General features: G+C 56.6%; 57 protein-coding genes, 1 tRNA gene and 2 pseudogenes (2 of these 60 cut by a window edge). 32 read left to right on the top strand and 28 right to left on the bottom strand.

The genetic code is table 11. The annotated features are described in order from the left end of the window. The 4 genes and pseudogenes from EKM04_RS05375 to EKM04_RS05390 form a co-directional block, all read left to right on the top strand. Window positions 1–83, top strand: a pseudogene (locus EKM04_RS05375) (LysR family transcriptional regulator) (it extends 834 nt beyond the left edge of the window). A 77-nt stretch (window positions 84–160) separates the two neighbouring features. Continuing rightward, window positions 161–793: a hypothetical protein gene (locus EKM04_RS05380; RefSeq protein ID WP_113494171.1), complete on the top strand. Its 633-nt coding sequence runs from the start codon at window positions 161–163 to the stop codon at window positions 791–793. Between the two features lie 296 nt (window positions 794–1,089). After that, a complete protein-coding gene (locus EKM04_RS05385; RefSeq protein WP_252094042.1) occupies window positions 1,090–1,419 on the top strand; it encodes a GCG_CRPN prefix-to-repeats domain-containing protein in 330 nt (109 codons plus the stop codon). Between the two features lie 143 nt (window positions 1,420–1,562). Then, complete coding sequence (locus EKM04_RS05390) at window positions 1,563–1,856, top strand: PRC-barrel domain-containing protein (RefSeq protein WP_183896893.1); 294 nt, start codon at window positions 1,563–1,565, stop codon at window positions 1,854–1,856. 83 nt (window positions 1,857–1,939) lie between these two features. Here EKM04_RS05390 and EKM04_RS05395 read toward each other — a convergent pair whose 3' ends face one another. Then, window positions 1,940–3,043 (bottom strand): aldo/keto reductase, encoded by a 1,104-nt coding sequence (locus EKM04_RS05395; protein WP_183896894.1) that lies wholly within the window; start codon window positions 3,041–3,043, stop codon window positions 1,940–1,942. 98 nt (window positions 3,044–3,141) lie between these two features. Between EKM04_RS05395 and EKM04_RS05400 the strand changes: the two genes are divergently transcribed. From EKM04_RS05400 to corA, 3 genes are all read left to right on the top strand, one after another. Next, complete coding sequence (locus EKM04_RS05400; protein ID WP_183896895.1) at window positions 3,142–4,032, top strand: LysR family transcriptional regulator; 891 nt, start codon at window positions 3,142–3,144, stop codon at window positions 4,030–4,032. 174 nt (window positions 4,033–4,206) lie between these two features. After that, window positions 4,207–4,443, top strand: coding sequence for a DUF6894 family protein (locus tag EKM04_RS05405; protein ID WP_183896896.1), 237 nt, complete (start codon window positions 4,207–4,209; stop codon window positions 4,441–4,443). A gap of 119 nt (window positions 4,444–4,562) precedes the next feature. Further along, window positions 4,563–5,528: a magnesium/cobalt transporter CorA gene (corA, locus tag EKM04_RS05410; RefSeq protein ID WP_113494176.1), complete on the top strand. Its 966-nt coding sequence runs from the start codon at window positions 4,563–4,565 to the stop codon at window positions 5,526–5,528. Window positions 5,529–5,573: 45 nt separating this feature from the next. Here the strand turns inward: corA and EKM04_RS05415 are convergent, their stop codons facing one another. Continuing rightward, the gene (locus EKM04_RS05415; protein ID WP_183896984.1) at window positions 5,574–6,368 is read right to left on the bottom strand and encodes an SDR family oxidoreductase; all 795 of its coding nucleotides are present in this window, start codon (window positions 6,366–6,368) and stop codon (window positions 5,574–5,576) included. Between the two features lie 186 nt (window positions 6,369–6,554). Further along, window positions 6,555–7,349 (bottom strand): alpha/beta hydrolase, encoded by a 795-nt coding sequence (locus tag EKM04_RS05420; RefSeq protein WP_234910974.1) that lies wholly within the window; start codon window positions 7,347–7,349, stop codon window positions 6,555–6,557. Between the two features lie 187 nt (window positions 7,350–7,536). Between EKM04_RS05420 and budC the strand changes: the two genes are divergently transcribed. Then, window positions 7,537–8,298: a meso-2,3-butanediol dehydrogenase gene (gene budC, locus EKM04_RS05425; protein ID WP_183896897.1), complete on the top strand. Its 762-nt coding sequence runs from the start codon at window positions 7,537–7,539 to the stop codon at window positions 8,296–8,298. A 49-nt stretch (window positions 8,299–8,347) separates the two neighbouring features. Here the strand turns inward: budC and EKM04_RS05430 are convergent, their stop codons facing one another. From EKM04_RS05430 to EKM04_RS05440, 3 genes are read right to left on the bottom strand one after another with little or no spacing between them, the layout of a single operon-like run. Continuing rightward, entirely contained in the window at window positions 8,348–8,572 is a 225-nt protein-coding gene (locus EKM04_RS05430) for a hypothetical protein (RefSeq protein ID WP_183896898.1), read from the bottom strand. Next, window positions 8,569–9,369, bottom strand: a complete 801-nt coding sequence (gene xth / locus EKM04_RS05435) for an exodeoxyribonuclease III (RefSeq protein WP_045232572.1) — start codon at window positions 9,367–9,369, stop codon at window positions 8,569–8,571. Before xth ends, EKM04_RS05430 begins: the two co-directional genes overlap by 4 nt. A 9-nt stretch (window positions 9,370–9,378) precedes the next feature. Next, entirely contained in the window at window positions 9,379–9,555 is a 177-nt protein-coding gene (locus EKM04_RS05440) for a hypothetical protein (protein ID WP_183896899.1), read from the bottom strand. 199 nt (window positions 9,556–9,754) lie between these two features. Here EKM04_RS05440 and ku (EKM04_RS05445) point away from each other — a divergent pair, with 199 nt between their 5' ends. Together ku (EKM04_RS05445) and ku (EKM04_RS05450) are read left to right on the top strand one after the other, a co-directional pair. Further along, window positions 9,755–10,651 (top strand): non-homologous end joining protein Ku, encoded by an 897-nt coding sequence (ku, locus tag EKM04_RS05445; protein WP_183896900.1) that lies wholly within the window; start codon window positions 9,755–9,757, stop codon window positions 10,649–10,651. Window positions 10,652–10,663: 12 nt separating this feature from the next. Further along, entirely contained in the window at window positions 10,664–11,473 is an 810-nt protein-coding gene (gene ku / locus EKM04_RS05450; protein ID WP_183896901.1) for a non-homologous end joining protein Ku, read from the top strand. A 6-nt stretch (window positions 11,474–11,479) separates the two neighbouring features. Here ku (EKM04_RS05450) and EKM04_RS05455 read toward each other — a convergent pair. Further along, a pseudogene (locus EKM04_RS05455) lies at window positions 11,480–11,695 on the bottom strand (hypothetical protein); the annotation flags it as partial. An 82-nt stretch (window positions 11,696–11,777) separates the two neighbouring features. Continuing rightward, entirely contained in the window at window positions 11,778–12,644 is an 867-nt protein-coding gene (locus tag EKM04_RS05460) for an aldo/keto reductase family oxidoreductase (RefSeq protein WP_183896903.1), read from the bottom strand. A gap of 86 nt (window positions 12,645–12,730) precedes the next feature. Here EKM04_RS05460 and EKM04_RS05465 point away from each other — a divergent pair, with 86 nt between their 5' ends. Next, window positions 12,731–13,693 (top strand): LysR family transcriptional regulator, encoded by a 963-nt coding sequence (locus EKM04_RS05465; protein ID WP_183896904.1) that lies wholly within the window; start codon window positions 12,731–12,733, stop codon window positions 13,691–13,693. Window positions 13,694–13,852: 159 nt separating this feature from the next. Here the strand turns inward: EKM04_RS05465 and ligD are convergent, their stop codons facing one another. The 4 genes from ligD to EKM04_RS05485 form a co-directional block, all read right to left on the bottom strand. Then, a complete protein-coding gene (gene ligD, locus EKM04_RS05470) occupies window positions 13,853–16,528 on the bottom strand; it encodes a DNA ligase D (protein ID WP_183896905.1) in 2,676 nt (891 codons plus the stop codon). A gap of 34 nt (window positions 16,529–16,562) precedes the next feature. Beyond that, complete coding sequence (locus EKM04_RS05475; protein ID WP_077104555.1) at window positions 16,563–16,874, bottom strand: hypothetical protein; 312 nt, start codon at window positions 16,872–16,874, stop codon at window positions 16,563–16,565. A gap of 324 nt (window positions 16,875–17,198) precedes the next feature. Continuing rightward, window positions 17,199–17,606, bottom strand: coding sequence for a TIGR02588 family protein (locus EKM04_RS05480; RefSeq protein ID WP_183896906.1), 408 nt, complete (start codon window positions 17,604–17,606; stop codon window positions 17,199–17,201). 7 nt (window positions 17,607–17,613) lie between these two features. Continuing rightward, the gene (locus EKM04_RS05485; protein WP_234910975.1) at window positions 17,614–18,477 is read right to left on the bottom strand and encodes a TIGR02587 family membrane protein; all 864 of its coding nucleotides are present in this window, start codon (window positions 18,475–18,477) and stop codon (window positions 17,614–17,616) included. Window positions 18,478–18,718: 241 nt separating this feature from the next. Between EKM04_RS05485 and EKM04_RS05490 the strand changes: the two genes are divergently transcribed. From EKM04_RS05490 to dinB, 3 genes are all read left to right on the top strand, one after another. Beyond that, window positions 18,719–20,785: an ATP-dependent helicase gene (locus EKM04_RS05490; RefSeq protein ID WP_183896908.1), complete on the top strand. Its 2,067-nt coding sequence runs from the start codon at window positions 18,719–18,721 to the stop codon at window positions 20,783–20,785. Window positions 20,786–20,794: 9 nt separating this feature from the next. Beyond that, window positions 20,795–21,472 carry an SOS response-associated peptidase gene (locus EKM04_RS05495; protein WP_183896909.1) on the top strand — a complete coding sequence of 226 codons (678 nt, stop codon included), beginning with the start codon at window positions 20,795–20,797 and terminating at the stop codon, window positions 21,470–21,472. An 80-nt stretch (window positions 21,473–21,552) separates the two neighbouring features. Next, window positions 21,553–22,626, top strand: coding sequence for a DNA polymerase IV (gene dinB / locus EKM04_RS05500; RefSeq protein WP_183896910.1), 1,074 nt, complete (start codon window positions 21,553–21,555; stop codon window positions 22,624–22,626). A 401-nt stretch (window positions 22,627–23,027) separates the two neighbouring features. Here the strand turns inward: dinB and EKM04_RS05505 are convergent, their stop codons facing one another. The 4 genes from EKM04_RS05505 to EKM04_RS05520 form a co-directional block, all read right to left on the bottom strand. Then, window positions 23,028–23,231, bottom strand: coding sequence for a hypothetical protein (locus EKM04_RS05505; RefSeq protein ID WP_183896911.1), 204 nt, complete (start codon window positions 23,229–23,231; stop codon window positions 23,028–23,030). Between the two features lie 64 nt (window positions 23,232–23,295). After that, on the bottom strand, window positions 23,296–23,580 hold the full coding sequence (locus tag EKM04_RS05510) for a hypothetical protein (protein ID WP_183896912.1): 285 nt from the start codon (window positions 23,578–23,580) through the stop codon (window positions 23,296–23,298). Between the two features lie 12 nt (window positions 23,581–23,592). Beyond that, window positions 23,593–25,452, bottom strand: a complete 1,860-nt coding sequence (locus EKM04_RS05515) for an AAA family ATPase (protein WP_183896913.1) — start codon at window positions 25,450–25,452, stop codon at window positions 23,593–23,595. Continuing rightward, on the bottom strand, window positions 25,452–25,778 hold the full coding sequence (locus EKM04_RS05520) for a hypothetical protein (protein WP_183896914.1): 327 nt from the start codon (window positions 25,776–25,778) through the stop codon (window positions 25,452–25,454). The genes EKM04_RS05515 and EKM04_RS05520 overlap by 1 nt, the downstream gene beginning before the upstream one ends. 170 nt (window positions 25,779–25,948) lie before the next feature. On the opposite strand from EKM04_RS05520, the gene EKM04_RS05525 reads away from it, so the two are divergent. Beyond that, window positions 25,949–26,197 carry a helix-turn-helix transcriptional regulator gene (locus EKM04_RS05525; protein WP_183896915.1) on the top strand — a complete coding sequence of 83 codons (249 nt, stop codon included), beginning with the start codon at window positions 25,949–25,951 and terminating at the stop codon, window positions 26,195–26,197. Between the two features lie 317 nt (window positions 26,198–26,514). On the opposite strand, the gene EKM04_RS05530 is transcribed toward EKM04_RS05525, so the two are convergent. The 8 genes from EKM04_RS05530 to EKM04_RS05565 all read right to left on the bottom strand — a co-directional run bounded on the left by EKM04_RS05530 (window position 26,515) and on the right by EKM04_RS05565 (window position 35,725). Further along, entirely contained in the window at window positions 26,515–28,296 is a 1,782-nt protein-coding gene (locus EKM04_RS05530) for a chloride channel protein (protein ID WP_183896916.1), read from the bottom strand. A 37-nt stretch (window positions 28,297–28,333) separates the two neighbouring features. Further along, window positions 28,334–29,161, bottom strand: a complete 828-nt coding sequence (locus EKM04_RS05535) for an MBL fold metallo-hydrolase (RefSeq protein ID WP_183896917.1) — start codon at window positions 29,159–29,161, stop codon at window positions 28,334–28,336. A 3-nt stretch (window positions 29,162–29,164) separates the two neighbouring features. Beyond that, a complete protein-coding gene (locus EKM04_RS05540; RefSeq protein ID WP_183896918.1) occupies window positions 29,165–29,947 on the bottom strand; it encodes a TatD family hydrolase in 783 nt (260 codons plus the stop codon). A 5-nt stretch (window positions 29,948–29,952) separates the two neighbouring features. Continuing rightward, entirely contained in the window at window positions 29,953–31,503 is a 1,551-nt protein-coding gene (metG, locus tag EKM04_RS05545; RefSeq protein ID WP_183896919.1) for a methionine--tRNA ligase, read from the bottom strand. A 95-nt stretch (window positions 31,504–31,598) separates the two neighbouring features. Beyond that, window positions 31,599–32,624 (bottom strand): DNA polymerase III subunit delta', encoded by a 1,026-nt coding sequence (locus EKM04_RS05550; protein WP_183896920.1) that lies wholly within the window; start codon window positions 32,622–32,624, stop codon window positions 31,599–31,601. Next, complete coding sequence (gene tmk, locus EKM04_RS05555) at window positions 32,621–33,292, bottom strand: dTMP kinase (protein WP_183896921.1); 672 nt, start codon at window positions 33,290–33,292, stop codon at window positions 32,621–32,623. Before tmk ends, EKM04_RS05550 begins: the two co-directional genes overlap by 4 nt. A 72-nt stretch (window positions 33,293–33,364) precedes the next feature. Continuing rightward, a complete protein-coding gene (locus tag EKM04_RS05560; protein ID WP_183896922.1) occupies window positions 33,365–34,492 on the bottom strand; it encodes a D-alanyl-D-alanine carboxypeptidase family protein in 1,128 nt (375 codons plus the stop codon). A 174-nt stretch (window positions 34,493–34,666) separates the two neighbouring features. After that, window positions 34,667–35,725 carry a septal ring lytic transglycosylase RlpA family protein gene (locus tag EKM04_RS05565; RefSeq protein WP_412762981.1) on the bottom strand — a complete coding sequence of 353 codons (1,059 nt, stop codon included), beginning with the start codon at window positions 35,723–35,725 and terminating at the stop codon, window positions 34,667–34,669. Window positions 35,726–35,985: 260 nt separating this feature from the next. On the opposite strand from EKM04_RS05565, the gene EKM04_RS05570 reads away from it, so the two are divergent. Together EKM04_RS05570 and EKM04_RS05575 are read left to right on the top strand one after the other, a co-directional pair. Further along, window positions 35,986–36,075 (top strand) — tRNA-Ser (locus tag EKM04_RS05570). A gap of 168 nt (window positions 36,076–36,243) precedes the next feature. Further along, window positions 36,244–37,554, top strand: a complete 1,311-nt coding sequence (locus tag EKM04_RS05575) for a tyrosine-type recombinase/integrase (protein ID WP_183896923.1) — start codon at window positions 36,244–36,246, stop codon at window positions 37,552–37,554. Between the two features lie 93 nt (window positions 37,555–37,647). Here the strand turns inward: EKM04_RS05575 and EKM04_RS05580 are convergent, their stop codons facing one another. The 3 genes from EKM04_RS05580 to EKM04_RS05590 all read right to left on the bottom strand — a co-directional run bounded on the left by EKM04_RS05580 (window position 37,648) and on the right by EKM04_RS05590 (window position 39,316). Beyond that, the gene (locus tag EKM04_RS05580; RefSeq protein WP_183896924.1) at window positions 37,648–37,980 is read right to left on the bottom strand and encodes a hypothetical protein; all 333 of its coding nucleotides are present in this window, start codon (window positions 37,978–37,980) and stop codon (window positions 37,648–37,650) included. 7 nt (window positions 37,981–37,987) lie between these two features. After that, entirely contained in the window at window positions 37,988–38,257 is a 270-nt protein-coding gene (locus EKM04_RS05585) for a hypothetical protein (protein WP_234910976.1), read from the bottom strand. A gap of 123 nt (window positions 38,258–38,380) precedes the next feature. Beyond that, window positions 38,381–39,316, bottom strand: a complete 936-nt coding sequence (locus EKM04_RS05590) for a glycoside hydrolase family protein (RefSeq protein WP_183896925.1) — start codon at window positions 39,314–39,316, stop codon at window positions 38,381–38,383. Window positions 39,317–39,463: 147 nt separating this feature from the next. Between EKM04_RS05590 and EKM04_RS05595 the strand changes: the two genes are divergently transcribed. The 15 genes from EKM04_RS05595 to EKM04_RS05665 all read left to right on the top strand — a co-directional run bounded on the left by EKM04_RS05595 (window position 39,464) and on the right by EKM04_RS05665 (window position 50,481). Continuing rightward, a complete protein-coding gene (locus EKM04_RS05595; RefSeq protein ID WP_183896926.1) occupies window positions 39,464–40,567 on the top strand; it encodes a N4-gp56 family major capsid protein in 1,104 nt (367 codons plus the stop codon). A 78-nt stretch (window positions 40,568–40,645) separates the two neighbouring features. Beyond that, window positions 40,646–41,107: a hypothetical protein gene (locus EKM04_RS05600; protein WP_183896927.1), complete on the top strand. Its 462-nt coding sequence runs from the start codon at window positions 40,646–40,648 to the stop codon at window positions 41,105–41,107. Between the two features lie 62 nt (window positions 41,108–41,169). Beyond that, on the top strand, window positions 41,170–41,496 hold the full coding sequence (locus EKM04_RS05605; RefSeq protein WP_183896928.1) for a hypothetical protein: 327 nt from the start codon (window positions 41,170–41,172) through the stop codon (window positions 41,494–41,496). A gap of 3 nt (window positions 41,497–41,499) precedes the next feature. Then, a complete protein-coding gene (locus EKM04_RS05610) occupies window positions 41,500–42,204 on the top strand; it encodes a phage adaptor protein (protein ID WP_183896929.1) in 705 nt (234 codons plus the stop codon). Then, the gene (locus tag EKM04_RS05615; protein ID WP_183896930.1) at window positions 42,204–42,830 is read left to right on the top strand and encodes a hypothetical protein; all 627 of its coding nucleotides are present in this window, start codon (window positions 42,204–42,206) and stop codon (window positions 42,828–42,830) included. The genes EKM04_RS05610 and EKM04_RS05615 overlap by 1 nt, the downstream gene beginning before the upstream one ends. Beyond that, window positions 42,830–43,246, top strand: coding sequence for a phage tail fiber protein (locus EKM04_RS05620; RefSeq protein ID WP_183896931.1), 417 nt, complete (start codon window positions 42,830–42,832; stop codon window positions 43,244–43,246). The genes EKM04_RS05615 and EKM04_RS05620 overlap by 1 nt, the downstream gene beginning before the upstream one ends. Then, window positions 43,246–43,758 (top strand): hypothetical protein, encoded by a 513-nt coding sequence (locus EKM04_RS05625; protein WP_183896932.1) that lies wholly within the window; start codon window positions 43,246–43,248, stop codon window positions 43,756–43,758. The genes EKM04_RS05620 and EKM04_RS05625 overlap by 1 nt, the downstream gene beginning before the upstream one ends. Further along, a complete protein-coding gene (locus EKM04_RS05630; RefSeq protein WP_210290132.1) occupies window positions 43,755–44,033 on the top strand; it encodes a phage fiber-tail adaptor protein in 279 nt (92 codons plus the stop codon). Before EKM04_RS05625 ends, EKM04_RS05630 begins: the two co-directional genes overlap by 4 nt. Then, window positions 44,033–45,034, top strand: coding sequence for a hypothetical protein (locus tag EKM04_RS05635; protein WP_183896933.1), 1,002 nt, complete (start codon window positions 44,033–44,035; stop codon window positions 45,032–45,034). The genes EKM04_RS05630 and EKM04_RS05635 overlap by 1 nt, the downstream gene beginning before the upstream one ends. After that, window positions 45,035–45,523, top strand: coding sequence for a hypothetical protein (locus tag EKM04_RS05640; protein ID WP_183896934.1), 489 nt, complete (start codon window positions 45,035–45,037; stop codon window positions 45,521–45,523). 26 nt (window positions 45,524–45,549) lie between these two features. Beyond that, window positions 45,550–47,280 carry a hypothetical protein gene (locus tag EKM04_RS05645; RefSeq protein ID WP_183896935.1) on the top strand — a complete coding sequence of 577 codons (1,731 nt, stop codon included), beginning with the start codon at window positions 45,550–45,552 and terminating at the stop codon, window positions 47,278–47,280. 2 nt (window positions 47,281–47,282) lie between these two features. After that, window positions 47,283–47,531 carry a hypothetical protein gene (locus tag EKM04_RS05650; RefSeq protein WP_183896936.1) on the top strand — a complete coding sequence of 83 codons (249 nt, stop codon included), beginning with the start codon at window positions 47,283–47,285 and terminating at the stop codon, window positions 47,529–47,531. Then, a complete protein-coding gene (locus tag EKM04_RS05655) occupies window positions 47,528–47,980 on the top strand; it encodes a GNAT family N-acetyltransferase (protein WP_210290133.1) in 453 nt (150 codons plus the stop codon). Before EKM04_RS05650 ends, EKM04_RS05655 begins: the two co-directional genes overlap by 4 nt. 48 nt (window positions 47,981–48,028) lie before the next feature. Then, window positions 48,029–49,186, top strand: a complete 1,158-nt coding sequence (locus EKM04_RS05660; RefSeq protein WP_183896937.1) for a tail fiber domain-containing protein — start codon at window positions 48,029–48,031, stop codon at window positions 49,184–49,186. Beyond that, window positions 49,183–50,481: a hypothetical protein gene (locus EKM04_RS05665; protein ID WP_183896938.1), complete on the top strand. Its 1,299-nt coding sequence runs from the start codon at window positions 49,183–49,185 to the stop codon at window positions 50,479–50,481. The genes EKM04_RS05660 and EKM04_RS05665 overlap by 4 nt, the downstream gene beginning before the upstream one ends. Before the next feature lie 50 nt (window positions 50,482–50,531). Here EKM04_RS05665 and EKM04_RS05670 read toward each other — a convergent pair whose 3' ends face one another. Continuing rightward, window positions 50,532–56,796, bottom strand: partial view of a PLxRFG domain-containing protein gene (locus EKM04_RS05670; protein WP_210290134.1) — the 3' portion only. The gene runs 9,143 nt beyond the window's last position; the window shows 6,265 of its 15,408 coding nt (coding positions 9,144–15,408); its start codon lies off the right edge, out of view; it ends in the stop codon at window positions 50,532–50,534.

Genomic DNA, 56,796 nt, shown 5'->3' on the forward strand with positions numbered 1-56,796 from the left:
GGCCGGAAAGCCGCCGGACCAACCCCGCTGTGAGAGCCTTCCTGAGCATCTTGATGGAGAGTTTCGGTAAGAGGGAGAGATAAGCAAGATCAGTTTCAGTTCCTCGTCTGCCGTCAACAGGCTCGTTGACTTGGAAGAGATGAGCCACCATTTGTGTGACATGCCGAAGCGTGAAAAAGATGAGATCGAACTGATCAGGACATGGACCCTGCCAGCCACGGTAACAATGGGGTCGGCCGTTCGGGCGAACGGCGTTCTTCAGGAAATACAAGCAAGGCTGCCAGCGATCTCTAAAAAGTCGATCTCGCTGGAAGGCGTCGATCTCACACTGGCGATGGCGGCTAACGAAAAGACCGCATTCAACGCGGCAGCGGCTATCGTCGCGAAAGTGGTGGCGGAAGCCGGAGCAATGCCGGTCATCCCGCGAGAAATCGAGGACATCCTTACGATCAAGACTAGCGAGCGACATCGTTGGCTTGCAGACGGTCGTCTGCCGAGCGCCGGTACGAGGACCGTCAGACTGAACGGACGCGCTCGTCAGATTACGTTCCATGTGTTCGACCCCAAGGTGGTGGAGGATCTTCTCGACAGAGGAGCCGCGGAAGAATGGCGTGTGGAGGATGCCGAGGCGAAAGCCGAAAAGCGGCAGCGGGCTACGTATCAGGCGAAGTTGACGCGGTCGCTCAAGAAAGAGGCTGCAAAAAAGTCTATGACGTCGGAAGACGGCGCCAAGGATTCGGCCCCCAAGCTTGGCGGCTGGGAAGAGTTCGACGTTGACGGACTGCTTCGCTAGATCTGTTCATAGCTCAATACCGCGTCAGTCAGTTGGGCTTAAGCATCCTGAACGTACGCGAACCTTTCAAACTTACCGACAGATGCCAGGCTGTAGAACACTGGCGTAGAATACCCCGAAAATAGGCACCAGTTTCACCTCCCTGGCGATGTCTGGTTCGGAATATGGTCCAGTCGCGCTTTGGCCGCATTCGGAAATCGCTCACCTGACAACGCCACGAAAACGTCAAAGTTCATTCAGGCATGGTTCACCGTGCAGGTCGCTAAATCACATCACCCTCAACGGAGTGACGAGAGATGCGCAAGATAATTTTCAGCGCGGGAATAATTCTAGGTAGTCTGCTTGCCAACGTCGCCAACGCGATGCCGTCAGTTCATCCATCGGTTCCCTTGGCCTCAGACGTTCAGAAGGTCGACTACGCTTGCGGACGCGGCTTCCACCTTTCCCCACGTGGCTATTGCCGACCAAACGGCCCTCCACGCGAGTATCGCGATCGGTGGGATAGACGTGACCGCTGGGAAGCCAGACGCGAATGGCGCGATAGACGCGAATGGCGAGAACGCCGCGATTACTATGACCAACGGGAATGGCGTGGGCGACATGAGTATCGCGACTACAGATGGTAATGCCGGATCCTCTCGCGAATATAAACACATTCCGTGAGAGCGTCAGAAGAGCCGTTCGTCAGGGGTCAGTTAAAGCTTTTCCCAATTAAGGAACCAGAGGCGCGTGATGCCGTTACGTGATCATCCAGCAAGGAGGAAAACCAATGGATCATACGAATCACGTTCGCCTATCGCCGACAGAGCTGACCCCAGAAATTCTGGAAGGTGCAACCGTATATGGCGCAGATGACCATAAGGTTGGAAAGGTTGATCACGTGCATGGCGGAACAGGCGGCCAGGTCATTATCGACGTCGGCGGGTTCCTCGGAATTGGCGCAAAGCCGGTAGCGGTCTCCCTCAGCGACCTCGATTTCATGCGAGATGAGGACGGCGATGTTCATGCCGTCACTTCCTGGACGAAAGACCAATTGAAAGACATGCCGGAACATCATCACTGATGTAGCCACGGCCCGGTCGCAAAGACCGGGCCCTAAATCTAACTCCCTCCGAATATCAGAAGATTACAAGACGCCGTACCTGCTTAGCTCGCTCCCCATCCACGCACCTGCTGTCCACCAAAGACCATTTCAGTCGGCATCTGAAAAATAAAATAGGGATTGAGCACGGGCAGCGCCGTCGCTTTTTCCAGCCGTTGCATATGTTCATCCTTCAGCACAATGTCGAGCGAGGCGATGTTTTGGGTGAGTTGCTCTATCCGGCTGGCGCCGATCAGCACTGAGGAGACGCCAGGGCGTTTCGCTACCCAGGCAAGCGCCACTTCCGCAGGCGAACGACCAACCTCTGACGCCACAGTCTTCAGAACATCGACGATATCAAAGTTACGGTTTGTGAACAGCATGCCGCCGAACGGATTGTCACCATTAAGGCGTCCATCGCTTTCACCTTCGGTAACAGGACCGGCTCGGTCCGGCAGGCCGGGCGCACGGCTGGCTTCGCTGATTTTTTCGCGACCGTATTTTCCCGTCAGCAGCCCAGCCGCAAGTGGGCTCCATGGCACCATACCCAAACCGAACTCGGCACCTGCCGGAAGAAGGTCCAGCTCTACGCCACGATCGATCAGCGAATAGGCGTATTGCAAACCGATTGGCTTGGGTAGGCCGTGCGCTTCCGCAAGCGTTGCTACCTTTGCGACATACCAGGCAGGTGTGTTGGAAAAACCGTAATGCAGGATTTTGCCAGCACGGATCGCATCGGTCAGCGTCTGAAGAACCTCTTCTGCTGGCGTCGTGCGGTCCCACACATGCATCCAGTACATGTCGATGTAATCGGTTTTCAGCCGCTTCAACGAGCCTTCCACACCCATGCGGATGTTCTTGGCACCGTTGCCACCCCATAAGGGCGTGCCCTGCCCGCGTGGAAAGCCGGATTTGGTGGCAATGACCAACCGATCACGCGTGCCGCTGTCCGACACAAATGTGCCAAGCATCTCCTCGCTTTGGCCAGCGGAATAGACATCCGCCGTGTCGATGAAATTGCCACCGGCTTCGACATAGGCATTAAAAAGCGCGCGCGAGGTTTCGTCTCCGGCACCCCAGCGTTCCGCACCGAAGGTCATGGTGCCAAGCGCCAGCGGGCTGACGATCAGGCCGGATTTGCCGAGTGTGCGGTAACTGGTGAGATCCATCGGTGTTCTCCATCGTTGTTGTGCAACAGGATGTAACGACAAGCGTCCCACAGAATAAGCCATTGATAGCAGCATGAACTTGTGAGCACAGTGCATGAATGGAACGAAACGAACTCAATGATTTCCTGGCCTTCGCGGCGGTGGCGCGCGAGCGCAGCTTTACCCGCGCCGCCGCCATTCTCGGCATGTCACCCTCTGCGCTGAGCCATGCGATGCGCGGGCTGGAGGAGCGGCTGGGCGTCCGGCTTTTGTCGCGCACGACGCGCAGTGTCGCGCCGACCGAACCGGGCGAGAGGCTGCTGCAATCGCTCAATCCGGCGCTCGCCAATATTGAAAGCGGGCTGGAAGCGCTGGCGGAGTGGCGCGACAATCCTTCCGGTACGGTCAGGATAACCACCTTCGCCTATGCGGCACGAATGGTGCTTCTGCCGAAACTGCCAGCCTTCTTGCTGGCCAATCCGGATGTCCGGGTGGAGGTCAATATCGATGATGGCCTGACGGATATCGTCACAGCCGGTTTCGATGCGGGCATTCGACTGGGAGAAGCCGTCGCCAAGGACATGGTCGCTGTGAAGCTTGGGCCGGATTTAAGGACGGTGGTGGTGGGAACGCCATCCTATTTCAAACGCTATCCTCCGCCGTTGACCCCCTATGACCTGGAACGCCACGCCTGTATCGGATACCGGCTGACGACCTCAGGCGGACTACTGCCCTGGGAATTCGAGAAGGACGGCAAGGAGATCAATATCCGCACCAGCGGCCCTTTGGTCGCCAATGATGGCGATCTGCCGGCGGCTGCCGTTCGTGCAGGTGCGGGACTGGGTTATATCATGGAGCATGACGTCGCTGAGGAGATCGCTGCGGGGACCCTCGTCCAGGTCTTGAAGGACTGGTGTCCCAGCTACCCCGGATTTTACCTGTACCATCCCAGTCGCAGGCAATCGCCATCAGCCTTGAGGGCACTCATCGCTTCACTCAAGGTCGGATGAAGCTTGCATATTTGCTCATTGTATAAACGAATGACCGCCAGCTCGAACCGTTCAAACTTTTTACATATCGGCACGCCGACAGTCTGCGCCCGAAGACTATGTAGGGTCTGGAACAATGTGGTCTCTCGGTCCGTTGCTCACCGTTAATGTACGGGAAAAAAATCGGAATTCGAAATGCCAAGGTACTTCTTCCACGTCAGGGAAGCAGACACCCTTTCCATCGATTTTGAAGGCGCGGTGCTTTCAGGTGACGATCAGGCCATAAGAGAAGCGCTTCAGGCAGCGAGGGAAACACTTGCCGAAAAAATAATATTCGGAGACATCATCAGCCACACCAGCTTTGAGGTCGTTCGCGCCGATGGTCACCTGATCGCCGTCATACCCGTCTCGTCAGTCTTGAGGTTTCAGTAGGAAATAGCTTAAATCCTCGGCTAAACGGCTCTCTTCGCTACCTCCCGGTCGGCTTGGCGTGTATTCGTTCCTTGAAGTCAAATATCTTCCCTCCAGTCCTCGAAGCATATCGGACAAAGATGACAATCGTCGCATCCTATCTCTATCGCAACGGTAAACGCGCTGATGTAGTCGAACTCTCTTCGCAGCCCTTCGACGCGAACGCCAACGAGTTCGTATGGATCGGGCTGACCGATCCAACAGTCGAGGAAATGGCATCTCTAAAGACGATGTTTGGGCTCCATTCCTTGTCTGTCGACGACGCGCTGAATGGCAAGCAGGTGCCGAAGGTCGATATTTATGGCGACCAGCTATTCGTCGTCGCCAAGACCGCGTATCTCGAAAACGACAGGATCGCCTATGGCGAGACCTGTATCTTTGTCGGTCAAAACCATGTCATCACCGTGCGGCATGGGTCGGCACGATCACACCAGAAACTGCGCGAACAACTGGAGCAGGCACCGCAGCTTCTCTCGCATGGTCCCGATTACGTTCTCCACGGCATTCTCGATTTCATCGTCGATGGTTATCTCCCCTTGGTCGAAACGATAGAAGACCGGGTTCTGGAGATCGAAAAGCACGTTCTCGTTTCCTTCCTTGAGCCGGAGCAGATCCGCAGGATCTTCCGAATGCGTCGGCAGGTCATCAAATTCCAGAGGGTGATGGGCCCGATGGCTGAAGTTGCCAGCAAGCTCGCCCACCTTGAATTGCCCTGCGTCGACAACAACGCCAGGCCGTTCTTCAAGGACGTCCACGATCATGTTCGGCGTGTCGAAAACATGGTGATCGGGTTGCGTGATATCGTGACATCCGTATTCGAGGCAGCGAATCTTCTGGAGCAACAGCGGCAAGGCGCAATTACGCGACAGCTCGCCGCATGGGCAGCGATCCTGGCAGTACCGACGGCAATCGCTGGGATTTACGGCATGAACTTTGAGAACATGCCCGAGTTGAAGTCGCAATACGGGTATTACGTCGTTCTGGCTGTCATTCTCGTTCTCTGCGGCATTCTGTATTACCGCTTCAAACGAGCACGGTGGCTATAGTCCAGTTGGCCTGCAACCGGCCGACAGTCAGGCGCTGTCACTTTTTTAGCTCCCCGGCGCCGCGGCTGATCCGGTAAGAATGCCGCCATCAATGGTCAATTCGGCTCCAGTCATATAGGCGGCTTCGTCGGAAGCCAGCAACACAGCCAGCGCAGCGACTTCTTCCGGCCTACCAAAACGGCGCATTGGTGTGTCCCTGACCAAAGCGGCCTCGCGGTCCTTGCGATCCGGGCCTGTGCCTAGCATCGGCTCCCACATCGGGGTCATCACCGCAGCCGGGTGGATCGAGTTACAGCGGATGTTCAGATTTTGACTAGCGCAATAGAGAGCGACGCTCTTGGTGTGGTTGCGAACTGCCGCTTTGGATGAGGCATAGGCCGCAGCCATCGGGATTCCAACCAAGCCCGAGCGGGACGAGATATTGATGATTGAACCCGCACCATTTTCCCGCATGGCCCTGATGGCATAACGGCAACCGAGGAAAGTCCCATCCAAATTCACAGCATGAACGGCACGCCAATCGGAAAGTTCAGCGTTTTCCGGATCATGAGCAGGCGGAAGGCTGTCGACTGGTGCCTCGAACCCAGTAATCCCGGCATTGTTGACAATCACGTCAATCCTCGGGAACTGACGGGCAATCTCCATCCAATCGTTTTCCGAGGAAACATCAAGTCGGACGAACGTCGCTCCGATTGCCTTTGCTAGATCCCGGCCACCTTCCACGTCGATGTCAGTGACAATGACATTTGCCGCTTCGTCAGCGAAAGCGTGTGAGATAGCGGCGCCGATGCCGCGCGCAGCCCCGGTTACGAGTGCGGTTTTCCCCTCGAGTCTGGGCATAAGTAAATCCTCAAAGTATGAATGGCAATTCGAGATGCGCGATGTTCTAAGCTGCGACATCAATGGTGCTGGTCCAGACTATAGGTCAGCATTGTTCATGGTCTTACACTCCTGTTGGCCCAACTTGTCGACCCGCGCCTGAATAACCAGTTAAGAAATGGAGGTTGAACGTACATCGCCATACCGCTATTTGAAGCCTTCGCGAAGGAAGATGACGGCATCCCTTGCCTCCTCCGACGATATTGTGTGACCGACCCCAGGATAGATTTTGGACGTCACCGTGAAGCCTGCCGATCGCAGTTGGCCAGACGCGACAGTTGTCGCCGACGGCGGAATTGTCTTATCCTCTGCACCATGCATCATCAGAATATCTGTTCGTGCTGAAGATGACGTCGGCGGCAGAGCCAACAGACCTGCAAAGGTGACGAGAGCGCCGACCTTCCAACGACCCGATGCCACTCCATCCAGCGCCATGATGGCGCCTTGCGAGACCCCGATGAACGCCACTCGGTCCAGTGCGTCTTCGAATCCCTCACGTTTGACGATCTCAGAGACCACCCTGTCGAACGCTCGGCGCGCGGCGTCTATCCGCTCGGGGCGCATGATCTGGTCATCGACTGCAAACCATTGACGACCACCTGACTTGTGCGCAAACGGCGCGTCTGGCGCAACAAATACTGTGTCCGGCAGCGTCGCCTGCCAGGAGTTCCTGAGCGCTTCCATCACCGACCCTCGTCCTCGGATGCCGTGGAACAGGATCACGAGATGATCCGCACGCGTTCCTACTCGAGAAGCGGTCGATTTGGAGGCGCTCTCTGCCCGTACCATCTGGAAGGGTTTGGCAGCAGGGTCGACCTTAGGCGACACCATTTGGGGTCCTGTTTCCGCAGCCATCACAGCACCTGGACTTGCGGCGACATAGATTGCGCCAATAAATATGACGATTAGGGAGAAGATGGCGGCGAGATTGGAGGGCGTCATGGGACTTTCCTGTTGCATCCCCTCAACTTTCACTCGGAACGTTCGTTCCGGTCCACAGCTACGCCGCCACTGACAATCTCGTTATTGCCATTTGTCTGCCTCCAATCGCCAAGACCTCTGCGCCGGGAACAACCCCGCACATGTCCCGTTTCAGAATAGGCACCACAGCACATTCAAGGAGATTTCAATGCAGCGATTTGCAGACAAGGTTGTCGTCGTGACTGGCGCTGGTTCAGGAATAGGCAAGGCAACGGCGGAGCGTTTCCTCAGCGAGGGCGCGATGGTGACCCTGGTCGGCCGCACGAAGGCAAAGCTCGAGGGCGTCGCCAAACCCTATGCTGAAGATCGGGTTCTGCTCGCCGAGGCTGACATATCGAATGACGGTGACGTGAGAGACCTGATTTCTCGGACGGTCGAAAAGTTCGGGCGCCTGGATGTTCTTGTCAACAATGCAGGTGTTGTCGCCCAAGGCGACGTCGGTACCCTCACCACAGATGATTGGCGCACGGTCATGGCGACAGATGTGGATGGCGTCTTCTACGCCAGCCGTGCGGCCATCCCACATCTGAAGTCGTCGCGGGGCTCCATCATCAACGTCAGCTCCGTATCCGGCACGGGTGGCGACTGGGGCATGGCAGCCTACAATGCCGCCAAAGGTGCCATTACCAACCTCACGCGGGCGATGGCGATGGACCATGGCAAGGACGGCATCAGGGTCAACGCAGTGTGCCCGAGCCTGACGCGCACCGGGATGACCGAAGACATGATGGATGACGACAAGCTCATCGCGAAGTTCAACGAGCGCTTCGCGCTCAGGGGGCCTGGCGAACCAGAAGACGTTGCGGCGGTGATCGCATTTCTCGCGAGTGACGACGCTCGGTTCGTGACAGGCGTCAACCTGCCTGTCGACGGTGGAATGTCGGCGTCTAACGGTCAGCCGCCTCAATAGGAAGTCGAACGGCCCCTGAGGAATTATCCTCCGGGGCCGCCACAAAACTCTAATCTACAGGTCGTTTCTCTTCTGCCGCCGGCCAGTCGTTGGCCGGCTCTTCGATCACATCATCATCTGCAGGATCTGGATCATGCTCATGAGCGACCAACATGCTGTTGACCTCCACGATAATGACACTGCAAGCGTCCTCATAACTGACGCCGTTTACAACGAGACCATCGACCAGTTCTTCGAGCTTGGAGCGAACCTCACGTTTCCAATCATCGGTCATTTCTCTCTCCTTTGTTTGACGGGTTTTTCAGTAAGTTCAATCCAGACTGGCGCGTGATCGCTGGTGTGCTCCCAGCCACGGACATGCTTGTCAACGACGGCTTTTGTCAGCTTCTTTGCGAGGTCAGGACTTAGTAGAAAGTGGTCAATCCGAAGTCCGGCGTCACGGACGAATGCGTTCCTAAAATATGCCCAGAAGGTGTAGACGCGTTCGTTCGGATGGAAATGCCGAACCGCATCCGTCCAGCCTTGGGCCACCAGATTCGTATAAGCTGCTTTGACCTCGGGCCGGAACAGCGCGTCGTCTATCCACCGCTCAGGTTTGTAGACATCGAGATCGGTCGGCATGACGTTGAAATCGCCGACGAGAGCTACGGGAACCTCGAGCTCGAGCAGTTCGTCCGCGTAGGAATGCAGTCGCTGAAACCAGTCTAGTTTGTATTGGAACTTCGGCCCTGGGACTGGATTGCCGTTGGGTAGGTAGAGGCATCCAACAACCATTCCGTCGATGACAGCCTCGATGTAGCGACTTTGGCTGTCTTCCGGATCACCGGGCAGCCCCCGCCTTGTCTCAAGCGGCTCCTGACCTCGTGCAAGGATAGCGACACCATTCCATGATTTTTGGCCGTGCCAGATCGCACCATATCCTGCGCGTTCCAGCTCTTTGCGTGGAAATTTGTTGGGCGGTGCTTTCAGTTCTTGCAGACAAACGACATCAGGTCGTGCCTCATCCAACCAACGAAGGAGGATGTCGAGGCGACCATTGATACCATTGACGTTATAAGTGGCGAGCTTCACCGAAATATGTCAGCGATTGCGATCACCTTTGTCGCCCTCGCCTGACTTCGTATCATTCTTTGCGTCATGGCGCGCATCGGCCGAAAGCGAACGGGAGACATCGACGCTCTCCTTGAACTTCCCGTCTTCATCGCGGCGGACGTAACGCTTGTCTGTGCCGGTATCGATCAATTCTCGCTTGGTCATCAAATCTTCCTTTTGGTTGCTGTGCAAGGAAAACGCGCCCCGCTGTCAAAAGATGCATTCGAATCAGCGACCTAAGACAGACTCGCAAAACGGGAGGCCGCATGCGCCTAAGTCATTGAAAAACGATTCGTTTTAGCAAGGAACGATTCGCGCACTGATTCGGTTGAACCGCGTTGGTTGTGTGAGGAGTGCGCGTATCATGAGTTCCCCGAGAGCAAACTGGAAAGGTTTCATCAAGTTCGGCGAAGTGTCATGCGCGGTGGCGCTTTACACCGCCGCATCGGCGTCGGACCGTGTCGCTTTCAACACGCTCAACAGAGCGACCGGAAATCGGGTCAAGCGCGAGTTCATCGATAGTGAAACCGGAGACCCCGTCGAACGGGAAGACCAAGTCAAAGGCTATGAGACCGAGAACGGACAATACATCGTTCTTGAACCGGAGGAAGTCGCGGCCGCCGTCCCCGATAGCGACAAGACGCTAACGATCGAATCCTTCGTTCCCTGTTCTGACATCGACACCGTGTATTTCGACAAGCCCTATTATCTGACGCCAGACAAGACGGGTACGGAAGCCTATGTTCTGCTTCGCGACGGCATGAAGGAGGCCAAGGTTGCGGCTATCGCACGGACCGTGCTGTTCCGCCGCCTCCGCACCGTCCTCATCCGCCCACATGGCAAGGGCCTCATCGCTTCCACTCTCAACTTCGACTACGAGGTTCGATCGTCGCAGGAAGCCTTCGAGGATCAGCCGGATGTCAAAAGCGATCCCGAATTGCTCGAGATTGCCGAACTGATCATCGCAAAAAAGAAGGGCAGCTTCGACGCCAGCACCTTCGATGATCGGTATGAGGAGGCTGTAGCAGAACTCGTCAAGGCGAAGATTGAGGGGCGATCGCTTCCAAAGAAGAAAGCCGCCCCGGCCGCCAAGTCCGTCGATCTATTGCAGGCCCTGCGTCAGAGCGCGGGCCTCGACGCCAAGAAAAACAAGTCAAAACGGACCGCTGCCAACGCCAACGCTGGCGAAGAAACTGCAAAACCTAAAAAGGCAGCGACCAAAGCAAAGGCGACGGTCGCACCGACCCGTCGCGCCGGTTAAGAGGAGATCATCATGACTGTCCGCCCCTATTGGAAGGGTTACCTGAAGCTCTCCCTCGTCAACTGCGCCGTTCAGATGATGCCCGCGACGTCGGAAAGCGAGAAGGTGCGGTTTCACACGCTGAACCGCGCCACCAACAATCGCGTGGTCAGTCACTACGTGGATTCCGTTACAGGCAAGGACGTGAAGGAAGAAAACGAGGTCAAGGGTTACGAACGTGGCGAAAACGACTACGTCATCCTTGAAGACGAAGAGCTCGAAAACGTTGCACTGGATAGCACCCGGACGATTGATATTTCAACGTTCACGAAACGAGACACCATCGAATGGATATGGCTCGATACACCATACTATCTGTCTCCGAATGAGAAAATCGCGCAGGAGGCGTTCTCCGTGATCCGTGACGCTATGGCATCGCAGGACATGGTTGGAATTTCGAGGCTAGTGATTTCGCGCCGGGAACGCGCCGTCATGCTGGAACCGCGCGGCAAGGGAATTGTCTTGTGGACGCTGCGGTATGGTGACGAGGTGCGAGACGAAAACAGCTATTTCGATGGTATCGCCGATGAAGAGCCCGATGCCGACATGATGCCACTTATCCAAAAGCTCATCAAAAAGCAGACGAAGCCATGGGACGCGAAGATGGTCGTGGATCCTGTGCAGGACCGCCTGCTCGACATCATCAAGGAAAAGAAGAAACAGCAGAAGAAGCCAACCCGTGCCAAAACGAAGGCCCCTGCGTCTCCTTCCAAGCCAAGCAACGTCATCAACATCATGGACGCGCTCAAGAAATCGGTCGCTGCAGAAACACGCGCAAAATAAAGCCCGTCAGGCAGACGCCTTCCGGGCTTTGTTCAGTCGCTTGATCGCCTGCTCCAGCGACCTTTGGCCCTCATTGTAATCCTGCCAGGCCGTGCTCTCATAAAAAAGGCCTGGAACAGTCCTGACGGTGAAGCGCGTGGGATCGAGGTCTGCCCTCACCTGAGTCCGGTTCAAAGGCATCGACAAGGTCTCTCCATGACGTGCGCGTGGAGAGCGCGGCGCCTTCCTCAACGCCCTGGTGGAATTGTCTTGACGCAGCCATGAAGCTCCGCAGTTCGCGGCGCTCCGAGTTCTACAAGCGATGTCAGGCAGCAACCTTCTCCAGCTCCGACAGTGCCTCCGAGGGGAGCTCGATCGTCGCTGCTGCGAGGTTTTCTCGCAGATGGCCGCGTGACGAGGTGCCGGGGATGAGGAGAATGTTTGGCGATCGCTGGAGAAGCCAGGCAAGCGCCACCTGCATCGGCGTGGCGTTGAGCTTTGTCGCCACATCGGACAGGGTGGAGGATTGCAGAGGCGAGAAGCCGCCGAGCGGGAAGAACGGCACATAGGCGACACCTCGGGCAGCGAGCGCTTCGATCAAGGCGTCGTCGTTGCGATGCGCAAGATTGTACTGGTTTTGCACGCAAACGATGTCCGTGATCTTTCCGGCATCCTCGATCTGCTTTGCCGTGACATTGGAAAGACCGACATGCCGGATCAGACCCTGTTGCTTCAAATCCGCCAGCACCTCGAGTGCTTCGTCCAATGAACCTTCCGCAGGGCCGTGCACGTCGAACATGGCGCGCAGATTGACGACGTCGACCACATCAAGCCCGAGATTGCGCAGGTTGTCATGTACGGCCTGTGTCAGTTCCGCGCGTGAAAATGCCGGTTTCCAGGATGCGTCCGCACCTCTGCTCGCGCCGACCTTGGTGACGATCAGGAGGTCGCTGGCGTAAGGATGCAACGCCTCGCGTATGATTTCGTTGGTTACATGCGGGCCGTAAAAATCGCTGGTGTCGATGTGGTTGACGCCGCTTTCCACAGCCTCACGCAGCACGGCTAAGGCCTCTGCACGATCACGCGGAGGACCGAAAACGCCTTTGCCAGCAAGCTGCATAGCGCCATAGCCCAAACGGCGCACCAAGTGGTCGCCAATCTTGAATGTTCCTGAAGTTGTAATAGTGCTCATCGCCGGTCTCCATTGTGTTGCTGGAATATAAGTCAGGTGGCATATGTGCGACAAGACGATATGATCCGGACAGGTTGTCCGGCAGCATGGACAATGGCGACGGGTATTGGGAGAACGGGGTGGCAGATTTAACGGATCTGAATGCGTTTCTACTGGTGGCTCGATCCAAGGGGTTTCGGCAGGCGGCACGCGAAAGCGGCATCAGTTCCTCGGCGTTGAGCGATGCGGTGAAACGGCTGGAAGACGAGCTTGGGGTGCGACTGTTCAACCGTACCACAAGGAGCGTGCTGATGACGGATGCGGGGCGTCTCCTGCTGGAGCGCACCGCACCCGCATTCGCAGAGGTGGCCTCGGCGCTGAACGAGGTCAAAAGCAGCCGCGGCCGCACATCGGGGGAGCTTAGGCTAAATGTGCCGATGAGTGCGGCAAAGCTGGTACTGCCTAAGATCGTGCCTCCATTCCTTGCGGCCTATCCGGACATCCGGCTGGAAATTGTCACCGATGAGAGTTTCGTCGACATTATCCAGAGCGGCTGCGATGCCGGCATTCGTTACGATGAAAGGCTGGAACAGGATATGGTCGCCCTGCCGATCGGCCCGCGCCAGCAGCGCTTCGCCCTTGCCGCCTCGCCGGAGTATCTTGTAAGAAAAGGCACGCCACAACACCCGAAAGACCTGCTCTCGCATGAATGCATTCTCGGCCGATTTTCAAGGCGCGCCATACCTCCGTGGGAGTTCGAACGGAACGGGGAAGAGGTCCTCATTAATCCAAAAGGCAACCTCGTCGTCCAATTCGGCGGCGGCACCGATCTTGGCATCGACGCCGCGGTTGCCGGTTCCGGTGTGATTTACATTTTCGAGGACTGGCTGAGGCCACATTTCGATAGTGGTGATCTGGTGCCGGTGATGGAAGACTGGTGGCTACGGTTTCCCGGCCCGTTCCTATATTATTCCGGACGGCGGCTTGTGCCTGCGCCTTTGCGCGCGTTTATCGACTTCGTGCGGCAAATCAAAAAGGATACAGGGAAAGATTTGCAGTTAGGCCAATGACTATGACAGACGACTTAGCCACCTCAAACACAACATGGAAAAAGCTGTTCTCTCTCAGTTACTTGGCTGACACCGTCCAAATCAAACGGACATCGAGACGAAACGAAGTGGATGCGTCAATCGTTCGGTCATAAAATTCCAGGAGCCGCTGCGTCATAATCATTGTCTGACCACATGCGCCTTCTTCCCAAGCCGCTTGATCGCCTGCTCCAGCGACCGGTGGCCCTCATTGTAGTCCTGCCAAGCCGTGCTTTTCTTCAACAGCCCCGGAACTGTCCTGACGGTAAAGCGCGTTGGATCGAGGTCAGCCCTCACCTGCGTCCAGGTCAAAGGCATCGAAACCATCGCTCCTCTACGTGCTCTGGGAGAGAGCGGCGCGACGGCAGTGGCCATGCGGTCGTTGCGGAGATAGTCGAGGAATATCCTTCCTTCCCGTTGGTTCTTCGCCATCTTGATGAGGTACAGATCCGGATTTTCCCGCGCCATATCTTGGCAGACGTCATGCGCGAAAGCCTTTGCCTCGTCCCAGCTCAGCTTCTTACCCCTGGATGCTGCGAGTGGAGTCACGACGTGCAAACCCTTGCCGCCTGTTGTCTTGCAAAAACTGACAAGGCCCAGTTCTTCCAGCCGATCACGGATCTCGCGCGCGGATTCGACGACTGCTGCGAACTCAACGTTCGGGCCTGGATCGAGATCGAATACCAGCCTTCCCGGAATCTCGGGCTGATCTGGCAGGCAATTCCAGGGGTGAAGCTCGATCCCGCCGATTTGGGCAATGGCGGCAAGTCCTTCGACGCGATCTATCTGTAGATAGGGCTTCTTGTCACCAAAGACCGTCACGAGCTCCAGAAGGTTCGACGTTCCTGGCATGGCATGGCGCTGGAAGAATTGTTCGCCACCAATTCCATCAGGGCAACGAAGGATCGAGCATGGCCGACCTTTGATATAGTCGATCATCCACGCTCCGACAGCCTCGTGGTACTGGGCGAGGTCAACCTTGGTGACAGGCTTTTTGTCATCCGCGTCTGGCCAGAGCGCCTTGTTGGGGCTTGAGATCATGACGCCCATGACCTCTTCCTTTGCGCCCCACCGGGAACGCTTGGGTGGTGGCTTTTCGGTCTCGGGATCAGGGACATCCACATCCGATGGCGTCGCGGGCTCTTCGGCTTCCACCTCCGCAGCAGGCTTGTCTTCGCGCAGCCCCTTGAACGCGCCCTGTCGAACCTGGCCGTCCGCGGTCCATCCGGCGAATTCGATCTCGGCGACGAGCTCGGGTTTGAGCCAGACGATATCGTCTGACGTCTTGGGTGCCCCTATTCCTGTGAATGGAGATTTGGCCGCTTCTATCTCTTGAAGCTTCGGCAGAAGTTGTTGGATCGTCTTCGCGCTATACCCTGTACCGACACGCCCGACATAGACGAAGTGCTTGCCGCTGAAGACGCCAACCAGCAGTGATCGAAATTTTCCATTGGTCTTGGCATAGGCGCCGATGACCACTTCATGACCAGCGCGACATTTGGATTTCGCCCATGTCTTCGTCCGGCCGGACGCGTAAGGAGCATCTGCCTCCTTGGAGACGATACCCTCGAGCGATAGACGGCATGCCGACTTCAGCACGGCGTCGCCGCCCGTCTCGAAGTGTTCGACAAACCTCAGGCGAGGATCCTCGCGCGCATCGGACATTAAGGTTTCCAAACGCGACTTTCGCTCCGTCAGGGGAAGCTTTCTTAAATCCTCGTCACCATCAAACAGCAGATCGAACGCGAAATAGACAAGATCGTCGGTCGTCCCTTCAGAGAGTGCTGCCTGCAAAGCCGCGAAGTCGGGTGCACCTCGCTCGTCGAGCGCGCAGATCTCACCATCAATGATGCAGTCAGGAAGCGCCGACGCCGCCTCCGCAATCGCAGGCCATTTGGATGTCCAATCCAGACCTTTGCGGGTCTTCAACGTCACCTCACCTCCAGCGACGCGCATCTGCACCCGGTAGCCGTCGAATTTGATCTCGTGGATCCAGCCTTTGCCCGCGGGTGGACGTGTCAGGCTCTCGCAGAGTTGCGGGGCGATAAAGTTTGGCATCGCCGTTTCAGCGTTGGTTGACTTGGCTGCCTTTGGTCGAGCCGACCTTTTCTTCGGCAAAGTCTTCGTGCCAGCCTTGCGCTCCTCGGCGGCAAGACCCTCATTGCTGTCCCACACTGCGTCTGCCTTAACCGTATCGCCTCGCGTCATAAATGGCTCGGGCTTTTTCCCTTTGCCAGCGGCGATTGCCTCCATGGTTCTACCGGAAGCGACGGACGTCAGATTGTCATCCAGTACGGCTGCTCCGTTATCGTCAACTGCATAATCGTCGCGGTGTTTGATCAGCAGCCAGTTGGTGCGCTTGCCGCCGTCGCGGTCGTTGCGCATCCTCACTAAAACAAAGCTTCCATGCACTCGACCACCTTCCAAAGTGAACTTGAAATCACCCTTCGCCAGTGCCTCCTCGGGGGTCTTGTTGCCCTCGGGCTCCCAGTAGCCGCGATCCCACAGCATGACTGTGCCGCCGCCATACTGACCCTTCGGTATCGTTCCCTCGAAATCGCCATAGTCTAGGGGGTGGTCTTCGACCTCCACGGCAAGCCGCTTGTCACCAGGATCGAGAGAAGGACCTCTGGTCACAGCCCAGGATTTAAAGACACCATCGAGCTCGATACGAAGATCATAATGCAGCCGTGTCGCGTCATGCTTCTGGATGACGAAGCGGCGACGGTTGGACGCCTTGACTTCGACCTCTCCGCTTGGCTCCAACGTCTGCTTGAAATCGCGTTTGGATCGGTACTTGCTGAGATTGTCGGCCATGGCATCCACCCCTACTCGCCAACGCGGAACCGCCTTATGCAGCGCCCGATACCCGAAGTGCCCCAGCCTCGCCGAGACTACGCTGGACCGCGGAGATCTTGTCGGACGGGATGTCTGCGGACACTTCGATCTCACCTTCGAGAGGGGCATCGCCGCGCACCGCACCGCTTTTCGAGACATCGCCACCAGATGCAACTGACCCTGATGTGTTCTCCGCGGTGGCTGACTGAATAAAGATGTCCGGACGCGAAATGCCGTGCTGCTGGACAAGGTGCTCCACCGCAATATCGGCGGCAGAGCGTGTATCAAATGTCGCTCGGATTGTGGTGGTGCTGTCGTCAGCCATAATGATATCTCCTGATGTGATGATTGAAGACCTAACCCATTGCCGCCGGGTTAGTTTCCAAGAAAATGCCTTCAAGCGGATCGCTAGCCCGCCGAAGGCAAAATGATTGGCGCCCTAGTGCTCGGCGCTTACCATCTTCACGTGGGACAGATGCGTCTCCAGACTGGGCACACGCCGAACATGCGAGACTCTTCAAAGTTCTCCCTTCTAAACGTTATCAGAACTGAATATGCACGTACGTAGCCAAGCAACGCGGCTTATGCGGGTAGCAACAACCGTGGTGGCGGCATACGACGCTCGCGGCCCCCTTTGGAAGAACGACCTTCAGGGCTCGTTGAAGGCTGACACATACAGAATGATCCTGCCTCTGGGATCATTTCTGAAAATCAGGCCGCCTCCCGCCTTTGATCTTCCAGGAACATAGTCCAGTACGGTGCTGGCTCTCTCAACGATACCGGAACCATCACGGATTTCACCGTTGACAGCGACCTGCGATGCGGTTGCGCTTGCAACATTCGAAACTTCGAAAGACACCTGAAACCCGTTGCTGCGCTGTTCAGTGATGACTACGGTTGCGGTGAGGTCAGGTGATGTATCCTGATCTTTAAACGCGTCTTTTGCGATCCAGAAAATCACCACGAGTACGATTACTGCGGATACCAGTCCGGTGACCCACTCGACCCAGTGCGGATTGTTTGCCTCGAGACTTTTGTCGCCGATTGTTTTGGTCATGAAACCCTCAAAGGATAAGTCGAGCGGCAGCCGCTCCGATCGCACCGGGAAAACTCAGGATGACGATCGCCATAAGCACCTGCGTGGAACCCAAGTCGTCAGTGCGGTGAAACGTCCAGAGACAGTAGGCACTGATGGATCCTGCTATCACATAGCCAGGTAAGGTAAAGCGCACAAAAGCATGCCAGCTTGGCGTACCCTCCGCGAGATCGTGGCTTCCATGAAATGACAGCGCGTAAACGAATCCGTGCATGACGATTAGCGACGCTGCGATGATCACAAGGCCGTGCCAAGGCGTCATCTTAAACGAAAGCAAAATCATCTCCTCGGTGGGCGCCACGTTCAGATTTAAAAACAGCGCACCAACCGCCATCAGAAAGAGCTCGCCGCCATAAGTCGTCTCGCGATTTTGAACTGGATCATCGTCACCCTCAGCGTCTTCATCGTCAGATTTGCCACCTAATTGGCTACGGCCCAACATGGCACCAATGCTCGCCGGCACCGCCAGCAGAGCAATCATGCCCACAATCTCATGTGAGGTTTGACCAGTCTGCAACACGCCTATGGAAGAGAGGATCAACGTGCTCGCGACCATACCCAATGCATAGGCGATAACAGCATCACGGACAGATTGTCGCCAACTCGAGGTCTGCTCAAAACCTATCCGGCGAGACAAGCCGATCAATAGAGGCAAATTGATCAAAAGAAGGAGCAAAAGCCGGGTGCGATCCATGTAGAAGCCAAGCTCCCACATTTCCATCGTCATAAACATCGGTAGAGCGAACAGAAGAGCGCCCGCAACTCCGCGCGAGATTCCAGCGAGAAATTTGCTTGTATCGAATCCACCACTTGTGCCGACTTTCGAACCCAATCTCGTTCTCCACAGAATGACTCTGGTCATGCGCGAGGACCGGATCGTCGCAATGCTGAACCTTAACAGCATCGAAGAGTGGATGCGAAGACAATCACGTCGCGCTAATCAAGGACTTTCCAATCTCCAACCCACCTGATAGGTTCTCACTTTGTTCGCGGTCATTTTTGACGCATCCATAGCGGTTTATGGAGCTACGCCCATACCGAATTCGAAGTAGGCGCACATCAAGGATAACGGCATGGCAGTTGCCTACCTCGAAAAACTAAACGAGCAGCAGCGCAAGGCCGTAGAGCATGGCGTCGGGCTGGCTGAAGGCAACACAGCAGGGCCTCTGTTGATCATTGCAGGTGCCGGATCTGGTAAGACCAACACGCTCGCCCATCGCGTGGCGCATCTCATCGTCAATGGTTCGGACCCGCGACGTATTCTCCTGATGACCTTTTCGCGCAGAGCCGCCTCCGAAATGGCCCGCCGCGTCGAGCGCATCTGCCGCAATGTACTGGGTGCCAATGCGGATGTCCTGACAGACGCCCTTGCCTGGTCCGGCACGTTTCATGGCATCGGTGCCCGCCTGCTGAGGATGTATGCCGAGCAGATCGGTCTCAATCTCGACTTCACAATCCACGACCGAGAAGACAGCGCCGACCTCATGAACCTCGTGCGGCACGAGCTCGGATTTTCCAAAACAGAGAGCCGCTTCCCGACCAAGGGCACCTGTCTCGCGATTTATTCACGCGCCGTCAACTCGGAGACGCCGCTGAACGAGATTCTGAGACAGCACTATCCATGGGTCGCCACATGGGAAGAACAGTTAAGGGAATTGTTCGGAGCTTATGTCGAGGCAAAACAGGCGCAGAACGTTCTCGATTACGATGATCTCTTGCTCTACTGGGCGCAGATGGTCAGCGATCCCGATCTCGCCGACGACATCGGTAATCGCTTCGACCATGTCATGGTCGACGAATATCAAGATACCAACAAACTCCAGTCGTCGGTCCTGATGGCACTCAAGCCCGGCGGCCGCGGCTTGACCGTGGTTGGCGACGATGCCCAGTCGATCTACTCTTTCCGGGCAGCGACAGTTCGCAACATTCTCGACTTTCCAGCTTCCTTCAGTCCGGCGGCAGACGTCATCACACTCGATCGCAATTACCGTTCGACCCAGCCCATTCTGGCGGCGGCCAACGGTGTGATCGAACTGGCGCGCGAGCGCTTCACCAAGAATCTGTGGACCGAACGGGAGTCGCTGGAGCGACCCAAACTCGTCACTGTCAAGGACGAGACCGAACAGGCGAATTTCATTGTCGAGCAGGTGCTGGCCAATCGCGAGACTGGCGTGACGCTGAAACAGCAGGCTGTGCTATTTCGTACATCCAGCCACAGCGGCACGCTCGAAGTCGAACTCACCCGCCGCAACATTCCCTTCGTCAAGTTCGGCGGTCTGAAGTTTCTCGACAGCGCCCACGTCAAGGACATGCTGGCCGTCCTGCGCTTCGCCCAGAACCCGCGGGACCGTGTCGCAGGCTTTCGTCTTCTGCAAATGTTGCCGGGCATCGGCCCCAAGAAGGCCGGTGTCATTCTCGACACGATTGCGTCCGATCCCGAACCGCTCTTGGCGCTTGCTGAAATTCCGCCACCACCGAAGACTGGCGAGGACTGGACGTCGTTCGTTCAATTGCTGGGAGGCCTTCGCAAAACGCAGGAAGGCTGGCCATCGGATATCGCGCAGGCCCGTCTCTGGTATGAACCGCATCTCGAGCGCATCCATGAAGATGCCGATACCCGTAAGGCCGACCTCCTGCAACTCGAACAGATCGCCAGCGGCTATCCTTCCCGAGAACGCTTCCTGACCGAACTGACACTTGATCCACCGGATGCCACCAGCGATCAGGCGGGCGTACCATTGCTCGACGAGGACTATCTGATCCTGTCGACTATTCATTCCGCCAAAGGACAGGAATGGCGTTCAGTCTTCATGCTCAACGTTGTCGATGGCTGCATACCATCGGACCTGGGGACAGGAACGACGCAGGAGATTGAGGAGGAACGGCGTCTGCTCTATGTCGGCATGACGCGGGCAAAGGACAGCCTGTCGCTCATCACACCTCAACGATTTTTCACACATGGTCAGAACTCGCAGGGCGACAGGCACGTTTATGCATCACGTTCGCGGTTCATCCCGGCGACGCTGCTGCAATACTTTGAACCGATGGCTTGGCCGAAAGTCTCAGCCGCAGCATCTGAACGCAGTGCCCAGCAAATCCGCATCGATGTCGGCGCTCGCATGCGCGGCATGTGGAAATAGGAGCGACCGATGTGCAATCTCTATAACGTGACCACGACACGTGACGCCGTCCTGCAGTTTACACGGGCATTCCGCGATCTGGCAGGGTGGAACGAGGCAAGCTTCGACGTCTTCCCCGGCTATCAGGCTCCCATCGTTCGTGTCGCGGAAGACGGTCAAAGAGAGATCGTCCGGGCAACATGGGGCATGCCTTCACCTCCGGCTTACGTGAAGAACTACGATCCCGGCGTCACCAATATCCGCAACGTCTCCTCACCGCACTGGCGGCGGTGGCTCGGACCGACCAGTCGCTGCGTTGTTCCCTTCACGTCCTTCGCGGAACCGGATCCTGCAAGCAAGGTCGGAGGCGGACGCGTGCCGAATGCCTGGTTTGCCAAGGATGAGACCAAACCCTTGATGTTCTTCGCAGGCTTCTGGACGCCTTGGAAAGGCATTCGCAAAGTCAGAGACGGAGAGCAGGAATTTGAACTGTTTGGCTTCCTGACGACGTCGCCCAACGAGATTGTCTCACCCATCCACGAAAAGGCCATGCCAGCGATCCTGACGACGCCGGAAGAAGTCGATACGTGGCTGACGGCACCTTGGGACGAGGTGCGTCACCTTCAGAGACCCCTGCCCGGCAATATGCTCGTCATCGTGCCTCCGGAGACAAAACCCGACCTGCCGGAAGAAGGGCTGTTGCTGTGAAGAGATCACGTTGCATCGACCCGGCTCGGGAGCAAATCGACTTCTCTGGGAAGCACAAGGTCGATCGGTAAGGCCCTGACATGCACCCCGTTCGCAAGATCATTCACGTCGATATGGATGCCTTCTACGCCTCCGTCGAACAACGTGACAATCCAGAGCTCCGTGGCAAGCCGCTGGCGGTCGGTGGATCTGCTGCCCGCGGTGTCGTGGCAGCCGCGAGTTACGAGGCAAGAGCCTTCGGCGTCTATTCAGCCATGCCGTCGATCACAGCCAAACGAAAATGCCCCGATCTGATATTCGTGCCGCCACGTTTCGATGTCTATCGTCAGGTCTCCCAGCAGATTCGAGAGATTTTTGCGGAGTACACACCCGTCATCGAACCACTGTCACTCGATGAAGCCTATCTCGACGTGACCGAGAACCTGAAAGGTATGGAGATCGCTACTGAGATAGCACTGGAAATCCGTGCCAAGATCAAGGAGGTCACAGGTCTAAATGCCTCTGCTGGCATCTCATACAACAAGTTCCTGGCGAAGATGGCGAGCGACCTGAACAAGCCCAATGGCCAGGCGGTGATCACGCCGAAGAACGGGCCGGGCTTTGTCGAGGCCCTTCCCGTCAAGAAATTCCACGGGGTTGGCCCCGCCACTGCAGAGCGCATGAAACGCCACGGCATAGAAACTGGTTTGGATCTCAAATCAAAACCCCTCTCCTTCCTGCAACAACATTTCGGAAAATCAGGCCCATACTTCTACGGCATTGCCCGCGGCATCGATGAGCGGCAAGTCAAAGCCAACCGCATCCGAAAATCCGTCGGTGCTGAAGATACGTTTGTCGAGGACATCAATACGCTCGATCTTGCTCAGGCCGAATTGCGCCCCTTAGCCGAAAAGGTCTGGCGGTACTGCGAGGCGCACGACATCACCGGAAAAACGGTGACGGTCAAAATCAAATATTCGGATTTTACCCAGTCAACACGAAGCAAAACGTTGGCTTCAAGTGTTTCGAGCGCGGCTATGATGCTTGAGATCGCCGACACATTGCTGGGGTCTGTTTTCCCGTTCAAAAGGTCAGTGCGCCTTTTGGGTATCACTCTGTCCTCCCTTAGCATCGAAGACGGTGCCCAAGGTCCACAGCTTGATCTTGGATTGTGATCGTGACGGGCTAGCAGTCGGCTACATTACTCGTGGACGGAACCAAAGTCCTGCGTTGTATTTTCCATGACACCCAAAGGAGGCCGGATATGAACAAGGACACGAAAGCTTAGCGAGCAATCGAAGACACTGAGAAAAAGCCAGTCCATAGCCAAGACCACCCTGCGGCCGGACCTCATGCGAGGAAACATTTGACTGACGAGAGCAAGACACGGGTACTGGAGCGTTGCACGGATCTAAGCAATACAAGGTGTCGCTAGAGGACTTACGCAAAGCGCTCGACAATACTTGGGCGAAAGAAAACGTCCTGGTCGCGGTCGCCGCCGGTGCGGATGGCACCAGTGGTGTTATGGATGGAGCAGACGCTACATTGCGGCGCGGCATCGAACGATTAGCCCATATCATTTTTTTCCGGAAGTCCAAATGATCGTAATTTCTGGCTCGGGTTCCGAGAAGGCGCAGATGCCGATTTTATCCGCACGAACTTTGGCTCGCTCAAACCGACAATGTGCGGTTCGGACGCACCTGAGATGTCGAAAATAGCCAAGCCGGATCTGGATATCAAAAACACGCTCAAGCAGCGCCTTGAGCATCACAGCTAACATGCCGTTTTCTCCGACGTTTCCTCACCAAACAACGATTCGACCGACCGACTAGGGAGAACAAAACCTACGACACGTCTATATCCGCAGCTACAAGTTTCTTGCTTATCAAACAGCTCATGAAGATTGAATCAGGGGAATTTAGCAGGTCGATCATCGTGGTGATGTTCGGCAGCCGAGCGGTGATCTCATAGACACCCAGAGTGCCCAGCGGTTCACCGCCTGGATTAAGCGACCAGAGAGCCTCCCGATACTCTCGCACTGCAACTTTAGTGTTTTCGAGTGTCATGCAAAAGTGCATGCCCACATCCGGCCCGCAACCTATCTCGTGGCCATAGACAGTAAATTCCACGATTGTCCCCGCTTACATCTTATCTATGAGCATTTGACGGTCAACAACCAGTTCTGCAGCCAACCGCATAAGCCGTACCTTTTCCTTAGAGAGGAGTTCCTTCGTCGCTCGATATTCGCGTGCAAGGATATGATCGACCTCGGCTCGAAGTTCAGGCGCAGGAATGAAGGAATCGTCAACAGAGTTCGCTCCTACCTGGTAACGAAGGCTTTTCCCCAGACCGTAGCTCCCCACAACGCGGTAGGCTAGACGTGTAGCTTGATCGAGATCGCTTCCAGCGACACCTCCGGCGCCAATTGACCGGTTACCAAGTACGATTTCTTCAGCCGCGGTGCCGCCCAGCATAATACGAATCTTTGCTAGCAAATCCCTTTCGGTCGGAAGTGCTTGATTGCGCATCTTGTAGTGTAGCCGACCGCCGTCTTGTACTTGTTCGCCCTCTCTCATATGAGATTCGACACGAATGCTGATTACGTCGGCGACCCCCGAAGCCAGCGCTATGAGCGCGTGGCCGATCTCGTGGACGCTAATGCGATGAAGCATGTTTTCGGGAAGCGGCACCTTCGCCGGGAGCACCGCTTCGACGTCTTGAATGCTAAGCTCACCCTTTCGAATCCTAGCCGTGCGTTTTGCCGCACGTGCAAGCCTTTCCAAATCTGCCGGCGTGATTAATCGTAACTCATCCGTAACTTTGCGCAGATCTTTGGCTGAGAGCATTCTATTAATATGAAAGGACAGGATCTCCGCGCGTTCCTCTTCTTCAGGCAACTCAAGGTAGATGTGTTTTTCGAGCCGCCCTGATCTGAGCACAGCATTGTCTATCAGGTGAGAGTAGTTTGTCGCTCCAACGATTATCGTACCGGGCTGTTCGAGTGCAAGCGTAGTCAGTTCGAGAAATCTGCCGATTACGTTGCCTTCGTAAAATGCATGATCACCCCGCATGGTAGCGCGGTCTCCGATTGCATCCAGTTCGTCCAAGAACAGTACGGCACCGCGGAGCGCCGTTGCCTCCGCAAAAGACTGGGTCATAGCGGCGAGCATGTCGCCAAGGTGTCCGTTTCTCGATCCCTGCCATGTCCCCACAGACGTCGAGACAAGAGTGAATCCAAGTTCGCGTGCAAGCGCGGTGGCGAAAAGCGTCTTGCCCGTTCCCGGCGGCCCCATAAGCAGTACACCTCTGTCAACGTCTGTCCATGGGATCACCTCTCCTCGCCAGTCGGCCACATCCTGCTTGATCACATCAATCCAAGGACGCGCCGGACCAAAGCCAGGCAGTTCCGAAAGCTTGGGATGACGAGCGGCCGCCGGAATTGGCCCAACCAAGCTCGCGATGTCCAGCCCATCCAAAGAGTTTTTAATAGTAAGGCCGATTACGATCTCCGCCTCCTGCCGAGCGATCGCTTCCGCAAGTGACACGTCGATGTCTTCGGCCCCAATCACCTTGCGAGCGGCGATGATGTGTCTCGCGCTGGGCGGCGAGACGCTTACGACGACATCTGCGGCCAATTTGAGGGAAATCTTAACCGCATCCAGTGATGTCGCGAGATAGATCACTTGGTGTTCTGGGCGAAAGACCGTGAAATCCTCACTTGCCTTCGACGTGGTTGGGCGAGATGTTCCACCAATAATATAGACAGGACGACGAAAGTCGTCGTAGGTTGAACTGGCACGGCCACCGTTCATCAACACATTCGCTGCTGACTTGGCATGCGAGATCCACGCCTTATCAACAACGCAAATGATGATCCCTTTTGCGTCGGTCTTAAACTGCTCGGTGCCACGAAGTGCCTGCCGCAGCGCGCAGAGCATAAGGAATTTGGCAGGGTTTCTAGCGAGTTCTCTGAAAACCTTTTTTTTAATATGGTGCCTCATTATTCGCGCCCGCCTGCAGCATCACCGAGGCGGTACCAGCCGGTAGTGCAACGAACCACCCCCATCGATTTTGATAGCATCTGTATCTCGGAAATGGGAACCAGCGCTCTAGGATCCTTGTCTTGGCAGGAGTTCCCAACGAGGACTGGAACCGGCCGATAAACGATCTTCCACTCGTTGAGCGTCCTCAACAATCCGAAATCATCATTTATGGCTGCTGACCTAGAACGAGCAAGAATATCGTAACCGAGCGCCACAAACGTATCGCCGTAGGCATCCATGAGCCTTCTTGGGCTGGTTTCGATACCGTCGCAGAACCTAAGCATGTTGAACCTCCAAAGTTGATTCGCCGGAGACGATTAAATCCAAGCCGAGGAGGACACTGCTCAAAGATTCGTTTCCGTATTTCGGCAATGAATTTCCGCTTTTGGGAAATATGTCAACAATTTTCTTATGTTCGTTTGCATGGATTCGAGTCTCGTGAGATTTGTTGCGAATGGCGACAAAGCACCTCATCGTGAAGGCCGCACGCACGGCATTAGGTCTTTCCAGGAAAGACTTGGCGGAGCTTGCCGGCTTATCGGACCGAACGATCTACAACATTGAAACAGCCCAAGATTACGTGCTTCTCGATACACTGATGAAGGTGAGGTCCGTATTCCGCGAACGGGGAGTCGAGCTCGTTGAGCCCAACGAACGTAGCGGATGGGGTTTGTTCTTCGTGACAGACGATGGCGATCGCTGAGGCTCGCTGGGCCGATTTATGCGGTCTTGTAATTTCACAGAAACGCAACAGCTAACTCGCAACGCTTTCGAGAGTGTTGTGCAACAAGCCAAATATCCTATTCGCAACAAAGCAACGCGCGCTCAGGGGACGGTAGCCGGGCTAAGCATCTAAAATTCCAACCGTTATTGCTACTCACTCACTCAGCAATAAAATTGAAACGGCACTCTTTGGAACATTTAGAGGGTGCATTGTCGGATTACCGCAAACATGTGGTCAGTCCTTTGTTCTGGACTAACCCGATTTTGTCTCGATGCAGACACAGCACTCAACCGGCTCTATATTTCTCCTGATGCTTCGCGGCGTCTGATATCCAGTTCTTCACTGTAGCGACGCAGCGTGTGGCTTTCGGTCAGCAGACCGATGGGTCTGTTTTCGATCCTGTCATTGACCACAGCAAGCGCTTCGCTTTCCGTTGTGTCGAACAAGGCTGCGGCCTGGCGGGCGTTCATGGTCGGGAGCAGCACGTCTGTTTTGTAGCGCAGATAGCTCTCAAGGCTGATTTTTTCAGCGTCGCGTTCCATTGGGTCGGCGTAGATTTCAGCGACCAGAACGATGCCAGCGTAGCGGCCGTCTTCGTGGATCATGATGACGCGTTGCGTGGAACCGAGCGAGAATGTTTCCTTGAACGCTGGCAGGCCCATACTGACTTTTGCCGTGCGGACGTCGGCACGCATGATCTTCCCAACCGTCAGGTCGCGTATCCAGCCGATGTCGTGGGCGCTGCGAATACTTTCACCACGAAGGTGGAAGCGCCATGTTGCGAACGAGTAGCCGAACGTCGTGCGCACCACCAGCGACGTCGTGATCACGGCCGCCAGCACCAGCACCGTGATCTGGAAATCGCCGGTGAGTTCAAGAGCGAGAAACGTCATCGTCAATGGTCCACCGATGATAGCGGCCGCAAAAGCGCTCATACCGATGACGGCATAGACGATGGGTTGAGTGTCACCGTAACCGATATAGGGCGCGCAAATGGCGAAGATCTTGCCAATCAGCGACCCCATGAACAGTGAGGCGAAAAACAAACCACCGCGAAAGCTCGACCCTATGGAGATCGCGCTGGCGGCGGCTTTCAAAAGAAAAATCCCGATCAACCCGGCCAGTGTCATATTGGCATCGAGGTTGAGATGCAGCGCGCCGTGACCGCTGGACAGAACCTGTGGCGAGATCAGTGCCAGGGCGCCAACTGCTACGCCACCGATAGCCGGTCGCAGCCACAATGGAATTTTGCTTTTCCGCGCGGTTTCCTCAATGAAGGATACGGTCTGCATGAGCACGATGCCAATGCCAGCGCAGACCGCTCCCAGAAAGATCGCTGGTAGGTAGTCGGGTGGCGTGACTTCACTGGAGCCAAAGATATCGATGCTGAGGCCGTTTTGCGATAGCAGCCCGGCGACCACGGTCGCAACCAGCGCAGAAACGATCAAGGGTGCAAGGGTAACGATCGTATAGCTGCCGATGATGAGCTCGATGGCGTAGAACGCCCCGGTCAAAGGCGCATTGAAGGCCGCCGCTATGGCACCTGCTGCGCCACAGCCGACGAGGATACGCATGTCCCCTCGCCGCATTTTCAGATTGATACCCAGTTTGGACGCAATGCCACTTGCAACCTGCGTGTAGCCAGCTTCCAATCCCACGGATGCGCCAAATCCATTGGAGATGATATTCTGCACGCAGACAATGATGCTGTCCGTGAGCGACAGGCGTCCACCGTGCAAGGCATTGGCTTCGATCGGGTCGATCATCGGCTTTTTGCGGGTTCTGGAAATCACGAAGATGAAAGCGCCGAGCAGAATTCCACCCATCAGCGGCCCGGCCAGCACAATCCAGCTGGAGAGATCACTGCTGCTGAGCCTCTCCACGCCGAAGATGACCACATGAAGCTGCGTGGCGACGGCGCCGATCAACACAACGAAAAGACCCGCAGCAGCGCCAACGAAGATGGCAAGCACGACGAGAGCAAGCTCGCCGCGACGGAAGACAGCGCGTAGCCGCGTGGAACGCAGATTATCAAAAAAGCTTGCGAGGCTGGGGGCGCTGAACGGCTTGGTCGGCATCATATTCTCTTGGCGTGTTCATGGCGCTCGCGCGCCTCTAACCCCGAACGTCGAACTCGATTTCAAATTGCATCTGATCATAGCCCGGCTCGACGTGATCCGGCGTCTCATGCAAGACTATGTCATAATCAAGCGGTGTGTGCATATGCGTCAGCACTGCCCGTTTTGGGTCTAGCTTTTCGATCCAGCCCAAAGACTGTTCCAGGGACAGGTGGCTGGGATGATACTTGTATTGCAACGTATCGATAATCAATACGTCGAGATTGCCAAGCGTAGCCACTGCTTCAGGCGGAAAATCGCTGACGTCGGTGCAGTAACCGATGTCGCCGATGCGAAAGCCAAGCGAGTGGGTATCGCCATGCGTTTGCATGTGAGGCTTGAAATGAATTGCCCCACCTGCTCCGCTGACCGAGAATTCCACACCCATATCGGTAATAAGGTAAGGTTCGACAATAGGCGGATAATTGCTGCCTGGCGGCGTCTCAAGGCAATAGGGAAAGCCGTCACGAATGCGCTGCATGGTGACAGTGTCCGCATAGATGGGAATGCGCTTGCGGCTGGAGATGAAATAGCCACGCAGATCGTCAATGCCGTGGAGATGATCGGCATGCGCATGCGTATAGAGGACGGCGTCGATATGCTCTACCTTTGCGGCAATCAGTTGTGCGCGCAAGTCCGGCCCGGTATCGATGACAACGGTCGTCACGCCCCCGTCCGGCGAGAATTGCTGCACCAGGAAGGCGGCGCGGGTGCGCTGATTTTTCGGGTTGTCAGGATCACAGGCACCCCAGTCGCCGTTGATGCGCGGCACACCGGGCGATGAGCCACAACCGAGTATCGTGAAGCGACGCCGAAAGCCTGTCACTGCCTACACCTTCGTCATTTTCGAAAAACAGCGAAATGCGTTTTCGGTGGTGATACGTGCCATCTCTTCTGAGCTGACGCCATGAACCTCTGCCAGCACTTCGGCAGTGTTGACGACGTAAGACGGCTCGTTGCGCTTTCCGCGCCAGCGCTTCGGTGCCAGATAAGGTGCGTCCGTTTCCACCAGAAGCCGATCCAGCGGAACGGTTGCTGCGATATCGCGGATATCCTGTGACTTTGGAAAGGTCAGAATACCGGAAAACGAAACGTAGCCGCCAAGCTCCACTCCAGCTTTCGCAAGGTCCGGTCCTGCGGAAAAGCAATGGAGAATGAAGGGGAACGGCCCCTTCCCGCTTTCCTCGCGCAGGATTGAAATCATGTCGTCGTCGGCGCTGCGGCTATGAATGACGAGCGGCAGTTTCGTCATGCGGGCCGCCTCGATGTGGCGTCTCAGGCCGGTTTTCTGATCTTCCGGTTTCTGCGTGTCGTAGAAATAATCCAGCCCCGCCTCGCCGATAGCAACGATCTTGTCGTGACTGTTCGCCAGATGAACCAGATCATCAGCGCTGATATCGAGTTCTTCATCCGCGTTGTTGGGATGCGTACCCACAGAGCAAAAGACCGACGGATATTTTTCCGCGATCTTCAACAGCGCCGGCAGGCGTGCGACCCGCGTGGAGATCGTCACCATCTGCGAAACACCAGAGGCGTGAGCGCGCGCAATGATCTCGTCGCGCTCTGCATCGAAGTCGGCGAAATCCAGGTGGCAGTGTGTATCGATCAGCATTGGCATCAAGTCTCTGGCGCCACGTAGCGCGGGAAGACGGGCTTTGGCGCGTCGAGTGGCGTCCCGGGAGCGAGACGACCATTCTTCCCCAGAGCCGCGAAGTCGCGCTTGTCCGCAGGAGCGGCAATGGTATCCAACAGCTTTGCGGCCGAGTCCGGCACGAATGGCTGCAACAGAATTGCGATCTGGCGAACCACTTCTGCAGTCACATACAGCACGGTTCCCATGCGCTCAGGATCTGTCTTCTTCAGCGCCCAAGGCTCCTGCCCGGCAAAATATCTGTCTGTTGCGGAAACCACGGCAATGATCGCGGCCAACGCCTTATGGATCATCTGCTTGCCCACTTCGTCACGGCAGACTGCTTGCAGCGCATCTGCGGCTGCAAGCAGCTCCTTGTCGTCATCACTCAGCGCGCCTGGAGTCGGTATCTGCCCATCGCAGTTCTTGACAATCATGGACAGCGAACGGCTGGCGAGGTTGCCGATTCCGTTGGCAAGATCCGCGTTGACGCGTGTCGCGATCAATGCGTCGTTGCAATTGCCATCCTGACCGAAGGATATTTCGCGGCACAGAAAATATCGGACATAATCAACGCCAAATTTTTCGAGTATTTCGAACGGATCAATAACGTTGCCGAGAGACTTCGACATCTTCTCGCCGTTGTTCAAGACAAATCCATGCGCGAAAACCCGCTTGGGCAGCGGCAATCCGGCGCTCATCAGAAAAGCTGGCCAGTAGACCGCGTGGAAACGGATGATATCCTTGCCGATGATGTGAACGTCTGCTGGCCAGTATTTCGCACGAGGACCGTCTTTGTCTTCGATGTAGCCGGTTGCAGTCATGTAGCTGGTCAGCGCATCGACCCACACATACATCACGTGCTTCGGATCATCGGGAACCTTGACGCCCCACTCGAATGTCGTACGTGAGATCGAGAGATCTTTGAGACCTGATTTGACGAAGGAGATGACTTCGTTCCGGCGCTCCGCTGGGCCAATAAAGTCAGGATTGTCTTCGTAGAGCTTCAGCAGCTTGTCCTGATATTCGGACAGCTTGAAGAAATAGCTTTCTTCCTCGACCCATTCCACGGGTGAGCCCTGCGGACCATAGCGAACGCCATCGGCACGAACTTCCGTCTCATCTTCGGCATAATAAGCCTCGTCACGAACAGAATACCAGCCGGCATAGCTGTCCTTGTAAATATCGCCAGCATCCGCCATCCGCTTCCAGATATTGCGTGATGCCTCATGATGACGCTCTTCTGTGGTGCGGATGAAATCGTCGTTGGAGGCGTTCAGCAATTTACCCATGGCGCGGAACTGGTCGGAGTTGCGCTGCGCCAATTCCTCCGGCGTAATGCCTTCCGCCTTCGCGGTCTGCTGCATCTTCTGGCCGTGTTCGTCCGTACCTGTCAGAAAGAAAACGTCCTTTCCATCCAGGCGCTGAAAGCGCGCCATGGCATCCGTTGCGATCAACTCATAGGCATGGCCGATATGCGGCTTGCCGTTCGGATAGGAAATCGCTGTGGTGATGTAGAAAGGTGTCTTGTCTGTCATGACGCTCAATCGGTTTTATGGTCTGTTTTGAGATAAACCGCTCTTAGCCTATTGTTCGCACAAGCGAAAGCAAAAGCCGTACAAAAAGGATGGGTTCAAACCGCGCGCATGTCTTCCAGAATGGAAAGGACCATCTGCTTCTTGTCCAGATTATACGCCTGGGCAATGGTGATTCGTTCTGAAAGCGACGACGAAAGACGTGCGTGACGTTCCGCAGCATTAAGATCGCCTGCAATAGCGGCCGCCCTCGCCCGCTCCATCAAGGTCTCGGTGGCGTGTTCCATGAAGAAGCCGAGGACGATATCACCGTCTTTCTGCGCCAGAACGTCGGCCAACTTGTGCATCTGCCTGCGCGCAGACGGCCCCGCTGCCGCCATGACTTCACCGAAGACGTCGACGATATCCGAGCCGCCGTAATTGAGAAGTTTCAGCGCTTGGGAAACGCTGCCCTTGGACGCATCCAGCAGAGAATCGCGTTTGTCGGCCGACATGGTCAGGCCCAGGTTTTGCAGCGCCCTCTCCATGTCATTGTTCTGCAAAGGTAGCAGACGCAGCGGCATGCAACGTGACCGGATGGTGGGCAAAAGCTTGCCTGGCGCGTGGGAAAGCACCAGAAACATCGCACGTTTCGGTGGCTCTTCGAGTATTTTCAAAATGGCATTGGCAGCGTTTCGATTGAGGTCGTCAGCGGGATCGATGATAACGATGCGCCAGTTTCCCGTGCCTGAGGTCTGGGAGAAGAAATGCCCTGCCCTGCGAACCTCATCCACGGTAATTGCGGATTTCACCTTGCCGGTCTTTTCATCGACCGGACGCGTGAGATGTAGCAGATTGTGCGATGCGCCGGAGGATATCTGACGGCTGACCATGGAAGCCGTGTCAGGATCGGCAATGGTTTCCGGGGCAGCCAACGGGTCCGGATGAGAGAGGACGTGGTTGGCGAAACGGAAAGCGAGCGTTGCCTTGCCGATCCCCTCGGGTCCTTCGATCAGAATGGCATGGTGGCCTTTGCCGGAACGATAGGACTGTGCCAGAAATTGTTCCGCCTCCTGATGGCCGAACAGTTTCGTGTTTTCCTGCGGCGCAATAGCCCCGTCCAGAACGCCCTGACCCTCACTCATTGCGTGACGTCCGTGCGAGCTTTGATCTTTTCAAGAAGCGGCTCGACCAGCGAAAGCACATCCGCCGTCACCTTGTCCTGCGGCTGATCGGCATTGACCGTGCGACAGCGACGTGGCTCGTTGAGCGCTATGTCGAGATAGGCTTCGCGGCGCTTCTCGTGCGTTTCAAGCTCTTCCTTTTCGAAGCGGTCCGGTGTCGCGCCATCGTCTGCACGCTTGCGCGCACGGGCCAGGCCAGCGGCGGCAGGAATGTCGAAGATCAATGTCAAATCCGGCATTGTTCCGTCGATGGCAATCCGTTGCAGCGTCTCGATAAATTCAGGTTCAAGGTTCCCGGTGGTTCCCTGGTAGACACGCGAGGAATCCAGAAATCGGTCGCACAACACGACGGCTCCTTTCCCCAAAGCTGGACGAATGACCTCTTCGACATGGTCATTGCGGGCTGCAGCAAACAGCATAGCCTCCATACGCACGCCGAAAGGCTCGGCAGCACCTGATAGCAGCACATGCCGCACTGCTTCGGCACCAGGCGAGCCTCCGGGCTCACGCGTGACGATGACCTCAAACCCGCGCTCACGCAAGGTTTCAGCCAGAATTTTAATCTGCGTGGATTTTCCAGCACCCTCGCCGCCTTCGAAACTGATGAACAATCCGGTGTTTTCGGGCAATGTCTTTTCCTGATTTCAGCGGTTACGCCGTATCGTCTTTAACCCATGCGGAACCGTTGCGAAACGGTTAAGTCACAGCCAAAAGAGAAGCAGTTCCTTAAGCGCGCCCGCGGCATTCTGGGTCAGCGTCCCTTTTTCAACAGCAGCCGTGGTATAGAGCGGCACGTCACGGAGCAGTTTTTCTCCGGAAAAAATCTTCAGCGTCGCGGCGTTGTAGCCCGTGTCCAATGGAGCGTTCAAAGGCCAGTTATAGACGATCCTTCCCGACAGACGATCGGGATTGTTGATGGGAACGAGAACACTCACCTCCTCGCGGACCGTCAGGGAAACGGCACTCGTTGAACCACCGTAAACGCCGATATTGCCGACGATCTCGTCCTTTTGGAAAAGATTGCGCTTTTGAAAAGCCGTCAGTCCCCATTCAACGACGCGGCGGGCTTCCTCTTGCCGTGTTTTATCGTCAGCCAGACCCGCAAGCGTCAGATAGATGCGACGACCATCACGTTCGGCCGACACGACTGCAGAAAATCCCTGCCCTTCTGCAAAGCCCAGCCCCAACCCGTCGATACCATTTCCGAGGAGAGAATTCTTGTTGCGCTGAAAAATGCGGTTCCACTCAAAATCGGGCTTGGCAAAAAGTCCGTAACGATCCGCGTAGGTGTCGTGAACATGTTTGGCCAACACCACCATGTCACGCGCTGTTGTCTTGCTGACCTTATCGGGAAGGCCGGTCGAATTGGCAAAGGAACTGCCTGTCAGGCCGAGCGCAGTGGCGTGATCCGTCATGCGTTTGGCAAAGGCCTCGTCCGATCCGGCCAACCCTTCGGCAACGACAAGGCAGCCGTCATTCGCGTTTTGGACGATGATGCCTGTGAGCAGGTCGTTGATGCTGACGGTGGATTTGAGCGCTGCAAACATGGTGGAGGTGCGAGAAGGCGCACCACCCGTCCGCCAGGCATATTCCGAGACGGGGTAGCCCGTATCGGCACTGACCTTGTTCTTGCTCAGAGCATCCATGACCACTTCAACCGTCATAAGCTTGGCGAGTGACGCCGGCGCAAATGGTGTGTTTTCATTGATGGCTAGCAAAACCGTGCCGGTTTCGGCATCGATCATATAGGCCTGCTGCGCTTTCACAGCCAGCCCGCCGGACTGTGCATGGAGCGTGCAGACGCTTGCCCCCAGCAGGGACGCTGACATCAGAAAAGCTTTCAAATATCGGTTAAATGTGCGCTTCAAAACACGAGCCCGCCATCACTTGTATCAGAATGCCTGCATAACGTCATAACACACCAGCATCCGCTTGTGGCCGATACCGGAGGAATCATACGCAGGGCGTGAGATTATGCGCGAGACAAGACCAAAGGGTAAAGATCAGCGATCATTACCCTGTCTGTTTTTCACAAAAGCAATGATGGATTGCTCGTTCAGGCCGCCTTTGTTGACAAGAACCTTATCGAAGGCACTTGCCGCCTTGGAGACCGATGCGGTTTCTTCCGAATAGGCTGAAGCGAACCGGCCTGATGGTGTCGGCGCGCGCAAGAAGTTGCCTTCAGGTCGCTCGTTCAGGATAGGACCATATTCGGGCAATACGACGAATTGCTCACCGCCCTGCCCCACCACGGGTGCAGGGCCATCGACCAGCGGCATGGCCTGAAGCGCCTGGCTCTTCTTCGAGCCGACCAGCGCCATCTGTGCGGAACCGCCATATGCAGGGCTGTTTGGGATAGGAAGGTTCGACGATGACGCGGACGCCACCATCACGCCACTTGCGATCTGTCCTTCAGGATTGATGCCGGGGCCGCGAGCGCCCTTCGGAACGTAAGACGCCATCAAATAAGGCATATCATGACCATCCAACGGCGCGCGGCCCACATACTGGACGCGGACACTGGCTGTACCGGTCGCCTTCATATCCAGGAGATCTGCCGTCTTGCTCGAAACGTCGATCAGACGCCCCTCATGGAACGGGCCGCGGTCGTTGACGCGAACGACAACCGAAGAGCCATTCTTCAGATTCGTAACGCGGGCATAGCTGGGCAGAGGAAATGTCGGATGGGCAGCGGAGAGGTGTTCTTTATCATAGGCTTCGCCGTTGGCCGTCAGACGACCGTGAAATGCGGAGCCGTACCAGGATGCGAGACCTGACTTGTCGTAGTTCTGCTCTTCCTTGGGAAAATAGCGACGACCCTTGACCGTGTAGGCATTACCCACCAGGAACCGCCCGCCGCCCTTGGGAATATTCGCGCCATCCGCAACGCGCGGACTTGCTTTCACGCCATACTCGGACTCGGAGAAGTATTCCTTGCTGCGTTTCTGCTTCGGCTTGGTTTCCGACGTCGTGGAACAGGATGCCGTTGCCGCGCACAGAACGGCAATGCCGAGCCACTTAGCGCTCACACCGACTTTCATTACAGCAGATTTCAAATCCATGCCCCGTATCACTATGGGCCGCCTCCGCAGCAGCCCTACACACCTCGATCATCACGCCCTCTGACATCGAAGCACCTAACAGGCGCCTAATCTTGCCCGCAACATGGCGAAATTGCGAACGTTGAATGCGATTTCGATAAAATTGTAACGAACGTGGTTAGCCAAGAGTTAACGCGCCGTCGACATTAGAGGCGCTAAAATGCCTACCTGAACGGATTGACGGCATGACGCAAACCGATATAAAGCGACACGCATAACGTGGATGGGTGTCCGAGTGGTTTAAGGAACCGGTCTTGAAAACCGGCGTGCGTGAGAGCGTACCGTGGGTTCGAATCCCACCCCATCTGCCACGTATGTTTCGCATACGTTCCTATATGTTCCGTTTTTGTCTTGCGCAGTAACCATTTTTAGGTTTCTCTGTTCCCATTCGTTCCTACCGCTTTTCATACAATCCCATGAAAAAGCGGGTACGGTTGCGGGTACTTTCAAATTGAAATGCGGGTACAGCGAGAACAAGCGTGCTGACAGACACAGCGATCAAAAAAGCAAAAGCCAGAGATAAAGCTTACAAGCTTGCAGACACCAATGGCCTACATCTCTTTGTCGCCACATCCGGGTCAAAGAGCTGGCGGTATCGCTACTACTTCGCTGACAAGGAAAAGCTTCTAGTCCTAGGCTCATATCCCGACGTGTCTCTCGTGGACGCGCGACGACTCAGGGATGACGCCCGCAAGCTCTTGAAGGATGGGAAAGACCCATCCGCGCTGAAGAAGCTCGAGAAAGTCATTGGTCGAAAGCAGGCCGGCGAAACGTTCCAGGCGCTGGCCGAGGAATGGCATGAACACACCAAACCGACTTGGACCGATCGGCACGCCGCAGAGGTGTTGACGACGCTCAAAAGAGACGTCTTTCCTCTGTTGGGTGACCTGCCTATCAGAAGCATAGATGCCCCTACGATTTTAGGGGTTTTACGGCTTGTTGAAAAGCGTGGCGCTGTGGAAACAGCAAAGCGCCTCCGGCAGCGGATTTCCGCTGTCTTCGTTTATGCAATCTCGTCCGGTCGCGCCGACACCGATCCTTCGGCAGTTGTCGAAGGCGCGCTCGCCCCGCTCGAGAAAGGGCGGCAACCATCGATCATCACTCTGCAGGGCGTGAGGCAGATCCTAGCGGACGTTAACAACACCCCTGGGCGAGGTTACAACAAGCTGGCAATTCGTCTGCTGGCGTTGACGGCAGTTCGACCAGGTGTTCTTGCTGAAACTCCATGGAGCGAATTTGACGAGCTCGACCCGGAGAACCCCGTCTGGATAATCCCCGCGGCTCGGATGAAATTGAAGAAGCGCCTCAAGAATGAGGAGGCTTACGACCATCACGTTCCCCTGTGTACGCAGGCGATGGAACTGATCGACGTCCTCAGGCGCGTGAACGGCAGGTTTCCCTTCGTCTTTCCAAACCTCAGGAAGCCACGACAGCCAATGTCCACCAACACCATGGGGTACATGCTGAACCGGGCGGGCTATCACTCCCGGCACGTTCCTCATGGCTTCCGGGCCTCATTTTCATCGATCATGAATGAAAGGCTCCCGCAGGAATCGAAGATCATTGATCTCATGCTTGCTCACAAACCGAAAGATGCAGTCGAAGGCGCATATAACCGTGCACAGCACGCCCAGCGGAGACGTGAAATCGCTCAAGAGTATGCGGACCTTATTTTGACCGGAGCTCCGTCAGCGGCTCAACTTCTTATGGGACCGATCAGGGTAGTAAACAGCAAACTGGAAACGGGGGCTCGGGTCACAAAGCTGAAAAAGGCGAAGCGCGTCGCCTAAAGGTGCAGGCATAGCAACCATGCGACCAATATGATGCTTGCCACAGCGACGACTTTACCTTGCGGCTTGGCAGCCTCTTTGATGTTTCGTGCTCTAGGTCGCATCATGCCGGCTTCTCCCGATCTCCGCGTGGCGGAGGCGAAACGCCTTCAGGATAATCTCAACGATGATGATCCCGCCGATTCCGACTATAAACCCGCCCACGCTTGCAGATTGCTCTTCAGGTACGCTCAGTTTACCAAATGCCCACTGGAAGAAGATGGTTCCCAACGGACTAAGGTAATAGGCCGCAACGCCACCGACGAAAAACTTGCGAAGACTGGCCCACGGACCAGTCCACTCCATCGCAACGGAAACGGCAGATCCGGCAATACCAGCGAGGGCGACCTTTCCCTCGTTCGAACTAAGCCATTCCCAAAAACTCATTTTCGCTTCACTCCTGCACGGCGCGGGTAGCAGCTCTCGCCCCACCGTTGCCATGCCTCGCGCACTCTTGGCGCGTCCAGACGCCGCCGGCGCATATGCCGACAACTGTCCTGTCAATCTTTCGCTGGTCCGCAGGGGTGGCCCCGCGGGCGCCGATCAAATCAGTTCCGACCACGCGGCGCAGGCCCGAGACATTTCCCGGCCCCGAAATCCCACATCCCGCTAGCGCAATCGTCAAACCGATCACGAGCGCCGTCCGCACCATTCCCAGCCGCATTGTTTTGCCTTTCCGTTTTGACTATCGCGCGTTCTGTCGCGTTACGGTCGATCATGATGACGGCGGCGGTGACAAAACTTGCCGCCGCCAATCCTAAAAGGAGGTAGACGCCGACGCGTGTCATCAGACAGCAACCTCGCGGCCAAAGAGCGTGTTGATCCGTCGGGCGATCACGTCACGCTTGCGGTAAGCAATGACGCCAAGAACGGAGATAGCGACGAAGATAGCGATCCAGCCCCAAGGGAGACCCATTGACCAGGCAGCAGCGCCAGACCCGAGAAGAGAGCTCGCGCCGCCTTGCACCGCTTCCTTGGTTGCAACAGCGTCGCGGCGGAGCTGGGCGAGCGTAGCCGAGCCGATCACGCCGTCTGCGACAAGGTGCGGGTGGGCGGACTGGTAGGCTTTCACGGCGGCAGCGGTTTTCTCACCCATCCAGCCATCAATAGCGCCGGGATTGAAGCCCTTCGCAGAAAGAATGGTTTGAGCTTCCTTCACCACGTCGTCGGGACGCTTCGGAGCGGCATCAATGGCGACGCGAGGCACGCCCTCGCCGACACCGGTGTAGATGCCCAGTTCGAACAATAACGCCTCTTCCTTCCGGCGACGGACAAGACCAGCCAGTTTCTTCCCCTTGGCCGTGTTATAGTGGCTGCCAAGGTAATCGGCTGCGGCTTTGGTTTTTCCCGCGCGCCACAGCTTCGCCCATTCCCAATCCATCGCGCCCGTGCCGAGATTGAAAATTGCTGAGACAGACGCGTCCAGTTCGTGCTGCTTACGGTTCGTTGGGGAATTGTTGACCGCAGCGGGTTCAAACTCACTGGCGAGAACAGCGGCGAAAATCGTATCGGACTGCTCTGCGGTGATTTTTGTCTTACCAGGCACCAGCTTTGTGATGCCGATTTTTGCAAGTTCACGCCGTACCGACGGACTGCCCATCGTGAACCCAGTTCCGATTGTTGGTACGCGGACTGGATCCAAATAGCATGTCAGCGGGTTACCTTCGTGACCACGCGTGAAAGCCCTGCCTTTTGGCGATGTTGAAGTGATTGACGGTGTCATGAGTGCGCTCCGAAACAAGGGCAGCACTCATGCGCTATCGATGTCCTTCAATATCACGCGTCACGTGTTGCAACAATCCAGCATTTCCAGTAATTAGAAAGGGAATGCGCATGAGTGCTGATCCACCTTAACCGGAGACATGCACTCATGACCAAGACCGTGGTTGCCTTTGGCGATCCGAAAGCCCAGAAGAAGTGGTCTGGCGGGCTTTTCATTGACATTACCAAGAAGAGCTATTTCGACCGCAAATTCATCGGCACCTCCGACGAATACGCGATCCAGCGCCTTACCGATCTGGAATCGGAAGCGGGCGACACGATCACGTACGACCTGTCGGTTCAGCTTCGCAACAAGCCCACCTATGGCGACGCTCGCCTCGAGGGCAAAGAAGAAAGCCTTCGCTTCGCCAGCGATCAGCTGAAGATCGACCAGATGCGCCACGGCGTGTCTGCTGGCGGCAAGATGAGCCGTAAGCGCACCGCACACAACATGCGCCAGATCGGCAAGAACCGTCTCTCCGATTACTGGTCCAAGTTCAACGACCAGATGGTTTTCATCTACCTGTCCGGTTCGCGTGGCATCAATGAGGACTTCATCGAAACCGTCGAATGGACCGGCCATGCCGAAAACCCAATCGAAGCGCCCGACAACGACCACATCCTCTATGGCGGCGACGCGAACTCCAAGGCGACTATTGATGCGACGGACATCATGTCCCGCTCGCTGATCGAGCGCGCTCAGGTCAAGGCACGCATGATGTCTGCCAAAGACCCCAAGAACGCGAACATGATGCCGATCCAGATCAATGGTGAAGCCCACTACGTCATGGTCATGAGCCCTTATCAGGAACACGATCTGCGCACCAACGATGCTGGCGGCTGGCTCGAGATCCAGAAAGCCGCGGCAACGGCGGAAGGCAAGGCAAACCCAATCTTCAAGGGTGGCCTCGGCATGATCAACAACACCGTACTTCACAGCCACGAGTGGGCGATCCGCTTCAAGGATTACGGTGCAGATCAAAACGTCCAGGCGGGCCGCGCCTTGTTCATGGGCCGACAGGCTGGCGTTATCGCGTTCGGCTCAGCAGGCGGCTTCCGCTACACATGGACCGAAGAAACCAAGGATCACGGCAATGAGCCGGTTGTTGCGTCTGGCGTCATCGCTGGCGTGAAGAAGACACGGTTCAATGGTCGCGATTACGGTGTGATCTCTGTCGACACCGCCGCGAAAGACCCGAACAACGCAGCATAAGGGCAAGCCCGGCTAAGTCCGGGCTAACCTCCCTCTTCAGCGGTCTACGCGACCATCCAATGTCAAAGGACTTTCGATATGGCGCTCATTCAGAGCAAATACGCCAAGGGCACCGAAGCCCTGTCTTACCCCTCCAACGCCGGTGAAGCTGTCGCTATTCGCTTCTCCCACCAAGTGGCAAACGCTCCTGCTGCCGGTGACATTCTCGAGCTGGCTTGCATCCCATCGAATTGCCGCGTCGTAGACATCGTTCTCGACTCGGACGATCTGGACACAAACGGCGCACCCACGATGTTGCTTGACGTGGGCATCATGAGTGGCGGGTTCAGCGATGAAAACCCTGCCCGCACATGCGGTGCGGAGTTCTTCTCCGGCGCAAACGCAGCTCAGACCGGTGCAGTGGCTCGCCCGACGCTCAAGTCGGCCTACCGCACCACGCCTTCCAACATCGATCGCTCCATCGGTATCAAGTTTACCACGGCAGCGGCCACCTTCGCGGCGGGTCAGATCGGGCTGACAGTTTTTCTGTCCACCGAGTAACCCTCCGGGCCGCGTGACACATGAGGGGGCGGCAAGCCCCCTTTTCTTTAAAGGAGTGGGCAATGAAAACTCTAATCGAATGCAAGACCGGCCACACGATCCAGACACTCGGCGGTGTCTCCTACAGCTTTGATCGCGATGAACACGGGCGTTTTGTCAACGAGGTCGCGAGCGTACTCCATCGGTCGCTGTTTCTGAACGTGGATGTGTATCAGGAAGTGCCGCTTACGCCTGAGGCGGATGATGATCAGGAAATCCCTGCGTTCCTGAACGGTGGTATCGACCCTGTCGAACCTGAGCCTGAGCCTGAGCCTGAGCCTAGTGATACAGCGGCCCAAGAGCCGGTCAAGCCAAAAACGACAACCAAGAAAACTGCTTCCAAGGCTTAACGCATGCCCAAGGCGAATGACATTCTGCGGAGAACCAGCGTCCTTCTTATCGACGATGAGCACGCTCGCTGGCCTCTCACGGAACTCGCCGACTGGCTCAACGAGGCGGTGAAAGCCATTGTTCTGGCGAAGCCTTCCGCCTCCTCCCGTACTTTGCCCCTCCCGCTTGCCAAAGGCACCTATCAGGAATTACCCGCGATGCTCGATGGTGTGACACCGCTCCAGCTGCTCGGCGTGAACCGCAATCTTGTCGGCGATGGATCAACCCGTATCGGTGGCCGCGCCATCCGCACCGCCGCTCGAGGGCTTCTGGACGCGCAGGAACCGAACTGGCACGATCCGGCATATGAGCCCTTCCGCAAGGAAGTTCGCCAAGTCGTCTTTGACGAGAACCTGCCGCTAGAGTTTTATGCGTATCCCGGCAATGACGGGAATGGCGTGGTCGAGGTAGCCCTATCTTACCTACCCGCCCCGGCCCTTCCTCTGGCTGGTCAGGACGAAACCACATATGCGGCATGGGACGTTGAGATTGGCTTGCCTGAGCCCTACTCCGTCCCTCTGCTTGATTATGTGCTCTACAAGGCGTTCTCGAAAGACGATATCGCCGGAGACCCGACCAAAGCGATGTCGCACTATCAAACCTTCGCGGCAGCGGTTGGCATTAAGGTTCAGGCCGAATCGTCAGCCAATCCGAACAGGAGACGCTGATGCGCGATATCGATGATCTGCTCCCCGAGGTTTTAATCCACGCTCCCAACTGCTCTGATCCCATTGCGCGTCGGTACCTGCGCGAAGCAGCTCGCGATGTTTGCGACAAGGTGGATCTTTGGCGCGAACGCGATCACATCACGATCAGCGATGCTGAAGGTGAATGCCTGTCCACCATTTCAGACGCCGAGATTGTGAAGATTGAAGCCGCAGACTTGGATGGGGTGACGCTTACGCCCGAAACCCCGGAGTGGCTCGATGACAATTATCCCGGCTGGGACAAGCCGGACGACTCGGGCGCGACGTCGCGCTTCATAACCCAGATTAAGCCAGGCGCGATCCAAGTCGTTCCACCCAATACCGGCAAGCTATCGGTTCGGTTCATTCTCAAGCCATCCCGCAAAGCCACCACTCTCCCTGATTTTCTCATCGACAAATACGGCACCGAAATAGGCAAAGGCGCTGCGGCTCGCGTTCTGATGCTCCCGACGGATGACGGCGGACCTAACCCTCAAATGGGAACGGTACTGCAAAGCGAGTTCACCGCATTTCTCGACAAACTGCCAATGAAAGTTGCCAAGGGCCAGCAAGGTGCACGTCCTCGCACAAAAGGGAGCTACTTTTAATGCCTGCCAGCACTTATGCCGCCAACGCACTGCTGAACCTATTCCTGCGCGGCGTTGCGTTTGTCGCCCCTGCCCGCGTTTATATTTCGCTCCACACAGCAGATCCGGGCGTGGCTGGAACGTCTGAGGTCACATTGGCCGCTTGGCCCGATTACGTGCGCCTCGATGCGGCTCAGGGTGGCGCTGTGGCGACCGGTTTCATGGCCGCGGCGACCAAAGCTACTGAAAACCTGCTCGAGCTGCTGTACCCCGCTCACAATGGCGCTGCACCTATCACTATTACCCACTTCGCGATCTGGACCGCCGCCAACGGCGGGGAAATGATCTTCCAAGGCGCGCTGACCGCGAACAAGACGCTCAACCCCACCGATGAGTGCATCATTCATGCCGGCGACCTTGATGTGACGGTGGCCTGATGGAAAGTCGGGGATCGGTCAACGGATCTGAGATCAACGCGCTGCCCTTGAATGCGGGAACATTCCTCGTCGATTGCGCCGCTGTTGCGACCGTTTCGGTTGCTCCGTCGCTGTCTCTTATTCGTCGTCTCGTCTCAGTTGCCGCAGCGATCATCACGGTACCAGGTACTATGTTGCTGACGGCCCGACGCTCCGGCGCGGCACTCATGACCATCACCGTTTCCCCCAGCGCCAGAATGGCACGTCGTGCGACGTCTCGAATGGCGTCTCAGATTGGGGTAGCAGCAACGATGAAGCTGGTTCGCCGGGTGGCGCCAGTCAGTTCCACTGACGTCCGCATCGATGCGGCCGCGCTGCTGTCGTGGCGCTTCATCCGCCGCACCGATCAACAGCGCATCATGAGGCTGGAACGCGCACGCCATTCGCTTGTCTACCCCGAGAACCGTCGAATGACCGTGCCCGCTTCGAGAAACATGATGCAAGTACCGCGCTGCGCGGAGGTAATGCCTTGAGCGACGTCATGACCAAGCAACCCGCCGACGTGCTCGACTATGATGTCGATTTCGTCCGCTGGCTCCCTCCCGAGGACAGGATCATATCAGCGGTGAGCGTCATTGAGGGAGCGACAGCCCAAATTGATCGGACAGACTTTTCCGACACCGTCGCAAAGGTTTGGATTTCCGGCGGTGAAGATGGTGACAACGGCACCGTCGCTTTGACGATTGCCACGGTCGCGGGCCGCACCAAGCAATTCTGTTTCAATATCAAAATCAGGGAGTGCCGTTGATGGGCCTCAAACTGTCTAACAACGCTGTTTCGTCGTTAAGCGCTTCGATCACGGCAGCGGCAACCAGTCTCGCTGTCCAGGGAGCGGATGCTGGCAAGTTCCCTGTCCTCGCTGCCGGCGACTGGTGCCCCGCAACGATCATTGATGCGGCCGGGAACATGGAGATTGTTCGTGTCACTGCCCGAAATGGCTCAACGCTCACAGTCACACGTGCACAAGAGGCAACCACTGCAAAAGCTTTTGCGACTGGCTCGCGCATTGACGTGCGATTAACAGCTGGCTCCATCGGAAATATGATTGGGCAGAATGCTGAAGCCGTGGCTCTCACCGGTGGCAACATTTCGGGCACTACCATCAGTAATATACCTGATTTGGCGATTGCAGATGGCGGAACAGGCGCAAGTACCCCTGCCGATGCCAGAGCAAACTTGGGCCTTGGAAACGTAGCAAACACTGCTCCCGCCGACATGCCTGTATCCTCGGCCCAACAGACTGCCATCAACAACGCGGCGGGTGCACGCGTTGCCAAATCCGGTGACACCATGACCGGCGATTTGATGGTTCAAAAGAACTATCCGCAGATCCGGCATCATTATCCGAGCGTTCGCATATGGGCAACGCAGGTCCGAGAGAACGGTTTTTTCTACCTTTGGGACGAAAGCGGAAACGCAGCCAGGTTCTATGTGGGCACAGACGGATCCATGTGGACTTCTCAGCTAGGCGACATCAATACCCGTATCGAAACCCGCGCCGCTGCCTACGCGGATGATCGCATGAACCAGCTCAAGCCATATGCAGGTAATGATGCTAACAACATCAATTTCCCTATTGGAACGACGCTTGCTGTCGTGGGCACGTCACCTACAAGAAACCAGTTCATGAACGTGTTTCTGTCTGGGACGGCCTCTGACTTCAGCACATCGGGCACCATGATTGCAGGTACTTGGGCGGCAAGGGGCCGTCCATCTTCAGGAAACTGCATTGTTCAAAGGATTGGATAGATGAGCAACGAAATCACTCTCAATGGCTGGACTATCCATAATGTTTTCAGCGTAAGAGCTACTGACCAGCCAGAGGCGTACACGCTCGATATCGAATTTTCAGGTCCCGAGACCTCACAGATGCGAGCTCCTTTTGGAAGCAGGCCTGACGATCCTTACGGTGTCGGCCCAGCAGCTCGGCAATGGTTGGTCGATAATGCCGGAAAGTTTGAAATACTGCCGCCGACTTCTCCAGAACCCACGCCGCTCCTGCCCGTTACGAAGCGTCAACTTCGTCTTACACTTGTTCGCGAGGGTATTTCCATCGGAGGTATCGAAGCGCTCATTGCATCAATGCCTGATGGATTGGAAAAGGAAGAGGCCCAGATCGAATGGGCAGACGCGCAGACATTCGACCGTAACCATCCGACGCTTTTAATGGTCGCTGGAGCGCTCGAATTGTCGCCTGAAAAGGTCGATGAAATGTGGCTTAAGGCGATGCTCGCCTAATTTATTCTGCACAGAGGAGCGCATCGTTGGCAAAAATCGTCATCTCGGCATTCGCTGGCGAAAAGCCGCTGATCCTGCCCCGCTTACTGCCAGAGACGGCGGCAACCGAGGCGGTCGGCGTTCGCCTTGATGATGGCGGCCTCACCCCAATCAATGGCTCACTCAAGACCGGCAGCATGATTGGCGGCGATGACAGGACGATCTACCGCCATCAAAACAACTGGCTTTCTTGGCCGGGGATTGTGGACGCGACACCAGGGCCAGTTGCACAAGACCGCCTGTACTTCACCGGCGACGGCGTCCCGAAGATGCGGGTCGGCGGAACCGTCTATCCGTTAAAAGTTCCTCGACCCACCGCCGGTGCTGTTGCGGCAGTAACTGGAAGCGGCACCGGAGACGTTCAAAGCCGAACTTACGTTTATACCTACGTCACAAGCTTTGGCGAAGAGACGGCACCGTCACCGGGCAGTCCCATCATCGACTGGAAGCCTGGACAAACCGTCACTTTGAATGGGATCGAGGCTCCTCCGGCTGGCCGGTCCATAACCCTACAACGCATCTACCGCTCCCAGACAGGCTCGAGCGGAACGTATTTGTACCTAATCGCAGAACGGGCAGCCAGCGCTGCGAACTTCGTTGACAACATCGCTGTTGATGCTTTCCAGGAGGCTTTGCCTTCTGCTGGCTGGGACGAACCACCGGACGCTCTGACCGGGATCACGTCGATGCCGAACGGCATGATGGCTGCTTTTGTGGGCAGAGACGTCTACTTCTGTGAGCCATGGCGCCCACATACATGGCCCGAGAAGTATGTCATGAGCTGCGACAGCGATATCGTTGGCTTGGCTTCTATCGGCTCAGTACTTCTGGTGATGACAAAAGCCAACCCATACATGATGACGGGCTCTCACCCCGATTCGATGCAGAGCGTGAAGCTCGAAGCAAACTTCCCATGCATCAATCCGCGCGGGATCGTGGATCTTGGTTTTGCTATTTGCTATCCGAGTAATGATGGGCTGATTTCGGTCAAGGCGTCGGGTGAAGTCAGTCTGGTGACAGAACAGTTATTTCGACGCGACGAGTGGCAGGCGTTGTCCCCCCAGACGGCGGTCGGTGCTCAACATGGGAACATCTACCTGTTGTTCTATGATGTGACGCTTAATGACGAGCGCGCTACGGGCGCCCTATTCATAAACGTAAATGCCGCGCCTTTCCTTGCTCGATCCAGCGAGACGGCCGATGCGGTTTTCTTTGATGTCGAATCTTCGGGCCTTTTCTTCAAACGAACTGGCGACGCAAACGTTTACAGGTTCGATGACCCAGCGGGCTATCCAGAGAGCTACTCGTGGCGATCAAAGGAATATTGGTTACCAAGGCCTGGTACATTTGGTGCACTTCTGGTGGATCAAGGTTCGATAGGCGATACGACAGCCGCTGCACGCGTTGCAGAGGAGAGAGCCCGAATTACGGCTGTCAACGAAGCGACGTTCGCGTCTGGCTTGCTCAACTCCGCAATCAACGAGCATGTCGTCGGGTCGATGATACTCAACGGCGATGCAATGTTGCCCCTGCCCTCGCCACTCGCTGCCAACATCAGTATTTTTGCGGACGGAAAGCTTGTCGGTACCGCGAACAAGTTGGGCGCTGTGTGTCGCCTCCCTGCGAAGAATGCTCGATGCTGGGAGATCGCGGTGCAGTCCAACCTGCCAATCGGTAGCATCTCCCTCGCTACATCCGTCAACGAGCTCCGGGGATAAAGATGGCATCGCAGCAGCAGATCATCGAAAAGGTGGAAATCCTCGACGGCTCCCGTGCCGGCGCAAGAGACAAGGCAGCGGTGCGGATCGAGGACGTCCAAGAGCTGCTGCAACTCGCCCAGGTAAAAACCAAGACACTGACCGCCGCACCCACCATGAATGACTTCAACTCCCTGCTCAGAGACCTCAACGAGATATCAAATCGGCTCAACTCTGTGGCAATGTCGATTCAGCGTAAGATCATTCGATGATGAAAGAGGTCATCTACGGCCCGACCGACGAACTGGTGGCACTGGCGGCGCGACGTGGCAAACTGAGCTTCCGCGACGATGCAAAAGCGATCGCTATCCAATCCGCGAACGGCATCGACGGCGTTGTAATTTTCGACGCCTTCACCACGCGCGGGTGTTGGGTTTCCGTCGTATCAAATGGCAGCCGCAGATGGATCACTCGCGAGCTGATTATCAAGGTGTTCTGCTACCCGTTTCTCCAGCTAAACTATCCCCGGCTCAATTCTTTTGTGTCGGTGAACAACGCCGATGCCATTCGGTTCAATGAGCATTTCGGGTTTCAGCGCGAAGGCGTGATGCGAAAAGCTGGCGACGAGGGCGAGGACTTGATTGTTTACGGCATGCTTCGCGAAGAATGCCGCTGGCTGCCTGAACGCTTCGCTGGAAAAATCGGACGCGCGGCGCTATAACAGACCGAACGCGCATGAGTGCTGACCTCTCAAACTATAGGCAGCACCATGGGCAAAGGCAGCAGTTCTGCCCCTGATCCAGATCCACTGATCGGACAGGCGGCACTCAAGCAAGCAGAAACCGGCGAAAAGTGGCTTTCCTTCGCCACCGATGCTTTTGCCATCTCTCAGGATCGGCAAAAAGAACTAGACGCTCTGACGACGAAAGTCACAGAGCAGCAGCTGGGCCTTGCGACTGATCAGGCTGGCTGGGCCAAGAAGGATCGCGAGCGTTACGAGAGCGTCTATAAGCCGGTTGAAGACGACTTCATCAAAGAAGCGACCAACTATGCGACCGACGCGCGCCAATCGGAAGCCGCTGCGGAAGCGCGGGCCGACGTGCAGTCCGCAGCAGCCACGAACCGTGCCGCTACCGAGCGGGCGAACGCGTCAATGGGCGTCACACCCGGTAGTGGCAGGTTCACCGGCGTCCAAGCAGCGGGCGACCTCGGCGTGACACTGGCGGAAGCTGGCGCATCGAACACGGCCCGGCAAGGCATCAGGGATAAAGGCCTCGCGCTTAAAGCCGACGTCGTGAACCTCGGGAAGGGCTTGCCAGCACAGGCCGCCGCAGGTGCTGGTGGCAGCGTCGCCGCCAGTGGCACGGCGCTATCAGGAAATCAGGCAACGAATGGGCAGTCCCTCGCAGCCAGCACCATTATGAACTCTGGGTATGGGGGCGCGATGCAGGGCTATGCCGGGCAGGCAAATACGCTCAACCAGCAATATGGCTTGCAGCTCGACGGCTGGAAGGCACAGCAACAGGCCAACGCTCAGGGCGCGGCCGGGATTGGAAGTTTCCTCGGTGGTATCGGCGGTTTGATTTTCTCCGATGAGGAGTTGAAGGAAAACAAGGAAGAAATTCCGGACGGTGAAGCGTTGGAAGCGCTGAAGGCCATGCCCATTGAGGAATGGGATTATAAGGAAGGCGTGGCAGATGGTGGCCGCCACGTCGGTACCTACGCGCAGGATTTCCAGCGAGAGACGGGGCGTGGAGACGGTCACACCATCCCGGTTCAGGATGCCCTGGGCATCACGATGAAGGCTGTTCAGGACATGGACAAGAAGCTCGACGCCACCATCGAGGCAATTGGATTGGGCGGGGTAAGTGCTGGAAGGCGCAAGCCGTCGGTCCCACAGGTTCCACAACAGGAGAACGCAGCATGAGTTTGGCAATTGGCCTTGGTGGCTTCATGGACGGCTTCACGGGCGGCATGCGAGCTCGCGATGCGATGGATGATCGCAAGCGCTCGAAGGTTATTCAAGAGCGACAGGATGTCGAATACAATCGGTCACTCGATCAGCGGAACGCCGTCGATCAGATCAACAAAGACGCTCGCTCTACGTTCGACGCTCAGGTGACGGCCGGAACGCAGAAGCCGGACAACTTCGACCAGTTTTGGAATTCTTATGCCGTCCCGAAGCTCAAAAATACCTACCTCGTGAATGGCGACATGGACAACGCCAAGCGCGTTCAGGACTGGGGCGACAGCGAGGATGCGAAGAACGGTGCCAAGCTGTTCTCTGGCGCGCTGGTTAAGGCACAGACTGGCGACAGCGCTGGCGCTCTTGCCGATGTCATTCAGGCAGGCAAGATCAAAGGCTATATCAACAACGGCTATGAGGTTCTTGGTCAGGAGCCAATTCTAACGCCTGATGGTAAGTCGCGTGGCTTCCGCATTTCGCTGAAGATGCCCGATGGTAAAGAGGTGCAGCAGGACATTCAAACCGCTGACTTGCCGAAGCTGATTGCCACGTTCGGAAATCCTGAAGCCGCGTGGAATAGCCAGATTGCGTCTCGGGCCGCCGCTGAAAAGGAAGCTGGAGAGCTCAAGCAGTACGAAGAGAAGAAGAAGATCGATAAGCAGTATGGCGTTGGTGACACGAAGCAACGCGGCGATGCAATCACATCATTGAGAAAGCGGCTCGATGGTGGACTGGCTGGCGACGAAAAGAAGTTCGACGATCTCTCTGCCGAGGAGAAAGAGAGGCTCATCGGCGACGAGCTCGAGCTGATACGCGGCCAGCCCGGAGTTGCCGGACAAGCAGCCCCATCGCGGCCCGAAAAGAAAGTGCTGGTCGATACAGTTACCGGCAAACAGGTTCAGTCGTCGTCGCCAAGCCCGGCCCCCTCGCCGCCCGAGCGAAGACAAAAGGATGATAATGCCAGAGCACCGACGCCAAGGGAGGCTCCCATGCCAGGCGTACCTGCTCGTGCGCAAGCTGGCGTCCGCTCGCGGATAGAGGATCTGAAAAGGAGATCCACAGCGGAGGCCCCCGGCGTTGCCGCCCCCTCACAGGAACAGGCTGTTAGCAAAGCAAATGCCGCCCTTGAGGGTGGGGCATCGGCAGAAGAAGTTGCGACAGGATTGCACGAGGCGGGTGTGCCTGAGTGGCAATGGCCCAGGGTAGTGCAAGAGGCGCTACGAGCACGGCAGCAGTCTTACGGACTGAACCCATAAAAAAAGGCCCGCGTGATGCGGGCCTTTCGCTTTTAGTTCAAGCCACAGAGCTATCGATAGATGGGCTCCGCCATCTTCTCTCGGAGCTGCGTTCCGAGCGCCTTATTCCCAATCAGCACACCATCTTCGCGCTTTGCCGCGTTCTTAGTCCGCGTCTGGATAGAGCGTTTGAGCGTCTCGGACTTGATTGGGAACGCCGCATGGATGCGGACAGAGTTGAACTTCTTGATACCGTCCAAAGCTTCCGCAGCCGTGTCTTTGTCGCCTGCCATCGTTGCCATCGCCCATTTGTTGATGAGCCGCTGGCGCTTCCGCTTCACAGTGGTTTCGGCGTTCTTCAGCGCGGTGTTCCGTTCCCATGTCTCTGACACTTTCGCCGGCGTGAAGCCGAGAGCCTGAGCGGCAATGTCCGTCGCGTCGATCTGGTCTTTCGCCAGTATCTGGTCTTTGCCGATGGTGGTGAGACCATCCTGCGAATACCGATATGCCTTCATCAGATCGCGTACGGCTTTAGGCGCCATCATCTCAATACCGCGGGCCACGTCGCCATCATCGGTTATGACGCGGAAGCCGGTATAGAGTTGCTCGCCGAGGCTGACTGTCGCGCCAAGGCTTTGTGCCAGCCAATATTGGTATTCATCCTTGCCCTGCAATTCGCGTGTCGGGGACCGGAACCAAAGGTCCGGCATGCCGATGCGCGCCGAAAGGTCGATTCCGAGATAGTGACCAGGTGCGCCGTTGAGCAAGATGCCGCCCAACTGGGGACCGAGGATATCAACGACATCAGCCTTGAACTGATCTTCGAACGCCATCGGATCGTCATCGTCACCAAAGATCATTCCGGCCATCATCATCGCGAGGCTGAAGCCCATGGTGCCGGTTACACCCGCCATTGCGGTCATCATGCCCAATACGCCTGCAAGCTGGTATCGGGCTTCCTTGCGGGCCTGCGCCGTCTCTCCCTTTGTCGACTGATGAATGTCACGAATGACGCGATAGAGCATGTTGATGTTATGCTGGCGGAAAACGAGCGCCACCTTGGCAAAATCGTTCTGCAGCACAGCAGGCCTAGAGCTGTTGGAATAATCGAAGTGGGTTTTCCACGTCAGATCGTGAGCCGTGTCGATGGCGTCAGAGGTGCTCTGCCCACTGTCACGCGCCATGCGGTAGGCGGCCAGCGCGGTAACCTCACGGTTCCAGACCTCGGCACGGTGGAAAGCCCAAGAGATTTTCTCCATGACCTTGGCCCGGAGCGGCGTGTATTCGACGCCTGTCTCGCCTACGCCTGCCAGATCGTGGCTCTGGGTGCGGTCGATCAATCCGGATTCGTAGAAGGCGTCCATTGCCTTCTTTTCGTCGCCGGTTAGCCGATCACTGACAACCGTGCCTTTGCCCGCCAGCGAATCCGCCGAGGCTTTTCCCAGCGCGGAAGCTGCTTTTCCAAACCCACCGAACTTCGCGCTGAGAACCGGCAGGCCGAGCATGACAGTTTGTGTCATGTTGACCAGCGCGGCACCGGGAGATGCAGCCAGGTACCAGACGAACGCGGTGCTGGTCATGGTCTGAGCCACTTTACTGCCGGTTGGGTTCATCACCCAGTTATGGCGGTTAGACAGTTCGTTGGCGAGCGTCATAGCCCGCGTCTGATCGTCCGCTTCCTTTGCCTGATCGGCGGTCTTGTTGACGAGCTCCTGAAGCTCGAGGCCATATTTCAACCGTGCCATCTGGTGAGCGGCATGGAACATATGAGACGAGAAGACGCGCAGTGCATCCTTACTGTAGCCAGCCGTGCCCTTACGGTGGATGAAGCGCTTCCGGGCGGAAAGGTCTGGCATCGATTCGAGATAGCGTTGCCATATCTGGTCCATCACGTCACCGCCGACGTTGGAGCCGCCGAGTATCTCTTCAATCTCGGCAACGATGCGTGGGTCCATGGCTTTGCGCATGTCGCCGCCAGCTTCCATGACGCCTACCTCAACCTTGCCGGCTGGATAGTCTTGGCGCATCTCACGGGCCATACGGTCACGTTCGGCAGCGGTCTCATGTTTGGAGAAACTGAGAACCGCACCATCGATGTCTCTGACGGTCACGAAGTACCGACCGAAACGCCCCAGCGGGAAATAAGGAGCTTCAACGCGGCTGTTTTCAAAGGCGATGCGCATCTTCGTCAAACGCGCTTTGGCGGCCCAACGAGACTTCGTCGTTTCTGCCTTGTATGCACTCGTAGCATCTTCTTCGGCGTTCTTCTTATCGAGGCCCGAAAGCCTTGCGTCTTTGATCTTCTGCATCGTCCGCTTGTAACGATCCTCGGCGTTGCGCTGCGCGATCTCCTGCGCTTTGCGCACATTGTCCAGGAGGATTTCATCAAGCTCGTCGGCCTGTTTGCCATAAGCGACACTGACGTCGTTGAAGAGCTCCCGTCCCTTGGGCGGCATAGCCAGGTATCGTTTCCGCAGGGCGTCGTAGCCAGGCTTAGCTTTTGTCTCCTCATCGGTCTTGGACGGATCTACACCGGCCAAGGTGGCGTCGTGCATCAGATCCGCAAGCGCCTGCGCCTTTGCCTTGTCCTTACCGGCGAAGCCTAGGCGGGTGTATTTCAGCCAATCCTGCGCAACAGCATCGGCCTCGGCATGCTTGGTGCCCCTGAAAGCGTCCATCAACCGCTTGACGCGCAGATAGTCGCCGACGGCGGTCATGTTGGACCGCGCCAGTTCGCTGAAATAGTTGAGCGGGATGGTTTTGAGGAGAGCGGGCTGGATGTCGGTGAGCTTGCCGCGCAAGTCCTCGACGATGCGATCCTTGGTTACTCGCTTGCCGTTGGAGCTTCGCTTTTCTGCTCCGCGCTCTTTTCCCTGATAATCTGGCGAGCTTGTTTCAGATAGGCCTGTCGTTCCGGATCTCGCGCTGACCACTGGCTGACCGAGGCTTGCCAATCCTTCCACTTCTGCAACGTGTCGAACGTCGCGGGCGGGTCGTCGTGAAACCCTCTGATTGTCGCCTGCTGTGCCATCGCTGATAAGTCCCTTGAGCGCGACCGCCAATTTATCGAGCTTAGCGTCCAAGCCCTCGATGGCGGAAACATCATAGTTTGTATTTGAGGAAATGTCGATAAGTCCTGCCTTCTGGGCAATTATCGACGGTGCATAGAGGTAGGCAGAGTTACCTTCGGCGATGTCCAGCGTGCCGCGTTCGACGAGTGGCCGCAGGAAGGCATCAACGGCTTCGTGTGCATCGGTCATGTCGCGACGCCACTCGGCGACGAGTGCATCAGGGCTGCTCGCTGATGACACAGCCCTCTCGGCGTCGGGAGTGAGCGATCCACGCATTTCCGCTCCGTTGGCCCCAAAAGCCCAGACAGAATGCAGACCAGGCATCGCCAGCATTGCGATGTCTGTGACGCTGAGTGGGCCGTTGCTGGGATGGTTATGGAGTACGACGACGCGGCGATCCGGGTTCATAAATGCCCCGAGCAGCTTGTTATTGATGCCGGTCGCAGCCTTTTTCTTGGCCGTGCCGAACTCAATGACAGAGCCGTCATCATCAACGGCCATCAGGTACTCATGCCCGTTCTTGCCGAAACGCAAGACGGTGTCCTTCGCCCATTTGAATATCGCTTTGCCTGCCGGGGCCTTCGGAATGCCGACGGTTTGAAGATCGTTTGCAGTTCCTACGACGACAGGATCAGGGCGTTTGTTCTCTGTGGGGGCGTCGAACTCGTCGGCGTTGGCGACCGCGGCCACTGGCGTAGCGCTTTTGGGCTTCGGTTTCAGCGAGTCGAGCAAGCGATTGTGACGCGCGGACGTGTCGGCCAGTTCCTGCGCACCGGCCCACTCCCCGATCTGACGTTCCAGCGCCGGGGTTTGGCTTTTGATTTCCGCTGCGCGGCTTTGGTCAAACTCCGGCTGATTGGCAATGCGCTTCACGGTGTTTGCGATGCGTGTAGCCAGACCCGCCGCGTCAACGTCGGACGCATCATCGACAGGAATGGAATATTCCTTCTTGCCCCTAATGGTGACGTGGAACGCTCTGCCGTAGCCCATCGGATCGATACCGATCTTGAAGCCAGCATATTCGCCGAGATCGCGCACCCCTTCCTTGTCGATCAGTTCCTTGCGCATCGCTGCGACAATGGCGGCACCGAACTCTTTGCGCTTGTCGAATGTTTCGCCACCGATGGTACCGGCGAACTCTGCCGGTGCGGCGGCGGCCATAGCGGCATCCGATTGCACCAGAGGAAGTGCCTTTTCGATAGCGGCGGCTTCTTCGGTCAGAGACTTGATTTTGGCCTTGATGCGATGCTGCTCGCGATCATGTTCGACGGACTGACCCTCGAGCTGGCGCAGCTTACGACGAGTGTCCATCTCCTCGAGAATGAGAGGATTGCCAGATGCAGCAGCCTTCATCTCGGCTGCATTTGCCGCCTCGCCTGCGATATCCTCGATCTCGCGGGTTTTCATGTCACCCTTGCGGACCTGCTGAATGAAACGGGCCTTGGCTTCGATGGTCTGCCACTGACGAGCATCCAGCGTGTTTTTCGTGGCGTACCGTAGGATTTCGATCTCAAAGCCGTCTGGATCTTCACCATACAGCTCATTGCCCTGCCTGATGCCGCGCCCGTCGCGCTGCTCGAGGTCAGACGGACGCCATGGGGCGTCGAGGTGATGAAGCGCTACCAGACGATTTTGGACGTTGGTACCGGCGCCCATTTTCGCTGTGGAGCCGAACAGCAAGCGGATGCGGCCGGAACGGACCTTGCCGAACAGTTCTTCCTTTTGCGCCTCGGTATTGGCGTCGTGGATGAACGCGATTTCGCTCTCGGGGATGCCTCGATCAATGAGCTTCTGCTTCAGGTCATCATAGACCGAGAACGTGCTTTCGAGCGCGAGCAGATCGTCGGGGGAAACCTTGTCCAGCGCCTCGATAGCAGCCTCGTCACCATTGTCGGCACGTTCCATCAGATCGCGGAAGCGGGCCGCCTCTGCTGCCTGGGCTTTCTTGGGCGTGGACAGATCGATGAACACGAGCTGGGTGCCGCGCTGGTCAGACCATGCGTCATAGATCCGCTTCATCTCGTTTGCGGCGCGGTGAACCTTAGACTTGCGATAGTCGCCGTAGGAAGGATCGATCAGGCGCATGTCGAGCGCCGCCTTGCGGGCGTCGGACATGACCTTCAGCATGTTGTCCTGACCCTTTTCGGCCTTCTTCGGCAGGTTCTCGGCGCGCCAGACCAGAGATCCGCGTGGAAACTCTAGGTTTCCGTTATCGTCGGACTTGCCCTCGCCGATGAATGAGGCCTGATCGGGGGAGCGCTCGACCACGACGTTTGTCGGCTTGCCACCCTTCACCTTCGGCAGCGGAAATTTCTTACCCTGAGCTGCCAGCTGGGCAATGATGTCATCATTGGTAATGACGTCGGCGAAGCTGCGGTACCGCTGCATCAGTTCAGGGACGTTGACGAACTTGGCGAACCGGCTATTCAGCTTGTACTGGCCCGATGGTGACAGTTCCCAGTCCGTGACGACTTCGCCAAAGACGCGGGCCCACGCGTCGAAGTGAGCGACGCCCATCGCGCGCAGCGCTTTCTCGTCGAGGTAACGCTGGACGGTAAACATTTCGGCCATGGTATTCGACAGAGGCGTACCCGAGAGGAATACCAGGTTGTTGTTGCCCGTCTTTTCCAGGACGAAACGGGACTTCATATAGAGGTCCGCCGCCTTCTGGCTTCCGGCCATATTGCCGAGACCGGCCACCCGCTGCATCGATGTGGAATAAGCGAGGTTCTTGAACTCGTGGGCTTCGTCGACATACAAGGCATCCACGCCCAACTCGTCGAACGTCAGCCCGTCATCTTTCCGCCCGGAATCGAGCAAGCGCTCCATCTTCGTTTTCAGACCATCGCGCCATTTTGTCAGCTGCGCGACGTTGCGGCTCTTCTGGCCTGTCTCACGTCGCACTTCCGCCATAGAGGCTTCCAGATCGTCCATTTGCTGCTGGATGAACTGTGCTTCGTAGTTTGGATCGATACCGATCCTGCCGAACGACGAATGGGCAACGATGACGGCGTCCCAGTCGCCGGTAGCGATGCGAGCGAAAAGACGCTTACGGCGATCCTTCTCGAAATCCTGCTTCGTGGCGGCCAGAACCTTGGCGCCGGGATAGAGACGGACGAAGTCGGCGGCCCACTGGCCCACCAGGTGGTTAGGCACGACGAGCATCGGCTTGCGCGCCTGCCCGGTGCGTCTCTTCTCCATAATGGATGCTATGGCAGCAAATGTCTTACCCGCGCCCACGGTATGGTCCGCGAGGGCGGTACCG

Origin of the sequence: Rhizobium skierniewicense Ch11 (assembly GCF_023757665.1) — a bacterium.
In the GTDB taxonomy this organism is placed as follows: Bacteria; Pseudomonadota; Alphaproteobacteria; order Rhizobiales; family Rhizobiaceae; genus Agrobacterium; species Agrobacterium skierniewicense.

Bases quoted from the DNA above. Each gene is read 5' to 3' on its own strand.
- EKM04_RS05390 (WP_183896893.1), top strand. From the start codon at position 1,563: ATGGATCATACGAATCACGTTCGCCTATCGCCGACAGAGCTGACCCCA.
- EKM04_RS05475 (WP_077104555.1), bottom strand. From the start codon at position 16,874: ATGGCTGACGACAGCACCACCACAATCCGAGCGACATTTGATACACGC.
- budC (WP_183896897.1), top strand. From the start codon at position 7,537: ATGCAGCGATTTGCAGACAAGGTTGTCGTCGTGACTGGCGCTGGTTCA.
- EKM04_RS05400 (WP_183896895.1), top strand. From the start codon at position 3,142: ATGGAACGAAACGAACTCAATGATTTCCTGGCCTTCGCGGCGGTGGCG.
- EKM04_RS05560 (WP_183896922.1), bottom strand. From the start codon at position 34,492: ATGTCAGCGTCCCTGCTGGGGGCAAGCGTCTGCACGCTCCATGCACAG.
- EKM04_RS05620 (WP_183896931.1), top strand. From the start codon at position 42,830: ATGCCTGCCAGCACTTATGCCGCCAACGCACTGCTGAACCTATTCCTG.
- EKM04_RS05640 (WP_183896934.1), top strand. From the start codon at position 45,035: ATGAGCAACGAAATCACTCTCAATGGCTGGACTATCCATAATGTTTTC.
- EKM04_RS05580 (WP_183896924.1), bottom strand. From the start codon at position 37,980: ATGAGTTTTTGGGAATGGCTTAGTTCGAACGAGGGAAAGGTCGCCCTC.
- EKM04_RS05490 (WP_183896908.1), top strand. From the start codon at position 18,719: ATGGCAGTTGCCTACCTCGAAAAACTAAACGAGCAGCAGCGCAAGGCC.
- EKM04_RS05615 (WP_183896930.1), top strand. From the start codon at position 42,204: ATGCGCGATATCGATGATCTGCTCCCCGAGGTTTTAATCCACGCTCCC.
- EKM04_RS05430 (WP_183896898.1), bottom strand. From the start codon at position 8,572: ATGACCGATGATTGGAAACGTGAGGTTCGCTCCAAGCTCGAAGAACTG.
- ku (WP_183896900.1), top strand. From the start codon at position 9,755: ATGAGTTCCCCGAGAGCAAACTGGAAAGGTTTCATCAAGTTCGGCGAA.
- EKM04_RS05585 (WP_234910976.1), bottom strand. From the start codon at position 38,257: ATGCGGCTGGGAATGGTGCGGACGGCGCTCGTGATCGGTTTGACGATT.
- EKM04_RS05605 (WP_183896928.1), top strand. From the start codon at position 41,170: ATGAAAACTCTAATCGAATGCAAGACCGGCCACACGATCCAGACACTC.
- EKM04_RS05415 (WP_183896984.1), bottom strand. From the start codon at position 6,368: ATGCCCAGACTCGAGGGGAAAACCGCACTCGTAACCGGGGCTGCGCGC.
- EKM04_RS05505 (WP_183896911.1), bottom strand. From the start codon at position 23,231: ATGTTAGCTGTGATGCTCAAGGCGCTGCTTGAGCGTGTTTTTGATATC.
- EKM04_RS05440 (WP_183896899.1), bottom strand. From the start codon at position 9,555: ATGACCAAGCGAGAATTGATCGATACCGGCACAGACAAGCGTTACGTC.
- EKM04_RS05665 (WP_183896938.1), top strand. From the start codon at position 49,183: ATGAGTTTGGCAATTGGCCTTGGTGGCTTCATGGACGGCTTCACGGGC.
- EKM04_RS05655 (WP_210290133.1), top strand. From the start codon at position 47,528: ATGATGAAAGAGGTCATCTACGGCCCGACCGACGAACTGGTGGCACTG.
- EKM04_RS05405 (WP_183896896.1), top strand. From the start codon at position 4,207: ATGCCAAGGTACTTCTTCCACGTCAGGGAAGCAGACACCCTTTCCATC.
- ligD (WP_183896905.1), bottom strand. From the start codon at position 16,528: ATGGCCGACAATCTCAGCAAGTACCGATCCAAACGCGATTTCAAGCAG.
- EKM04_RS05650 (WP_183896936.1), top strand. From the start codon at position 47,283: ATGGCATCGCAGCAGCAGATCATCGAAAAGGTGGAAATCCTCGACGGC.
- EKM04_RS05520 (WP_183896914.1), bottom strand. From the start codon at position 25,778: ATGCTTAGGTTCTGCGACGGTATCGAAACCAGCCCAAGAAGGCTCATG.
- EKM04_RS05635 (WP_183896933.1), top strand. From the start codon at position 44,033: ATGGGCCTCAAACTGTCTAACAACGCTGTTTCGTCGTTAAGCGCTTCG.
- dinB (WP_183896910.1), top strand. From the start codon at position 21,553: ATGCACCCCGTTCGCAAGATCATTCACGTCGATATGGATGCCTTCTAC.
- EKM04_RS05380 (WP_113494171.1), top strand. From the start codon at position 161: ATGCCGAAGCGTGAAAAAGATGAGATCGAACTGATCAGGACATGGACC.
- EKM04_RS05660 (WP_183896937.1), top strand. From the start codon at position 48,029: ATGGGCAAAGGCAGCAGTTCTGCCCCTGATCCAGATCCACTGATCGGA.
- EKM04_RS05590 (WP_183896925.1), bottom strand. From the start codon at position 39,316: ATGACACCGTCAATCACTTCAACATCGCCAAAAGGCAGGGCTTTCACG.
- EKM04_RS05610 (WP_183896929.1), top strand. From the start codon at position 41,500: ATGCCCAAGGCGAATGACATTCTGCGGAGAACCAGCGTCCTTCTTATC.
- EKM04_RS05550 (WP_183896920.1), bottom strand. From the start codon at position 32,624: ATGAGTGAGGGTCAGGGCGTTCTGGACGGGGCTATTGCGCCGCAGGAA.
- ku (WP_183896901.1), top strand. From the start codon at position 10,664: ATGACTGTCCGCCCCTATTGGAAGGGTTACCTGAAGCTCTCCCTCGTC.
- EKM04_RS05540 (WP_183896918.1), bottom strand. From the start codon at position 29,947: ATGCTGATCGATACACACTGCCACCTGGATTTCGCCGACTTCGATGCA.
- EKM04_RS05480 (WP_183896906.1), bottom strand. From the start codon at position 17,606: ATGACCAAAACAATCGGCGACAAAAGTCTCGAGGCAAACAATCCGCAC.
- EKM04_RS05395 (WP_183896894.1), bottom strand. From the start codon at position 3,043: ATGGATCTCACCAGTTACCGCACACTCGGCAAATCCGGCCTGATCGTC.
- EKM04_RS05515 (WP_183896913.1), bottom strand. From the start codon at position 25,452: ATGAGGCACCATATTAAAAAAAAGGTTTTCAGAGAACTCGCTAGAAAC.
- EKM04_RS05625 (WP_183896932.1), top strand. From the start codon at position 43,246: ATGGAAAGTCGGGGATCGGTCAACGGATCTGAGATCAACGCGCTGCCC.
- EKM04_RS05465 (WP_183896904.1), top strand. From the start codon at position 12,731: ATGGACAATGGCGACGGGTATTGGGAGAACGGGGTGGCAGATTTAACG.
- EKM04_RS05460 (WP_183896903.1), bottom strand. From the start codon at position 12,644: ATGAGCACTATTACAACTTCAGGAACATTCAAGATTGGCGACCACTTG.
- EKM04_RS05385 (WP_252094042.1), top strand. From the start codon at position 1,090: ATGCGCAAGATAATTTTCAGCGCGGGAATAATTCTAGGTAGTCTGCTT.
- EKM04_RS05525 (WP_183896915.1), top strand. From the start codon at position 25,949: ATGGCGACAAAGCACCTCATCGTGAAGGCCGCACGCACGGCATTAGGT.
- metG (WP_183896919.1), bottom strand. From the start codon at position 31,503: ATGACAGACAAGACACCTTTCTACATCACCACAGCGATTTCCTATCCG.
- corA (WP_113494176.1), top strand. From the start codon at position 4,563: ATGACAATCGTCGCATCCTATCTCTATCGCAACGGTAAACGCGCTGAT.
- EKM04_RS05595 (WP_183896926.1), top strand. From the start codon at position 39,464: ATGACCAAGACCGTGGTTGCCTTTGGCGATCCGAAAGCCCAGAAGAAG.
- EKM04_RS05420 (WP_234910974.1), bottom strand. From the start codon at position 7,349: ATGACGCCCTCCAATCTCGCCGCCATCTTCTCCCTAATCGTCATATTT.
- EKM04_RS05565 (WP_412762981.1), bottom strand. From the start codon at position 35,725: ATGGATTTGAAATCTGCTGTAATGAAAGTCGGTGTGAGCGCTAAGTGG.
- EKM04_RS05495 (WP_183896909.1), top strand. From the start codon at position 20,795: ATGTGCAATCTCTATAACGTGACCACGACACGTGACGCCGTCCTGCAG.
- EKM04_RS05600 (WP_183896927.1), top strand. From the start codon at position 40,646: ATGGCGCTCATTCAGAGCAAATACGCCAAGGGCACCGAAGCCCTGTCT.
- EKM04_RS05530 (WP_183896916.1), bottom strand. From the start codon at position 28,296: ATGCCGACCAAGCCGTTCAGCGCCCCCAGCCTCGCAAGCTTTTTTGAT.